The sequence below is a fragment of the Saccharospirillum impatiens DSM 12546 genome (assembly GCF_000423605.1).
GTDB lineage: Bacteria > Pseudomonadota > Gammaproteobacteria > Pseudomonadales > Natronospirillaceae > Saccharospirillum > Saccharospirillum impatiens.
In genome coordinates, this window is record NZ_AUIH01000035.1 from 1 (window position 1) to 42,808 (window position 42,808).

At 56.4% G+C, this 42,808-nt stretch carries 37 protein-coding genes, 1 tRNA gene and 1 pseudogene; 11 read left to right on the forward strand and 28 right to left on the reverse strand.

All coding sequences use genetic code 11. From position 1 onward, the window contains the following. Positions 1-240 (reverse strand): annotated as a pseudogene (locus G565_RS0115110) (IS1380 family transposase); the annotation flags it as partial. Between the two features lie 106 nt (positions 241-346). Here G565_RS0115110 and G565_RS0115115 point away from each other — a divergent pair. The 3 genes from G565_RS0115115 to G565_RS0115125 are packed head-to-tail and all read left to right on the forward strand — an operon-like array spanning position 347 to position 1,577. Then, positions 347-787 carry a DUF2269 family protein gene (locus tag G565_RS0115115; protein WP_281168935.1) on the forward strand — a complete coding sequence of 147 codons (441 nt, stop codon included), beginning with the start codon at positions 347-349 and terminating at the stop codon, positions 785-787. After that, positions 787-1,209: a DoxX-like family protein gene (locus G565_RS24375; protein ID WP_084649415.1), complete on the forward strand. Its 423-nt coding sequence runs from the start codon at positions 787-789 to the stop codon at positions 1,207-1,209. The genes G565_RS0115115 and G565_RS24375 overlap by 1 nt, the downstream gene beginning before the upstream one ends. Beyond that, on the forward strand, positions 1,206-1,577 hold the full coding sequence (locus G565_RS0115125) for a thiol-disulfide oxidoreductase DCC family protein (RefSeq protein WP_028671652.1): 372 nt from the start codon (positions 1,206-1,208) through the stop codon (positions 1,575-1,577). The genes G565_RS24375 and G565_RS0115125 overlap by 4 nt, the downstream gene beginning before the upstream one ends. Positions 1,578-1,827: 250 nt before the next feature. Here the strand turns inward: G565_RS0115125 and G565_RS0115130 are convergent, their stop codons facing one another. From G565_RS0115130 to G565_RS0115180, 10 genes are all read right to left on the reverse strand, one after another. Continuing rightward, the gene (locus tag G565_RS0115130) at positions 1,828-2,562 is read right to left on the reverse strand and encodes a riboflavin synthase (RefSeq protein WP_028671653.1); all 735 of its coding nucleotides are present in this window, start codon (positions 2,560-2,562) and stop codon (positions 1,828-1,830) included. Between the two features lie 129 nt (positions 2,563-2,691). After that, a complete protein-coding gene (locus tag G565_RS0115135; RefSeq protein WP_211227189.1) occupies positions 2,692-3,108 on the reverse strand; it encodes a YunG family protein in 417 nt (138 codons plus the stop codon). A gap of 102 nt (positions 3,109-3,210) precedes the next feature. Then, positions 3,211-3,540 (reverse strand): DHCW motif cupin fold protein, encoded by a 330-nt coding sequence (locus G565_RS0115140; protein WP_028671655.1) that lies wholly within the window; start codon positions 3,538-3,540, stop codon positions 3,211-3,213. Between the two features lie 935 nt (positions 3,541-4,475). After that, positions 4,476-5,588 carry a DUF1513 domain-containing protein gene (locus G565_RS24380; RefSeq protein ID WP_051208002.1) on the reverse strand — a complete coding sequence of 371 codons (1,113 nt, stop codon included), beginning with the start codon at positions 5,586-5,588 and terminating at the stop codon, positions 4,476-4,478. An 8-nt stretch (positions 5,589-5,596) separates the two neighbouring features. After that, positions 5,597-6,649: an imelysin family protein gene (locus tag G565_RS0115155; protein ID WP_037339610.1), complete on the reverse strand. Its 1,053-nt coding sequence runs from the start codon at positions 6,647-6,649 to the stop codon at positions 5,597-5,599. After that, positions 6,649-7,992 (reverse strand): di-heme oxidoreductase family protein, encoded by a 1,344-nt coding sequence (locus G565_RS0115160; protein ID WP_051208004.1) that lies wholly within the window; start codon positions 7,990-7,992, stop codon positions 6,649-6,651. The genes G565_RS0115155 and G565_RS0115160 overlap by 1 nt, the downstream gene beginning before the upstream one ends. 141 nt (positions 7,993-8,133) lie before the next feature. Continuing rightward, a complete protein-coding gene (locus G565_RS0115165) occupies positions 8,134-9,420 on the reverse strand; it encodes an imelysin family protein (RefSeq protein ID WP_028671659.1) in 1,287 nt (428 codons plus the stop codon). A 134-nt stretch (positions 9,421-9,554) separates the two neighbouring features. Next, positions 9,555-10,742 carry an MFS transporter gene (locus G565_RS24385; RefSeq protein WP_037339613.1) on the reverse strand — a complete coding sequence of 396 codons (1,188 nt, stop codon included), beginning with the start codon at positions 10,740-10,742 and terminating at the stop codon, positions 9,555-9,557. Then, positions 10,739-12,583, reverse strand: coding sequence for an IucA/IucC family protein (locus G565_RS0115175; RefSeq protein ID WP_051208007.1), 1,845 nt, complete (start codon positions 12,581-12,583; stop codon positions 10,739-10,741). Before G565_RS0115175 ends, G565_RS24385 begins: the two co-directional genes overlap by 4 nt. Continuing rightward, positions 12,583-13,797, reverse strand: coding sequence for an ATP-grasp domain-containing protein (locus G565_RS0115180; protein WP_028671661.1), 1,215 nt, complete (start codon positions 13,795-13,797; stop codon positions 12,583-12,585). Before G565_RS0115180 ends, G565_RS0115175 begins: the two co-directional genes overlap by 1 nt. 166 nt (positions 13,798-13,963) lie before the next feature. Between G565_RS0115180 and G565_RS0115185 the strand changes: the two genes are divergently transcribed. The 4 genes from G565_RS0115185 to G565_RS24390 are packed head-to-tail and all read left to right on the forward strand — an operon-like array spanning position 13,964 to position 17,743. Further along, on the forward strand, positions 13,964-14,860 hold the full coding sequence (locus tag G565_RS0115185; RefSeq protein WP_028671662.1) for a Fe(3+) dicitrate ABC transporter substrate-binding protein: 897 nt from the start codon (positions 13,964-13,966) through the stop codon (positions 14,858-14,860). 38 nt (positions 14,861-14,898) lie between these two features. After that, the gene (locus G565_RS0115190) at positions 14,899-15,891 is read left to right on the forward strand and encodes a FecCD family ABC transporter permease (protein WP_084649416.1); all 993 of its coding nucleotides are present in this window, start codon (positions 14,899-14,901) and stop codon (positions 15,889-15,891) included. Further along, positions 15,888-16,865: a FecCD family ABC transporter permease gene (locus tag G565_RS0115195; RefSeq protein ID WP_028671664.1), complete on the forward strand. Its 978-nt coding sequence runs from the start codon at positions 15,888-15,890 to the stop codon at positions 16,863-16,865. The genes G565_RS0115190 and G565_RS0115195 overlap by 4 nt, the downstream gene beginning before the upstream one ends. A 5-nt stretch (positions 16,866-16,870) precedes the next feature. After that, the gene (locus G565_RS24390; RefSeq protein WP_051208018.1) at positions 16,871-17,743 is read left to right on the forward strand and encodes an ATP-binding cassette domain-containing protein; all 873 of its coding nucleotides are present in this window, start codon (positions 16,871-16,873) and stop codon (positions 17,741-17,743) included. Positions 17,744-17,765: 22 nt separating this feature from the next. On the opposite strand, the gene G565_RS0115205 is transcribed toward G565_RS24390, so the two are convergent. From G565_RS0115205 to G565_RS0115270, 14 genes are all read right to left on the reverse strand, one after another. Next, positions 17,766-18,977, reverse strand: a complete 1,212-nt coding sequence (locus G565_RS0115205; RefSeq protein WP_028671665.1) for a type III PLP-dependent enzyme — start codon at positions 18,975-18,977, stop codon at positions 17,766-17,768. A 10-nt stretch (positions 18,978-18,987) separates the two neighbouring features. Then, positions 18,988-20,745 (reverse strand): IucA/IucC family protein, encoded by a 1,758-nt coding sequence (locus tag G565_RS0115210; RefSeq protein ID WP_028671666.1) that lies wholly within the window; start codon positions 20,743-20,745, stop codon positions 18,988-18,990. 500 nt (positions 20,746-21,245) lie between these two features. Continuing rightward, positions 21,246-21,321 (reverse strand) — tRNA-Phe (locus G565_RS0115215). A gap of 158 nt (positions 21,322-21,479) precedes the next feature. Then, the gene (locus G565_RS0115220; protein ID WP_028671667.1) at positions 21,480-21,746 is read right to left on the reverse strand and encodes an oxidative damage protection protein; all 267 of its coding nucleotides are present in this window, start codon (positions 21,744-21,746) and stop codon (positions 21,480-21,482) included. A gap of 183 nt (positions 21,747-21,929) precedes the next feature. Further along, the gene (mutY, locus tag G565_RS0115225; protein WP_028671668.1) at positions 21,930-22,982 is read right to left on the reverse strand and encodes an A/G-specific adenine glycosylase; all 1,053 of its coding nucleotides are present in this window, start codon (positions 22,980-22,982) and stop codon (positions 21,930-21,932) included. After that, a complete protein-coding gene (locus tag G565_RS0115230) occupies positions 22,942-24,273 on the reverse strand; it encodes a hypothetical protein (protein ID WP_028671669.1) in 1,332 nt (443 codons plus the stop codon). Before G565_RS0115230 ends, mutY begins: the two co-directional genes overlap by 41 nt. 7 nt (positions 24,274-24,280) lie before the next feature. Next, positions 24,281-26,128, reverse strand: a complete 1,848-nt coding sequence (ilvD, locus tag G565_RS0115235) for a dihydroxy-acid dehydratase (protein ID WP_028671670.1) — start codon at positions 26,126-26,128, stop codon at positions 24,281-24,283. 365 nt (positions 26,129-26,493) lie between these two features. Then, positions 26,494-27,528 carry a murein tripeptide/oligopeptide ABC transporter ATP binding protein OppF gene (gene oppF, locus G565_RS0115240; protein WP_051208021.1) on the reverse strand — a complete coding sequence of 345 codons (1,035 nt, stop codon included), beginning with the start codon at positions 27,526-27,528 and terminating at the stop codon, positions 26,494-26,496. Then, the gene (locus G565_RS0115245; protein ID WP_037339617.1) at positions 27,525-28,496 is read right to left on the reverse strand and encodes an oligopeptide/dipeptide ABC transporter ATP-binding protein; all 972 of its coding nucleotides are present in this window, start codon (positions 28,494-28,496) and stop codon (positions 27,525-27,527) included. Before G565_RS0115245 ends, oppF begins: the two co-directional genes overlap by 4 nt. 20 nt (positions 28,497-28,516) lie before the next feature. Further along, entirely contained in the window at positions 28,517-29,446 is a 930-nt protein-coding gene (locus tag G565_RS0115250; protein WP_028671673.1) for an ABC transporter permease subunit, read from the reverse strand. Positions 29,447-29,457: 11 nt separating this feature from the next. Beyond that, positions 29,458-30,381 carry an oligopeptide ABC transporter permease OppB gene (gene oppB, locus G565_RS0115255; protein WP_028671674.1) on the reverse strand — a complete coding sequence of 308 codons (924 nt, stop codon included), beginning with the start codon at positions 30,379-30,381 and terminating at the stop codon, positions 29,458-29,460. 201 nt (positions 30,382-30,582) lie between these two features. Next, a complete protein-coding gene (locus G565_RS0115260) occupies positions 30,583-32,199 on the reverse strand; it encodes a peptide ABC transporter substrate-binding protein (protein WP_028671675.1) in 1,617 nt (538 codons plus the stop codon). 356 nt (positions 32,200-32,555) lie between these two features. Next, positions 32,556-34,256 carry a peptide ABC transporter substrate-binding protein gene (locus G565_RS0115265; RefSeq protein ID WP_245584195.1) on the reverse strand — a complete coding sequence of 567 codons (1,701 nt, stop codon included), beginning with the start codon at positions 34,254-34,256 and terminating at the stop codon, positions 32,556-32,558. A 228-nt stretch (positions 34,257-34,484) separates the two neighbouring features. Beyond that, positions 34,485-34,886, reverse strand: a complete 402-nt coding sequence (locus G565_RS0115270) for a PilZ domain-containing protein (protein ID WP_028671677.1) — start codon at positions 34,884-34,886, stop codon at positions 34,485-34,487. A 292-nt stretch (positions 34,887-35,178) separates the two neighbouring features. On the opposite strand from G565_RS0115270, the gene msrA reads away from it, so the two are divergent. After that, positions 35,179-35,799, forward strand: a complete 621-nt coding sequence (msrA, locus tag G565_RS0115275) for a peptide-methionine (S)-S-oxide reductase MsrA (protein WP_028671678.1) — start codon at positions 35,179-35,181, stop codon at positions 35,797-35,799. 32 nt (positions 35,800-35,831) lie between these two features. Here msrA and G565_RS0115280 read toward each other — a convergent pair whose 3' ends face one another. Both G565_RS0115280 and G565_RS0115285 read right to left on the reverse strand, forming a co-directional pair. Next, positions 35,832-36,938 (reverse strand): aminotransferase-like domain-containing protein, encoded by a 1,107-nt coding sequence (locus G565_RS0115280; RefSeq protein WP_051208024.1) that lies wholly within the window; start codon positions 36,936-36,938, stop codon positions 35,832-35,834. Between the two features lie 361 nt (positions 36,939-37,299). Continuing rightward, positions 37,300-38,502, reverse strand: a complete 1,203-nt coding sequence (locus G565_RS0115285; protein ID WP_028671680.1) for a multidrug effflux MFS transporter — start codon at positions 38,500-38,502, stop codon at positions 37,300-37,302. 252 nt (positions 38,503-38,754) lie between these two features. On the opposite strand from G565_RS0115285, the gene G565_RS0115290 reads away from it, so the two are divergent. The 3 genes from G565_RS0115290 to G565_RS0115300 all read left to right on the forward strand — a co-directional run bounded on the left by G565_RS0115290 (position 38,755) and on the right by G565_RS0115300 (position 42,487). Beyond that, positions 38,755-39,672, forward strand: a complete 918-nt coding sequence (locus G565_RS0115290; RefSeq protein WP_084649418.1) for a DMT family transporter — start codon at positions 38,755-38,757, stop codon at positions 39,670-39,672. A 217-nt stretch (positions 39,673-39,889) separates the two neighbouring features. Further along, complete coding sequence (locus tag G565_RS0115295; RefSeq protein ID WP_028671682.1) at positions 39,890-41,785, forward strand: propionyl-CoA synthetase; 1,896 nt, start codon at positions 39,890-39,892, stop codon at positions 41,783-41,785. Positions 41,786-41,950: 165 nt separating this feature from the next. Further along, positions 41,951-42,487 carry a hypothetical protein gene (locus G565_RS0115300; protein ID WP_028671683.1) on the forward strand — a complete coding sequence of 179 codons (537 nt, stop codon included), beginning with the start codon at positions 41,951-41,953 and terminating at the stop codon, positions 42,485-42,487. Between the two features lie 14 nt (positions 42,488-42,501). Here the strand turns inward: G565_RS0115300 and G565_RS0115305 are convergent. Then, on the reverse strand, positions 42,502-42,808 hold a 307-nt coding region (locus G565_RS0115305), incomplete at its 5' end, for a transposase (protein WP_028671684.1).

Below are 42,808 nucleotides of genomic sequence, written 5' to 3' on the forward strand. Positions count from 1 at the left end.
ATCCATAAAGTAATGTTCACTTTCGATCGTATTGATCGCTTCAAAATCATTTTTACCAATACATAGCATCGCTAGATAACTTTTGATCACATCCGAATGTTTTATGCCGTGGCGCAATGGAACCAGTGCGTCAATTTGCTGTGTAAGATAGGTGTGTCGATTTACGGCTTGACCAATCAGTGCTAAGCCACTGTGACTGATGATATCTGCATCGGATTGTACGATTTTGAAACGCTTCATTTACTCACTCAGTAGGTGATCTATTTGAGGGGACTATTTTAGCAAAATTCGGCGCAAATAGAGGGCTATAGGCCGTTTTTTTATTATTAACCTACGGATTCAGGACATACTCAGCGCTGTGGTGTTGGCCGGAACCGGCGCGGGTATCGCCTTCTTCATGCTGATGGTCAGCCGCAGCGGCAACGTGGCTGCCATCGCCGTTACCGCGCGTTTGGTGGTGTTGGCCGACTGGATTTTTACCGCGCCGGCGGTTGTGGTCCAGCTAGTGACCGGTCTGTTGTTGATGCAGGCCTTGGGCTACGCCTATAGCAGCCTCTGGTTTATGACGGTGGCGGCCCTGTTCGTCTTTATCGGCCTGTGCTGGATACCAGTGGTGATTATGCAGTATCGCTTACTTGCACTCGCAACCACCGCTTTGATAAGTGGCCAGCTACCGCCAGCGTTTAAACCCTTGATGCGCTGGTGGATGGGGCTGGGTTTAGCCGCCTTCAGCGCTATTCTGGTGATCTTCTGGCTCATGGTCTTTAAGCCACTGGCGGTGGTGTGATGAAGCGGGTTATACAAGCCAAAGCACTCGATTGGGCACGCCTGAGTCTGAGCTTCTTGTGGTTGCTGACCGGCCTCAGTTCATTGTGGCTGAGCCCCAACATCGGCTATGCGGTACTGGCGCGCGGCGGCATCACAGGGCCGCTTGCCGAGTTGTGCCTGTGGTCGGGCAGTCTGCTCGATATCAGCATCGGCCTGTGGCTATTGGCGGGGATTAAACTGCGCCTTTGCTATCAGCTGCAGCTGGGGGTGATCGTTGTCTATAGCCTGTTGCTGAGCCTTATCGCACCAGAGTTCTGGATTCACCCCTTCGGTCCCTTATCGAAAAACCTGCCGATACTCGTGCTGATTTTTTATTGCCTGGAGATGCATCCGAACAGTCTGAAAAACGAGAGCGAGCGAGTAGAGAGGAGCGTCGTATGAGTCAAGAACCCAGGATACGCGTGTACTACAACTCTGCCTGTCCCGTATGCGATGCGGGTATTGCCGCACAAAAGAAAAGGGCTACCTACTGCGGTATCGAATTTGAAGATGTGCACCTGGATAATGCCAAGGTGACGGAGCTGAATACCGATCTCGCTGCTGTACGCGAACGCCTGCACGTGATCGATACTGAAGGTAATCTGCGCGTGGGTTTCGAGGCCTTTATCGCGATTTGGGAGAACTCGCCCAGCGAACAGTGGAAGGCGCGGGTTTCAAAAGTAGCAGGGCTACGTTGGCTATTGAACCAGGTCTATAAGGTTTTTGCTCGGTGCCTGTACCTGTGGAACCGCGCTTTAAAGCACTGGTAGGTCGAGGGTGAGAGTGTTTTTACGCTGTCTCCAAGTATTAAGCTGACGAGCGTCCTGCCGACGCTCGTGGTGGCGTATTGGCGAGCTTAACAGGACACCAAACGGTATGCTTTTAAAACGTGCTTTCAGGATACCTACTATGCTACGACCCAGCAGAAGCCAGCTCGCTTTAAAAGCGACTCCCTAACCAGCACTGTCCCTCGCGTTGGGTGCGTGCGCCGCGCATATTAAAAACTCTACGCGTTTCGAATCACTCTTCAAAATTTTGTGAGCTCATTGGCGCACGAAGCGATAGGCTCTCATAACCCAAGGCATCCAGATCAACACCTTGCTCCAATAGCAACTTTTCAAACATTGGCAGCAATGGGCCTAAGTTCTCATTTAATGTATCACGCACAGTATCCACAACTACCTGGGTACCGCGTTCAATTTCTATATTGATGAAGTCTCCAACTGCTTTTGACTCAAACACCGTCATTCGACGAGTTTCCGGGATGAGCCAAACTTCAAACCACTCTTCTTGCTTGTTGACTGCGGAAACGGTAAGACTTGCACCATTAAGTGCTATATAACCTTTAGGGAAAACATACCTTTTCCATTCGTATGGAAGAGCCAAACGCATACAGTAGTTGTCTTCAATTCTATTTATGTCAACAACAGAGGCATTGAAGTCAACATGCCCTGATAGAGGATGGCCTCCAATTTCTGCGCCATCTTTGGCGGCCCTCTCGGCATTCACCAATTGCTCCGCATCATATTTGCTTAACGTGGTAATTAATAGGCTTTGGAGCATGACGTTAAACTTAACGCGCACGCCGGATAGTATCTCGGTGACAGTTAAGCATACCCCATCAATCGCAACACTGGCTCCAATCTCCAAGTTACGACAGAATCCCTCAGGAAAGTCTATTATGAAAGTCCTGATCCCATTCTTATCCGTCACCTCAACGATCTTAGCTACTGCTTGAACTATTCCTGTGAACATGCCTGCCTCATTAAAACTGGTATTCGATTTTGCGAACTAGAGCCCCCTGATGGTGGTAAAACAGAACGCAACGAGTCTGTGTTCGACGCCCCCGCGCCAGAAAAAACGGGGATGACCAGCAGCAACTTGTTAAGTAGCGGAAGCCTCATCAGACCTGAAATTTTCGAGCTTTTCCTTTACCAGAATTGCAAGAGCTAAATAGCGATCGGCGCCATTCTTTGGTGGGATATTTGGTCTATCGAAAGGCTTCGGATCTCTCAGTTCCTCATTAGTCCAAAACTGGTCGCTGGTAACGTCTACTTTAGTACCATCCGGTAACTCGTTTGAATAGTGAAAACCTATCTGTTTATTGCCAATAAACACTTTCCAAAGTACCAGTTTACCACCAAAGTAATCATTAACGATAAGTGATGAGATGCCACATTGTCCGCGACTAGGATTCGATAGCGTCCAGTTTTCAGGTTCCTCTGTGCTTTCTAATGACCAAGACTTCCGTAAAGCAATTTCAAGTTCTTCGAGGCTTGGCTCCACTTGATTCAGTTTCATAATATGAGTGTCTACTTCTCATGGGTACTCGCCATCACCGGTGACAGAGCCGGAGTGAAGCGCAGGTTATGGCATCCGGTGCATAGCCTGGTTATGTGATTTTCAATCCACGACGAAGAGCTTTGCGCCCCGCTCTGTAGAGGACCGATGAAGCTCAGCGTTGTCTGCCACCTGATAGCTAGAACCTGGCTGGAGAACAAAGCAACGTCCGTCCTTTAATTCAGTGTGGAGCTCACCTTCCAGGCAGAGCAGGATGTGCCCTTTGGCGCACCAATGATCAGCCAGATAGCCGGGGCTGTACTCAACCATACGAACCCGGATATCGCCGAAAGTACGAGTCTGCCAATAAGCAGCTCCCTGTTCCCCTGTGTGTTCAGTCTTCTCAACTTCAGACCAGTTAGTAACCCCAAAGGGTAAATTCCTTATGTCCAACTTACGTCTCCTTCAGCACATAACGCTTGCAGTTGCGGCAGGTATGTAGCGCAGCGTAGTACCTGTCCGACAACCTGCACTGGTTATGTGGTTTTGCTATAAGCTACATGGATTGAGGGCAAATATGAAAAGCCCAAACCAGACATTACCCATCATAATTAGCAGTTTTATAGCACCCCGGGCAAATGCAGGGATATCCCGGTACCAGTACAAGTAGCCGATGACTACCAACTGTACAGCAAGCCACAAGATCGAGAAGTAGAGAAAACCTTTGTGGCACTCCGTCTCAGGAAGCGTGTAATACGCATACCACCAAGACAGCACAGAGCCCGTTGATAGAGTGATCAGAACCAGGCAAGAAAGCAAATTACGCCACTGCGGGTAATCCGTGTTTAATAGCCTTGCTCTGTATTCACCAAATTTATCAGTCATTCGTTTTCTCGGTGCGCGCTGCCACTGGGTCCGCCCACATAACTGCTATTCATTGTCGGCCCCGCGCTTTACTCCGACAGACTTAAGGCAAAACCTACCACAGCGCATCGCAAAGGCCCAGTGCTGATGAGGCCAAATTCCTTGGCTTTGATTAAGGTTGCCGCATATTAAAGCGGGAGAAACCGTCGAGCTCGACGACTATCCAAAGTATCAATGTCTCCCCCGGCGCATATTCCGGGTTATCGAAGTGATATGCGTCCCACCCACAGTATTTTTTGTGATGATGTTGGCATTTCCCTAACGGATGTGTGTTCTCTCAGCAAGGTATCCGTCCTAAGAATAGTCAGACCCGTTTAATTCGAAAGCTAAGATGGTTGCCTAAAGGGAGTGTATTGAATTGGCCTACCGTGTCGTAAATGGCGCTGTTGAAGTCTGGGGTCTGCACTTAGAGCAGTGTCGGTAGGGTCACATATGTTCGTACCAAAATTGATCGAATCATTCGCTCAAAACAGATGGTTATCCCACGCCCATGTCGACGTGCCCCGGGCACCGATGGCGAAATCGGCACTCGAATCCAGCCACAACCATTCGCCGGTTCCACTGCTGACCAGGAACCCCCCATCGTCGGTGGGCTTGGCGCCTGCCGCATCGTACAAGTCGATGTCACGGATGACGCGGCCACTGCGGCCATCCAGTACCACCACTAAGCCACCGCGTGGGGCCGTTACCACAACGACTTCAGACGCCGGTTGCACGGCGATGCTGGCGAGATAATTGTTCAGCCGGGGTTGCAGCGCAGCCGGTAATGTAATTTCGGACCAGTGGCCGTTCTGATGCCGCCCAATCAATGGCGGCTGTTGCCATTCGGGGCCCTGGTACTGGCAAGCCACGTAGGTGACGGAATTATTCGATACGGCCAGATGTCGGCAGCTCAGTTGTGAATCGGACGGGCGATGGCGGGAAAGCTCCTGACCGGTGAGGCGGTCGATGAACAGTAAGGCCGGGTCCGTTTCGTTCAGATTCAGTTTTACTCTATCGTAATCCGGATGAGTGCGAATGCCCCCGAGGGCGACGATCAACTGAGTGCCATCCGGGCTCAATTCGAGTTGATGGGGGCCGATGCCCTCAAGTTCCCAGGTGTCTGTTCGACGATAGTCTTGCTGGGCATCGAATATAGCGATCCGGCCCTGGCCCGACTCATAGTGACTTGCGGTGGCATACAGGAAACGACCATCCGGGCTGAACACGCCATGGCCGTAAAGGTGTTCACCGGGTTCCGGAGCGCGCGACAGGCGAATCTCACCGGTCACACTGTTGAGTACATGAAAAGACCAACCCGGCCGTCTTTCAAACAGCACCACATCGCTGCCGCTCGGTGTGGTGCAGCCACCGTGGCAGCGCGCGGCGACAGGCGTTGTCCAGACGGTTTCTGCCTGATGATTGACTGCCGATAACGCATAGCCACCGTCAGGCAGGCGCACCGCACCCAGCGCGGAAAGGGAGTCGGGCAAACGGGTGGCCCAACTCAATGGCATTAGGCCCGCTGCAATCAGGCAGTGAGCACTGCCTTTTAGCAGCGCTCGTCGATTGATTGTTGCTGGTGAATTTTTTTTCATAGAACTGTTCAGTCGCCATCGTTCGAGTTAAAACCCTGACGGATTCCCAAGGCAACCGCGGCTTGAAGTTCCAGCGTTTGCTCGAGTTGCTGCACGGCAATATAGAGGTTTTGCAACTGCGCATAGCGTTGATCGTCTTCAAGAACAGAGGCCAGATCATCGGGCAGGGCATCAAACCGTGCCAGTGTTGTTTGAAACTGGTCAGTCAGGTCGTCGGCGATGCCGCGCTGATCGGCTTGCTCCAGTTTTCGGATCAGGCCCGGTAGAAAGTAGCGTTGCAAGCCCGACAATGACGCCTCAGCCGCGGCAATTGACTGACCACTGCGCCAGGCGTCGCCGGCGTAAACCAGCCGGCGTTGTGAGGAGCCTAACCCCATCGGTTCGCCGAGCCGCTTGTGAACCAGAATGTCCAGAGCAGTCATTGCTGAACGGACCGTCGTAGCCGAGTAACTGTCGGTTGCCTGGTAGTGTTCGGCCAACGCCTGCCAGTCAGTGGCCAACTGAGTTGTGTTGTCTTCTACAATAGTTGCCGTGGCCAGTAGCAGGGCGCAGCCGCGACCATCGGGCAATGCCTGCTCTGTCTGATTGAAGGGTTCATCAAACAGCAGGTATTCAAGCATCGGGAACCCTTCGGCGGCAACGCCCGAATCGGTGACGCGCTGGCGATCAATCGGTGTATCGGATGACAGTAATTGCCGGGCCTTGGTGCCCACCAGGTTTTTCGGGTCTGGCCAGAATTGCAGTTGCCAGGCTCGGCTGTCGAGTTCAATGGGCCCGAAGTCGACAAAGCGAACCGCTTGCCAGTCGAAAAACGCCTCGCGCCAGTGGGATACGAGCAACTGTCTTGTGTTGTCGTTCGGTGTTTCGCAGTAACGTGTAGCCGTGTCACTTAATCTCTGTGCCGATGTCGACAGAGCCTGGTAACCAGCGGCGATTTGCTGATGCCAGAGCGCACGTGCTTGCTGCTCTGCTGGCTCATTTGACTCAGCCAATGCAACTGATAGGGGCTGTGTGCCCAGCAGTGCGCCGATGATGAGTGCTTGTGAAAATGCATGTCGCATTACAGTGACTCCAGGAACCGAATTAGGTCAGAACGGTCGGATGACGGCCATGAGGAATAGGTGTCGCGAGATGTTTCCGCCTCGCCGCCGTGCCATAAAATGGCTTCTTCCAGAGTTCGGGCCCGGCCGTCGTGCAGGAAACCGGCCAGAGGGTTTACTTGCTGTGCGAGGCCAATGCCCCACAGGGGTGGCGTTCGCCATTCCTGGCCTGTGGCCAGAAATTCAGGCCGGTTGTCGGCCAGTTCAGGCCCCATGTCGTGCAACAGTAAGTCCGAATAAGGCCAGATAGACTGGTTGCTTAATTCGGGGCGCTGATCAATGTGTGCTGTTTGATGATTGGGTGTATGACAGGCGGCACAGCCGGCGTCGTTAAAGCGCTGCGCCCCTCGCTGAACGGCCGGGTCGTCCATGGATCGTCGTTTGGGAACCGCTAGGCTGCTGGCATAGAACTCTATGAAGCCAGCGATGTTATCCGATACTTCGGGCGCACCTCCGTCAATAAAGCCCAGGCACCCTTGAGAGGGCGTGCAGTCGGTGTTTGGAAACAAAGCGGATGTCAGGCCCATATCGCCGGCGAAGGCGCCCATGCTTTGCTGAAGCACGGAGGGCTCTCCGGCTTTCCAGCCGAAGCGGCCTATCTGGGTGCTTTGGCTGGCCCGGTCCCACACCCGGTTAAGCCGCCCGGAAACCCCGTTCTGATCGCGGTCGTCCGGGTCGGCCAATTCGCGCAGGCGGGATTCCGGTATGGCCGCCAATAAACCCAGGCCGATCATCGGTGGGGCGACCCGCGGTGATGTCATCAGGTTGTCGGGCAGGTCACCATAAGCCAGATTGTCAATGTGATAGTGCGGCTGCATCAGCGTAACGCGGGTGCCATCCCGCAGGGTGACTGTTTTTTCAGAATGGGTGATGCTCAGATCAGCCTCCGGGCTCAGCCCGGGTAGGGAAGCGGTTTGAAGCTGGCCGCCGTAGACCGGGTCTGGAATGACTCCCTGAGTGATCAGTCCATCCTGATCGGTTGCCGGGTCGGCTGGTATCGACAGCCGCAGAAATAAGGATATCGGGGCGTCGCCGGGGGCCGGTGGATGGCCGCGCCCGTCTTTGATGTGACAGCCCTGGCAGCTGTTGGTGTTGAACAGTGGCCCCAGTCCATCCCGGGCGTCGGTACTTGCCGGAGCCTGAACCCAGGGGTTGCGGAAAAAACTGTTGCCAACGCTGAAATCCAGACGGCGGGTCATGGACATAGCGGCATTGGGCAATGAAAAAGCATTGTGATCAAACTGCGCAACACTGCCGTCTCCACCGGAGTCAGCGTTGGTTTGTAGCGGCGAATCACTGGCCATTGAAGGCGCTGTTAACAAAGTTGAAAGGAGCAGGCCGGTCAACGTTTTTAATTGGAAGGTCACAGACAAATCCCGGTTGTTACAAACCACAAAAGGCCGGGGGTATTACACCACCAGCCTTGCTCATGCTAACGCTTTCTATTAGAAGGCGTGACCGGCATCATCCGGCTGCAAATCATTCACGCCGACCGTCTGCGCGACCTGTTCGATGGAATAGGTTTGCGCCACCAAACTTTGAATGGCGGTATTGACCAGTGTGCTGCCAGCCTGGTTACCGGGTTCAATCATCTGGTCGAAAGCCATCGGGTTCGACGGTGCTTCAGCCGCTGATTTAATGGCACCCAGTGCCGTCATCGACGTTTCCAGTTGTTGGCGCAAGGTTGTATCCAGCTCAGGTTGGTCGGCGGCGACCAGGTCAGACAATGACGGGCCTTCAACGAGTTTGCCGTCGATGGTTTGATAGGTGCCGGTATAGACATTGACGACGCCCAGACCGTTGTAATAATGCGAGTTATGGGTGTTGTCACTGAAACAATCGTGCTCGTCTTCCGGTGAGTTCGCCTCGAGTGCCACTTTCATGCGCTCGCCAGCCAGTTCACCGAGCGACAGAGATCCCATACCAAACAGCATTTTTTGCAAGCCTGTGGTGGCGTCGTCGGCGACCAGTGAAGCGCGATAGTTACCGGCCATTTCTGGTGACCACTGGTCTGTCATCCATTCCAGGTCATCGACCAGTAGGTCAGTCGCGGCATCGAGATAGGCCCGACGACGATCGCAGTTGCCGTTCGTGCAATCGTTACCGGTTGCATAGTCGGTTGCCGGGCGGTTGCCGTTACCGGCGTCGAACCCGTTAAGATCCTGACCCCAGAGCAGAAACTCGATGGCGTGGTACCCCGTAGCAACGTTGGCTTCAGAGCCACCGATTTCATTCAAGTCGGCCAGTACCTGAGGCGTAAAGGTATTGACCGTCAGTGCCTCGCCACCCACCGTCAGCTGGCTGTTCGCAACCAGGTTGGCGGATGCGCCTTCGTTGCCCAATTCATACTGGTAGTGGGTGGTTTCGACGTAGTCGATCAGGCCTTCATCCAGCGGCCAGGCGTTGAGCTGGCCTTCCCAGTCATCGACAACGGCATTGCCGAAGCGGAACACTTCGCTTTGCTGGTAGGGCACCCGTGCGGCCAGCCAGGCTTGTTTCGCACTCGCCAGTGTTTGTTCGGTAGGGTTGTCGAGCAGGGCATCGACCGCGGTGTCCAGCCGTTGTGCAGTTGTGAGCGCGTCTTCGTAGGTTGCCAGAGCCAAATCGGAATAGTGGGAGACCACGGATTCGGGAGTGGCTGGTGTTTGGGCTGTCCCTGCGAAGGTGCTGCATCCTGCCATAGTCAGACTGGCAATTGCTGTGGCGACAGCTAAAGGCTGAAGGGTTCTCATGATGGGTTCCTTGTTGTGACGATCAATATCATAGTGGCAGTATTGCGTTTGATGATGTAAATGATAATAAAACTCAATAGTACTTGCTGTATGAGTCTTAACGCAAGAAGGATTGTGAATGGTTTAACGGTCGGTCAGGAATGGTTCGACCGCTTCGGCAGGCTCGAACCTGCGACCAGACACCAGGCCACCAGAATCATCGCGGCGCTCAGATAGAAAGTGCTCGCCAGGCCAAGCTCGGAGGTAATCATTCCGGACAGAATGCCGGCCGCGACGGCGCTCCATTTCCCCACCGAATCGAACCAACCGAAGAGTCGACCGGCTGTGCCAACTGTGTTCAGGTCGGCAATGAGTTTGTGTAACCCAAGAAACCCCAGGAATAGCGACAGCCCCGTCAGCAGTCGCCACAGTACCAACCCATCGGCCTGGTCCATTTGGGCCTGCTGCAGGCTGGCGATCAACAGACACAAGAAACTGACCTGACACAGCACCAGGGCATTCAGTTTCTGCACCCAGGCAACGTTGAATACCATCAGCATCAGGTAGCACAGGTGAGGCAAGCTAAAGAGGAATCCGACGGTGGTTGCCGACTGGACACCGAGTTGATTTGCCCAGGGCAGAAAGTAGGGATAGGTGACCACCGTCGCAAAATAGAAACAGAATTGAATGGCTGAAACGGTAGCGCGAGATACCACCGGAGAGGCCGTATCGGTCAGTTGTTTGTCACCCATAGCCTGACTGTGCCCATTTTGATCCCTGGGTAGCCTGCGCGTCATCAACAAGGCTGCCAGAGGCAGCAGGGCCAGATAGATAAACAGGCGTCTGGGCTCATCGTTGCCAATCAGCAGGCCCAGTATGATGGGTGCGACGAGCAGAGAGCTGCGTGCCGATACCTGCATCCAGTTTTGCGCGGTGGGTAGCAAAGAGGGCCTGATCTGGCTGGCCAAATAGGCATTTGACGCAGCGAAGGTGCCTCCGCATAGTCCCTGCAGGACGAGCCCGACGGTAAACTGCAGCAATGAATCCGATAGCCCAATGATCAGAAAACCGGCCGCCAGCCCCACCTGTGCCCGCATCAGGGAGAGTCGCTTGCCGTACCGGTCGGCGAACCAACCCCACAGCGGTGCCGACAACGCCATGCAAACAAGGGGCAGGCTATAAAACCAGCCGATCCATTGTAGCTCCCCGGATAACAATAACCCTTCCATGAGCTTGGGCAGAAACACGGGCATGCCCAGAGCCGTGAAGGAGGTCAGGAAATGACAGGCCAACACAGTCGGGATCAGCGACCGGGTGCGGGTGATGCGTTGCCAGGTCGTCATCTGTTGTCCCACAGGCCATACCCAGTTCCTAAAAACCAGGGGTTGGGAGAGGTGTAACCGTAGTATTTGTTGATGTCGGTAGCACCGCTTTCGTCCTTGCTCAGCAAGCTGCCCGACAAGAGCAAATACTTAACCGGGTGAGAGGGTGATTCCAATAACGCCTGCCGTGCTTGTCTCGTCTCTACACCTTGGCCGTCCAGAACATCCAGGTGTTGCAGCAATAGATCAGCCAACCGCCGGAACCAGATCGGCAGATCAACAAGACCGGCTTCGGCTAACCCGGACAGAATGGACGTGATATTGAGCTGCAACGTAATGGTGATAAACATATCCTTCAATGCCGTGTCCTGTTCGACGAAAATTCTCGGGTCCTGGAATGCATCGAGGGTAGGCATGAGTTGCGGCTGAGTCATTTGAAGGCGTGATGGCAGGATGCGCCCTGAGTCGTTGTCCCGGAACAACAATTTTAATGGCTGATTGTCCTCGAAGATGACCATGCAATTCTGTTGATTGGACTCCAGAGCAATGCCGTGTTTCAGCCAAAGCGTCAGATGGGTTTTAAGCTGTAGATTAATGTAGTCGGTTAACAGAGCGTCGAGATCACCCCCTCGGAATCGATTCGCAAGGGCCTGAATTACCCGGATGCCGTGACGATCCCTGGCAAGCAACGCGGCTACGCAAGAGACCGTAGTGTTGTGCAGTGTCATGGGGTATAGACGAACGATCCAACCCAGATCGGAGCGTTGGTCGACCGCGCCTCCCTGGCGTTCATCGCAATGATCGAAACACCCACGCAACAAGGGATCCCGGTTTTCCAGCGTTTGCAGCACCCGTTGAAAAGTAAAGCCATCTTTGATTGTGCTGGGGGCAATGGTTCTCACGTTTCGATGACCAAGGCTGCGCATCTGCAGCGGCAGCTTCAAATGAACCCAGGGGGCTTCGGTCAGGCAAAGGGTGCGGACGGACAGGGTTGGTCGTACAGATACCCTTCGATTCGGCGCCATGATCGCCAGGGCTTCGGGGTCACTGAAACGCGCTTGCAGGTTTTGGTTCAATTCAGGCAGATGTTCCTCCCAGTAGGTGTCGGCGGTCAGTGGATGCAGCGGTACCAAGGCGTGACTCTTTTCGAGTGCTGCAGGCAGCCCCACTCGCTCGAACTTGGGGGTGAAGTCCGCTAGGTCGCCGTCAATCGCCTGTCTCGGTACGGCCAGCCAACCCAGCTCGAAGGTGTTCATGGCTTCGGGGGCGTACGCGATCAAGTCCTTTTGAGACAACCCCATTTTTGCCCGGGCCGTGGGGTAAAATGGATGATCCTGATGGGCCGCCAACTGTTCAAGGTCCTGTTGTGCGGACCAGCCGCGGTGCATTGACGCTAATGCAGGCAAGTTCAGAGTCGTCGACCAGCGACGTTGTTCAACGGCGCTGTCGAACTCCATCAAATAGCGATCATAGTAATCGTGACGGGTGGGCGGCAGGTTCGCCGACAGCAGCGAGAGCCAGTGCCGGGCGGTTTCGCCAAGCGTGGCGGGCATCGTTTGATGGGTAACCAGCCAGCAGGGAGTGGTGGCCTTCCAGTGTTGCATGTAGTCACAGCGCCTGACTGGAAGCCAGAGTCCATCAGACGCAGTCAACGGTTTGTGCAACCAAAACTCCGGAGCCGCGAAGGCGGAATGCCGCGTTCGAAGCCCCGCTGCAACTTCGGCCGAAGGAAGGATTCGTGCGGTGCTGACCAGCCCTCGAATGTCTTCCCTCAGGCAACAATCAATGAGGCGAATCAGCATGTAGCGATGGTGCTCATCCACAGACGTAACGGCGGGCGAGTGCTTTGCGTTGCCGGGCATCAGGCGATCTCCCAGCAAAGTTGGTCGGTAAGGGCATTGACCGCTTGCAGGAGTGTTTTTTTGTCATCGGCGGCGGCGCTTAACACGGCCAGGTAGTCTTTATTGGAATGCGCCAGGCGATGATCATCACCCTGTGATTTCAGGTTTTCCAGGCGAACATAAATGGGGGAGGTTTGTTCGAAATCGTCTGGAACGTGGTGTAGCACACCGCTGCGTGTCGCCACGATGTAGCGTGTTAGTGCACACCCCTGAACGGGTTCCAGGTCTGCTAGAGGTTGACCGAGGTAGAGGCACAGAATGCTCTCGAACCAATCGAAGTGTGCCATCCTGTCCAATAGAAATTCACAGCCATCACCAATGCTGCGGTAATTGATTTCCACCAGTCGGGGGCCATGTTCGGTGAGCACAAACTCACTGTGACAGGCACCAAACCCAATGCCGAAGGCCTTTATCTGCTGAACAGCCTGACGGACATGATCGCTGTCGACATCGCTGTTCCAAACGCACTCAGTTTCAATGAAATAGGGCGGTGCCGAGAGCGTCGTTTCATAACCACCAACAACCGCAAGTCGATTGCTGTCACCCAGGGTCTCTACCGAGAACAAAGGACCTTCCAGGTATTGCTCAACAATCAACCCCCTGGCGGGGCGCTGTTGCCAGAATGCCATGCAGAAGTCTCGCAACTCACCGATGTTCGCGCACAGCTTTACGTCCATACTGGCCACCCCTTCCTGGGGTTTTACGACACAGGGAAAGTCCAGATCGAGTCGGTCCAAATCAGCCGGGTTACTCAAGCCATGGTGCCATGCCGAAGGCAAATGGTGTTGCTGTAACCGTTCCCGCATCGCGGCTTTGTTCTTGGCCCGGTAGCAGGTTAGCCAATCCTTCGACGGCAGGGAGAAATACTGGGCGACTAGTGAGGCCTGGGTTTGCAAATGGTCGCTGTTGGAAAAGACGGCATCTGGCTGTATCCGCTCCCGGGCTAGCGTTTCGAGCACGCTGAAGCTGTTAAAAACGTCGCATTCGATAACGCTTTCGGACAGTGACTGCGGCAGGGTGGAGCCGTTCATCCGCCCTAAGCATTCGCGATGCTCCTGCGCATGGTCGGTCAGGATAATTACCTTGCAGCCAAGCCTGACGGCGGCTGGTATGAAACCGTTAATAACGGCGTCATGAACGACATGAGTAAGAATAACAAGGTTGTTTATAGGCATAGGGCGTCCTTGAGCTTATTCAGAAATCAGGGTTTAGCGGTGACAATCCTTTGGGCTGAAAATCTTAAATGAGAATCGTTATCTATTCAATAATAAATGATTATGATTTGTATTTGCGTTGGCGTTTATATAGTATCCGCGCTTCATCTATTCAGGAGTGCTAACCATGCCGCGCGTATTGTCCTTTATTCTTGCACTGATGCTGTCCGGTGCTTCTCTGGCAGAGATCAGGGTTGCCGATGAGTTGGGCGAAGTCGTCCTGCAATCCCCTCCGGAACGGGTGGTGGCATTGGAGTTTTCCTTCGTGGACGCTCTGGCCACCCTGGGTGTATCTCCCGTCGGTGTGGCCGACGATGGTGACGCCAACCGGGTGATCGAGCCGATTCGCGCCCAGTTGAACGACTGGACGTCTCTGGGGTCCCGTTCTCAACCGAGCCTTGAAGTCATCGCCTCACTCGAACCTGACCTGATCATTGCCGATGTCGAACGCCACGCCGCGATCTACGAAGATTTGCAGCGCATCGCACCCACTCTGATTTTGAAAAGCCGCGGTGAAACCTATGAAGATAACCTCAACGCGGTGATCAAAGTCGCCCAGGCTTTCGACCAGGAACAGACGATGGTTGACCGAATTGCACAGCACAACGCCACCATGGATGCCTACGCAGCCCGGGTGGACAGCAATGCTACTGTGCAATTCGCCATTTCGAGCGAGAAGGGCGTTTGGCTGCACGGCCCGCGCGCCTATGCCGGTGGTGTTATTGCCCGACTGGGTTTGAACAGCCCTATCCCGGAAGAGACCGAGCAGGCCTACCTTCAGATCACTCTGGAGCGCCTGGTGCAAGCTAACCCGGATTACTTCCTGGTGGGTGAGTACGGCGAGCAGACTGCGGTCGATACCTACAAACACAATCCGCTGTGGTCTGTTATTACCGCGGTAAAGAATGACCAGTATGTCGAAACCGACCCACGTCTCTGGTCGCTCAATCGGGGGATGATCTCGGCGGAAATCATGGCTGAAGAACTGGTCGATCTGCTGAGCACCACCACGGCTGCCCGGTAATGACGGCAGTCTTACGGGTGAGGCGAACGGTGTCACCGATGTGGCGGATCGGGGCTTTGGTCCCGGTTCTGCTGGTGGCATTTGGCCTGGCCCTAACCCGCTATTCCCAGTTCGATCTCCGCTTTCAGGATGTTGTCTCACTGGTATTGGCATTTGACTCCGCCAATTTGAACCATCAGGTGCTGTTGTCGCTGCGTCTGCCACGTGCCCTGGCTGCAACCTTTGTCGGTGCGGCGCTGGCTGTCGCTGGACTGATCATGCAGGGCATGACCCGAAACCCCCTGGCATCGCCGTCGGTGTTTGGTGTCAGCGCTGGAGCGGCGCTGGCGTTCGCCATATCCGCCACAGAGTTGATCGCCTGGGTAGCTGTCCTGCCTCTGTTGCTGGTGAACTTTTGCGGCGCGAGCCTGGCTGGCCTGCTGGTCTTCTTTCTCGGTGGTTTGCACCGCACCCCCATCCACCCCGTTCGAGTGGTGTTGGCCGGGGTCGCTTTGAATTTCCTGTTTCTCTCCATGACCCGGGGCGCGGTTATTCTGGCCGATGAAAATGCCTATGGTGTTTTTCACTGGCTGACCGGCAGTCTGGGCAACGTCACCTTCGCGGATGTCCGCCTCGTCGCACCCTGGACTGCACTGGGTCTCGCGGGTGCACTGTGGCTCGGCCAGCCGCTGAATTTGTTGCGTTTGGGCGAGGAACGCATGCAGAACCTGGGCGGCGGATTGCGTCAGGTGCGTTGGCTGGGCAGCCTGGTGGTGGTACTGCTGGTCGCTGCGGCGGTCAGTGTCGCTGGCCCTATCGGTTTTGTCGGTCTTATGGTTCCGCACGTCGCCCGCGCCCTGATCGGCACCGATTATCGATTGCTGGTACCCGCCTGTGCCTTGCTCGGTGCGATTCTGTTACTGGTGTCCGATACTCTGGCCCGTGGTCTGCGTTTTCCAAACGACAGTCCTGTGGGCATTTTAACCACCTTGCTCGGCGCTGGCTTTTTCCTGTTCCTCGCGCGACGGAGAATTCTGGAGGCCGGGACATGACTCGTTGGTTGCCGATGTCCGTTACGTTGATGGTGGTTCTCGTCCTGTTCTCGGCCTGGCATTTGGGGTTTGGGGCGGTGAAAATCTCGCCACCGGACCTGTGGCGGACACTGATGCATCAGCAGCCGGAATACGAATTCATTCTTTATGGCTATCGTATGCCTCGACTGGTCATTGCCGCGCTGGTCGGTGCGGCACTGGCGTTGTCTGGTTTACTGGTGCAGGGGGTAGTGCGCAATCCGCTCGCATCGCCCGACATTCTGGGCGTGACCGGTGGCGCCAGCCTGGCGGTGGTCGGCTTCTCCATTGCGTGGACCGGCGCGCCGGTCGCCTGGGTCCCGATTGTTGCCCTTGCGGGTGGATTTGCCAGCCTCGGATGCCTGCTTTGGCTGGCGCGGCCGGTGCTGAATCAGCCGGCTTCTCTGGCCTTGGTTGGCGTGGCTCTGTCGGCTCTGTTTGCGGCGGCCATCGATTTCCTGCTGACCTTGTATCCCCTGGAAATTAATTCATCCCTGATCTGGCTAACCGGATCCGTCTGGGGACGCAACTGGTCGCATCTGCCCCTGATCGTCCCCTGGCTCATAATTCTGATTCCCGTCGCCGCCTTGCTCGCTTACCGGTTGGACTTACTGAATTTGGGCGACGCCACCGCCACCAGTCTGGGCACGCGCGTCAGCGGGCTGCGTCTGCTGGCCCTGCTGACGGCCGTGGCGCTGGCCAGTGCGTCGGTCTCAGTGTGTGGCGCCATCAGTTTTGTGGGCCTGGTGGCGCCACACATGGCCCGCTTTCTGGTCGGACACCGGCATCTGCCGTTGATTCCGGTCTGTCTGCTGCTGGGCGCCATTCTGATGGTCAGCGCCGATCTGTTCGCCCGCGTTCTGATGCCACCCATCGAGTTGCCAGCCGGCATTGTAACGGCCTTTATTGGTGCGCCCTATTTCGTATTTCTGATCACCCGCTACAAACATTGGTGACCGCTATGACCCTGACTCCCGCTTTCCATATTCAAGATCTGACCGTCGGCTATGACCAGCACGTCATTATCGACCGTTTGACGCTCAGCCTCGGCAAAGGTCGGTTGACGGCGCTCGTCGGCCCGAATGGCTGTGGCAAGTCCACCCTGCTGAAAAGCCTGGCTCACCTTTTGAAACCGCAAAATGGACTGGTCGAACTGGAGGACGGTGCCACCCTGGCCGAATTGAACACCAAGGCCATCGCGCGTCGCATCGCCCTGTTGCCGCAGACGCCGCTGGTACCGGAAGGCATTCGGGTGTTCGATTTGGTCGCCTACGGCCGAGCGCCTCATCTTAACGCCTTCGGGCAACTCAAGGACCGCGATCGTGAGCGGGTCCGCCAGGCGATGGCCCGGGTTGATGTAACCGAACTGGCAGCCCGGCCAGTGACCCAGCTTTCCGGTGGTCAGCGCCAGCGAGTGTGGATGGCGATGATCCTGGCGCAGGACACCGACATCGTGCTGCTCGACGAACCCACCACCTATCTGGATATGGCGCACCAATACGACCTGTTAGAACTGGTGCGACAACTCATCGACGACGGACGCACCGTGATCACCGTGCTGCACGATCTGAACCAGGCTTGCCGCTTCGCGGATGAACTGGTGGTCATGAAAGCCGGCCGGATAATGGCCCAGGGGAACCCCGAGGTGGTGATGTCCGAATCCTTGCTGGCCGAGGTGTTCGGCCTGGACGCACGCATTGTACCGGACCCGGAAAGCGGAACGCCCTTGTGCGTGCCGCGCGTAAAACCGTCTGTGTCGACTCACACGAACCCGGATGAGCGGGACACACCGAAGCGCAGATTAAAAGCCGATCTGGCGGCCATCGCTGTCTGATGACGGACGATCACCCAACGCATTAAATCGACCCGCCGTGAATGAAATGCAGGTCCGGGCGGGGGTGGCAGAGGAAATCCGCATGCGAAATGTTGTAGCCATAGGCGCCGGCCAATGGCAGGACTAACAGGTCGCCGCGTCGGGGTTCGGTCATGCGCACGCCCCGTGCCATGACATCCTTGGGGGTGCACAACTGACCGACGACAGTGACCCGGCGTTCGCTCCCGCCGCGCCCCGGGTCTGCGGGTAAATGCACCACAGGATGATCGTGCTCCTGGGCAGCTGGCAGTCGGAAGTGGTGGGTGCCGCCGCGACAGACGGCGAATTCTTCGCCGTGGTTGTGCTTCAGGTCGATGATTTGCATCAGGTAATAGCCACAGTAGGCGGTGATGAAACGCCCCGGTTCAAAACGGACCCGGGGCGGGTTGGACAACCAGGCCAAGCGCTGATGCAGGTGCTGGCACAGGGCTGGCCAGTTGAACTGATCCGGACCGAGGTAGTTCACCCCCATGCCGCCGCCCACATTGAGTTGAGTGATCGTTGCCGGGTGTTCGGCCAGCGCCTGCCAAATAGGCCATTTATCGAGCAAGCCGTCGAGCAATGGCTGGTGGCGGTGAAGGTCGGTCTGGTGCGACATGGCGTGGACATGGAAACCGCCGAGTTCGAGGTGTTCGCTGCCCTCCACCCGCTTGACGGCCTCTGCCAGCTGTCTTTCTTCAATGCCGAACGGCGTGGGTTGCCCTGCCATAGACAATCGGCTCGACAGCGTCTGCGGCAGTACCGGGTTCACCCGAAGCAAAACACGTTGGGTTATCCCGGCTTCAGCCGCTAGCGTGTTCAGTCGACGAATTTCATCCAGGCTTTCCAGATGCACCCGCTCGACGCCAGCTGTAATCGCCAGTCGCAGTTCGCTGTCCAGCTTGCCCGGACCAGACAGAACACAGGCGTTAGTCAGATCGCTCCCGATTACCTTCTGAACCTCGCCACCGGATGACAAGTCGAAACCGTCGACCCAGGGCGCCAGCGTATTCAGGATTGACGCCTCGCTGTTGGCCTTGATGGCATAGAAGAGTTCAACGCCCTCGGGCAGATGAGAGCGCAACCAGCGGACACGCTGCACAAGAGCATCCAGGTCATAGACGAAAGCAGAGACAGGGTCGTCCGCATTATCGGCCAGTCGGCGACAGAAGGACTGGATGACGGTGGGTACCCGGTTTGGGTCGTGATGGATCATTGGGCTCTCCTCATACTGCCGGGTCCAGCTGTTCCGCCAAGGCGTGCCGGGCGTCCTCGGCATGGGCCCGGTGGATCGGGTTCGCCGTCATCACATAGTCGGCCATTCGATCGGCGTGTTTGCGAAAGCGCACTAACAGGTTGGCCTTGCTGGGTAAGTAGGCGGATTTCAGCAACGCCCGTATACGCTTTTGGCCGGCCGGCAGGCGGACACTCATTTCGTCCAGGTAGTCTGCCACGGCTCGCCAGAGGCTGCGCTCGAGCAATTCATCGCCGTCGCTGATGTAGAATACGGCCTGGGCCAGGGTGTTCAGTAGCAGGCAATAACAGACCCGATTCCAACCCTGATCGGCATCGTAATGAACACGGCGCACGGCGTGCGTCGACAAATCGGCGAGTTCCGATGCCGGCCAGAGTTCTGCCAGCAACTTGGTGCCTTCCAGGTCGCGATAATAGTAGTGCACCGGCAAATGATGTTTTAGACCGATCACACTGTTTTGCAGGTGGGGCTCAAGCACAACGCCGTGTTCGAAATACATGCGCAGCACTGGCTCGATCATGATGTCGAGTAAGGCGTTGAACCATAACAGGGCGGCATTGAAGTAGCCGGTTTTCAATACCCTGCTGGCCGCTTTGATCTCCTCTCGAATAAGGGGCGGGCCATCCGGTTGCGGCGCGAACAGAGCCCCTGCCATTACCGGGCGATGGCCTAAATGCTCATCACGGAAAGGATTGTCGCGGGCAATGAACGAGAACCCCTCAACCCATTCGCAGGCAACATCGTCCGCCGGTTTCAGGCTTTGATAGGCCGGTTCGTACAGCATTGTAAAACCCAGGCTTTGCAGCGATTGCGCCAACGGTCGCACCACTGTGCTGAGCGTAACTGCCGTATCCAGTTCATAGATGGCGTTTTTGCGCACGCAGTTGGTTAGCCGAACGTTAAGCGACCCCTTGACGATGTAGTCCAGTTCTGGGCTATAGCAACTGCGCAACGAGGAGGTGGCATAAAGCGACCGTCCAGCCTGGCCGTGATCCTGCAGCAGTCCTCGCCGCAACCAACGCCGTACCTCGGGTTGTGCCGTCAGATAGCGCGCCTGCCAGGGGTGTACCGGTAACAGGGCACGCCCCTCGTTTACTTCGAGATCGGGCATCCATTGGTCGCGTATGAAGGTCTGCAAGTCAATGTCGCCACGCGCGCCGTAAACCTCTATTGGTACCGAAAAACATCGCCACTGGAAGCGGGCGCGGTGCTCGGGGGAATAGTCGAGCAGTTCCTGTTCGCTCATGCCCTGACGCGACTTGGGCGTGGGGTGATAGCGGTGTCCCACCGTCATGGACTGTTCGCCAACAATGAACGCGTCGATCACTCCATCCGGCAGCCTCCGGGGGCGATCCTTAAGGCTAAGAATCTGATTCTGGACGACACGGCTGCAGCGAATTTGCTCCAGCAGCTCGGCGCAGTCTTGCTCGCATTCCAAGTGACACAGTTCGGTCAGCAACAACACTGCCAGCCGATCGAGATCGAGTTCCGGGCCGTTTGGAGTGAGGGAGGGAAGACGAAGGTAGTGATAATTGGCGGTGACAGACACCGAATGAACCAAAAAGTACAACGAGCATCCCTGAGTCGTCAGCGACAAAGTCGCCACAAACCCGTGCATGAGTGTAGGGGTGAACGATAGCCACTGGTTCGGCAAAGCCACTTCCCTGAGATAGCAATTGAGCAAGGCTTCAATGGACAGAATGTCCGCCTGAGTGTGATGTCTCACCATCGGAAAGGTCCCCTTGTCCGAAAAGAGCGGTCACCGTAATGTAAATGATAACTATTATCAATTGTTTGGCTTGAATCATGGGGTGAATTGTTTGAACCGTGAAGCGCATCACGCAGGAAAGGCATTGAAGCCAAGCCGGTGGAAGATTGATAGGGCAATCAACGGAGCGTCAACAGCCCTGAGACGCCACCATGGGTCTGTTGGCGACAGAAAGATGAAATGAGTAAGAGCTACTGAAAACTACTGGATATTCCAAAAGGATATTCCAACTTATTCCAAAGTTGGTGAGTAATGCCAGGTAACCTAAAAAGAGGTACTGACCAGAGGCGGACTGCACTGCCGGGAGCAGGGAAGGGCAGTGTAGGACGGCGAAGCCGCTTGGAGGGGGGTCGCCATGGAGGGCGATTATCCATCGAACCATGGGTAAAGAGCGGCTCGATTCTATTATAGCCACGCACAAAAAAGCCCGGCGTAAGCCAGGCTCTTCTGCTAAATCTTGATGGTGCCCAGAGGCGGAATCGAACCACCGACACGGGGATTTTCAGTCCCCTGCTCTACCGACTGAGCTATCTGGGCATGTTCGTGGTGCTCGGCGTGCCGTGCGTCTCGAACGAGGCGTATTAAACGAATTTTCCGTTTTGGCGTCAACCTTTTTTGGTTTAAATCTTTGATTTTTTTAAAGATTCCCGGGTTTTGGCTAAATTATGAACAGCCCGGTGTGCACTGGCTGCGGCTCACTCTGGCACGTAACCTTCTGCCTGGTCATAGTCTTGCCCGCTGAGGAATCGGTCCATCTGCTCCATCAGGTATTTGCGCGCAGCCGGGTCTGTCATGGTGAGGTGTTTTTCGTTGATCAGGCGCGTTTGGTGGGCTTGCCACTCTTCCCAGGCTTGTTTGGAGACGTTGTCGAAGATGTCCTGGCCTTTGGGGCCGGGATAAGGAGGCTTGTCGAGGCCTTCCAGTTCCCGGTCATATTTGCGGCAATGTACCGTGCGAGTCATGAATCTGTCCTTCGTTTGGGGTTCGTCTGGTGGTGTTGGCCCGCGTCGGTTACCGGTGATACCTCTGAAGGGTCGGCGTAAACCCGTCCATGGGGCCTAGGCCGCAACATCCATGTTGCGGACTCCCCCTTAGAGGCATCACCGGCATCCGCCGCTCGTATCGTGCTAATTCTGAAACCTAAATTAGAACAACTGACTTAGCAACGCCTTCACCGGGGCACTGAGGCCAACCTGACTGGCAATACCGGGATGGTACCAGAGGCCTGCATCACTCGCAGCCTCGCGCACGGTATTTGGCACGCGGGGCAGTGTTACGAACAGCGGGTGAATGTTCAGGTGGTAATGGCTGAACGTGTGGCGAAAGGGTGTCCAGTCTTCCGGTTCTGACTCCAGGCCGGTGAGCGCCAGGTGTTGCTCGGCCTGATCCCGGCTCTCGAACTGGGGAAAGCTGTGTAAGCCGCCCCAGATGCCACTTTGGGGTCGTTTTTCCAGGTAGATGTCACCGTTTGGCGCTCTCAGGATCAACAGCCAGGTGTCCCGGGTGGGTTTGTCTTTCTTTGGCTTTTTTGCGGGCAGTTCGGCCGTGCGGCCCTGCTGGTAGGCTTTGCATTCCGGTTGCAGCGGGCAGGTAGCGCATGTCGGTTTGCTGCGGGTGCAGACCATAGCGCCCAGGTCCATCATTACCTGGTTGAAGTCGGTGACGCGTTCTTTGGGGGTTAGGTGTTCGGCCCACTCCCATAGCTGCTTCAGGTTGGCGGTGGTGGCGGGCCAGCCTTCCAGTGCGAAGAACCGGCTTAGCACCCGCTTGACGTTGCCATCGAGTATGGGGGCATAGGTGCCCCGGCTCAGGCTCAGGATGGCACCTGCGGTGGAGCGGCCAATGCCGGGCAAGTCGCTGACGCCTTCGACGGTTTCCGGGAAGACACCGTTGTGCTGCTCTACCAGCTGTTGTGCCGCCTTGTGCAGGTTGCGGGCGCGGGCGTAGTAGCCCAGGCCGGTCCAGTGATGCAGGACTTCGTCTTGCGGGGCATCGGCCAGGGCTTCTACGGTCGCAAAGCGTTCCATGAAGCGTTCAAAGTACGGGATGACGGTTGCCACCTGCGTTTGCTGCAACATGATCTCGGAAATCCAGACCCGGTAGGGCGTTTTGGCCTGTTGCCACGGCAATGTTTTGCGACCGTGGTGGTCATACCAGTCAAGAACCTGGTGTTGAAACCAGCTCGCGTCGCAATGCATCTATCCACTCCAGGTTACTGCGTAAAAGGGTCAGGTCGGTGTTCAGCGGGGTGGTCCAGTCGGGCGCGCTGTTGAGGCTGAGGCCGGGCCAGTCTCCGTTGAGTACCCCAAAGCCGTACGATTGTTCGGGCTCACCGTCTATCTGGATGATCCAGTCGCCGTCTGTAAGCGCCCATTGTTGGTTCGATGGTTCAAGCGCCAGCGTTGCGGCACTGAGGTTGTGACTGCGCTGCTGGCTGTTTTCAGTGACGCCGATCAACAGTTTGGGTGCTTGCCAATGCCAGTCGGTGGCGCTTGCAGTGACTTCGCCTTGCAGCGTGGCGGTGATGTCCGATGGCTGGGTGCCGACGGTTTCCTCGCGGTATGAGACCGCCGATAGGCCGGACAATTGTCCGTTGCGGAGCTTGAGGAACTGGCCCCGGGTTCCCAGCCGGTGCGTTGTGTTGGGTTCACGGCCACTGAAAGCCAGCGCCGAATCCAGTTCGGCAAACACCCAGCCGTCGCCGCTGTAGCGTAGAGCTTCCAAGCCACCCGCCCATTCCAGACCCTTGGGGAAAGCATTGCCGAGGGGCTGCCGGACGCTATGCCAGGATAAAAAGTCGATGGCCAGTTGGTCGCTGTCGATTCGGGCTTCACGCCATTGGCCGCTGGCGATACCGGGCCATGGGCCGGAGGTTAACCTGGCACTGAACTCGGCATCACTGAGCCGTACGCCCTCGTTGTGCCATTGAAGGATGGCCTGTGCGGTGCTGCTGGCCCTAAGGTCGTTGTGCGCCCATTGGGTGGTGATCTGGCTGTTGTAGCGGTCGCTGCTGCCGCGACGTTCGAAAGCGGCTTCTATTTGAGTGATTTCCAGGTCACCAATAACCAGGTTGCCACCGTTTAGCATTAGCCTCTGGGGAGCCAGGGCGTCGAGCAGGCGGGTGAAACCGGGCAAGGCGTCCGCAGTACCCGGGCTCTGGCTGAACCAGAAACCGTTGGTGATCTGAATGTCGCGGATCTGAGGCTGGCCGATCAGCACCGACACTGGATTGAGATTGACCTGAACACGGGATGCGACCCAGTCGTTGTGCTCGGTGCTGTAGGCGACATCGGTCCATACGCGACTGAAACCCTGGTTCTGGCTGGTGCCGAAAGCTCCTGCATCCAGTTCAAACCCGGCGTCGTTCAGTTGCTGTAAAAGCCAGGGTTCCGGTGCCCAGCTGAGCACACGCGCACCGATGAAAATCAGCATTAACGCAAAAACGCCGGCGAAGCCCAAGGCCAGCCGGCGTGTCAGGGGGTGAGTCATTTGTGTATCAGTCTTCCAGCATGTCCAGATTACGCACCGCGCCTTTGTCGGCACTGGTTGCCAGCAAGGCATAGGCCTTCAATGCGCCGGTGACCTTACGCTTGCGCGGCTCAGCGGGCTTCCAGGCCTGTGCGCCCCGGTTGGCCATGTCGGCGCGGCGTTCTGCCAGAACGGCATCGGATACGTCCACATTGATCGATCGGTTGGGGATGTCGATGACAATATCGTCGCCGTCTTGAATCAGGGCAATGGCGCCACCGGCTGCGGCTTCAGGTGAAGCATGGCCGATAGACAAACCACTGGTACCGCCTGAAAAACGTCCGTCAGTCAGCAACGCGCACTCTTTGCCCAGGCCTTTTGATTTGAGGTAGCTGGTCGGGTACAACATTTCTTGCATGCCCGGGCCACCTTTGGGGCCTTCGTAACGGATGATCACGACATCGCCTGCCTTGATCTGATCATCAAGAATACCGGCCACGGCGGAATCCTGGCTTTCAAAGATGCGGGCTTTGCCGCGGAACGTCAGAATGCTTTCATCGACGCCTGCGGTTTTGACCACGCAACCATCTTCGGCGATGTTGCCATAGAGCACGGCGAGGCCGCCTTCCTGGCTGTAGGCGTTTTCTGCACTGCGAATGCAGCCATTCTGGCGGTCGCCATCGAGCGTTGGCCAGCGGGTCGATTGGCTGAAAGCTTCCTGGGTGGGTATGCCTGCCGGGCCCGCGCGGAAGAATTGCTTAACCGCTGAGTCATCGGTGCGCATGATGTCCCATTGGTTGAGGGCATCGGCCAGGGTTTTGGAGTGTATGGTGGGCAGCTCCGAGTGCAGCAAACCCGCCCGGTCTAGCTCGCCGAGAATGCCGTAGACACCGCCGGCCCGGTGCACATCTTCCATGTGGTAATTCGGGTTGTTCGGCGCCACTTTGCACAGTTGGGGAATCTGACGCGACAGCCGGTCTATGTCTGTGAGCGAGAAGTCGATTTCGCCTTCCTGCGCAGCGGCCAGCAGGTGCAAGATGGTGTTGGTTGAACCGCCCATGGCGATGTCGAGCGCCATGGCGTTTTCGAACGCCTGAAAGTTGGCGACGTTACGGGGCAATACCGAGTCGTCATTGCCTTCGTAGTAGCGCTTGGCGATGTCGACGATGCGGTGGCCGGCTTCTTCAAACAGACGACGACGGTCGGAGTGTGTGGCCAGGGTGCTGCCGTTACCGGGCAGTGAGAGGCCAATGGCTTCGGTCAGGCAGTTCATGGAGTTGGCGGTGAACATGCCGGAGCAGGAGCCGCACGTCGGGCAGGCGCTACGCTCGTATTCGGCGACGGTTTCGTCATCGGCGCTGTCGTCAGCGGCGATGACCATGGCGTCGACCAGATCCAGACCGTGATCGGCTAGTTTGGTCTTTCCGGCTTCCATCGGGCCGCCAGAGACAAAGATGACGGGGATGTTCAGCCGCATGGCCGCGTTCAGCATTCCCGGGGTGATTTTGTCGCAGTTGGAAATACACACCAGGGCATCGGCGCAGTGGGCGTTGACCATGTATTCGACTGAATCGGAGATGATTTCGCGTGAGGGCAGGCTGTACAGCATGCCGTCGTGGCCCATGGCGATACCGTCATCGACCGCGATGGTGTTGAATTCTTTGGCGACGCCGCCGGCTTTCTCGATTTCCCGCGCGACCAGTTGCCCCATATCTTTCAGGTGAACATGGCCTGGTACGAACTGGGTGAAACTGTTGGCGACGGCAATAATGGGCTTCTGAAAATCGTCGTCTTTCATGCCGGTGGCACGCCACAGGGCGCGGGCGCCCGCCATGTTACGACCGGCGGTAGTGGTTCTGGAACGATACTCGGGCATGGGTAAATCCTGTTGTTTGTGAGGCGATGCGACTTGGCATCTAGCCGCTTTTCAGCGTTTTCCCAGTGGCTGTCAGTTAGCTCAGCGGTTTATTGTTCCCCCGCCGGTGGCATGAGTCTGTGTTGACCGCCGGGTAGGCTCATCCGGGGTCGGCGTAGATCCGTCCATGGAGCCTAGACCGCAGCATCCCTGCTGCGGACTCCCCCGGATGAGCCCACCCGGCAGCCACCACTGTATATGTGGCTATTTGCTATTCATGCGATTGTAACCAAAGGAGCGGTTGTGGACAGTGCAATATTGCCAATGGATTGTTGCGAAAGCGGCACCCGGCCGAAACCGGGTGGATAGGGAGGGATATCGACTGGTCAGTCGTAATAGTGACAGGCCACCTGATGCGTACCCTGGGCAAACACCAGCTCTGGTTTTTGCTCGGCGCATTTGGCGTCGGCTTTCGGGCAGCGGGTGCGGAACACGCAGCCTGAGGGCGGGTTGATCGGGCTGGGCAGGTCGCCCTCGATCAGGATCACTTCCTTATTGCGCTCGATTTTCGGGTCTGGAATCGGGACCGCTGAAATCAGCGCCTGGGTGTAGGGATGGCGTGGCTGCCGGTAGATATCGGCGGCGTCGGCCACTTCCATGACATTACCCAGGTACAGCACCATGATGCGGGTCGAGATGTGTTTGACCACGCTCAGGTCGTGGGCGATGAAGATCAGCGATAACCCCATTTTCTTTTGCAGCGACATCAGCAGGTTGATGACCTGCGCCTGAATCGATACATCCAGAGCGGAGACCGGTTCGTCGCAAATGATCAGTTTCGGTTTGAGAATCAGCGCCCGTGCAATGCCAATACGCTGGCACTGACCGCCAGAGAATTCATGCGGGTAGCGGTTAATCTGGTTGGGCAACAAACCGACGGTTTTCATCATGTCGGCCACGCGCTCTTTTACTTCGGCCTTGCCCAGTTCCGGGTAGTGGGTTTGTAAGGGTTCGGCGATGATTTGGCCGATGGTCATGCGCGGGTTCAATGACGCCAGCGGGTCCTGAAAGATCATCTGGATGTCTTTGCGATGATTGCGCATGGCCTTGTCTTTCAGCGGTGCCAGGTCCTGACCCAGCCAGACGACTTCACCGCCTTCAACCGGCAGCATGCGGATGATCGCGCGCGCCAGGGTTGATTTGCCACAACCGGACTCGCCGACTACGCCCAGCGTTTCGCCTTCATACAAGTCAAAACTGACGCCGTTGACGGCTTTCAGTTTGCTCGGTTTGGTCCAGGGCATCGCCCCTTTCGGGAAGATGTCGAAATAGACTTTGAGGTCACGCACCGACAACAGCTTTTTGGGCGAATCGTCCGTGGCAATGGTGTTTGGGGCGTCAGCTTGGGTGTGCTCGGTCATACCAGGGCCTCCGGATCGGCGTGGCAGGCGCGTTCACGCTGCAGGCTGTTGTTGGTGGTGAGGGCCGGTTCCTCGGTAATGCAGCGATCATGGGCATAACTGCATCGTGGCTGGAACGGACAGCCTTGCGGCAACTTGAGCATGTTGGGCGGGTTGCCGGGAATGGTCAGCAACTCTTCGCCATCCTGGTCGAGCCTCGGGATAGCGCGCAACAGACCCTTGGTGTACGGATGGCTCGGGTTCTCGAACAGGGCTTCGGTGCTGCCGTATTCCATGACCCGACCGCCATACATCACCAGTGTATTTTCGCAGGACCCGGCGACCACACCCAGGTCGTGGGTGATCAGAATAATGGCGGTGTTGAACTCGCCTTGCAGGTCTTTGAGCAATTTCATGATTTGCGCCTGAACGGTGACGTCCAGTGCCGTGGTCGGTTCATCGGCGATCAGTAATTGAGGGCGCAGCAGCAGCGACATGGCGATCATGACGCGCTGGCGCATGCCGCCGGAGAATTCGTGCGGATACATGTGAATGCGGTTGCGCGCTTCGGGAATGCGTACCGCATCGAGCATTTTGATCGATTCTTCGAGTGCATCACGGCGCGACATTCCCTTGTGATGCATCAGCACTTCGGTCATCTGGTTACTGACTTTCATGAACGGGTTCAGTGAGGTCATCGGATCCTGAAAGATCATGCCGATTTTATCGGCGCGAATGCGGTTCATCCCCTGTTCGGGCAGGTTCAGAATTTCAACACCGTCGAATTTGACGCTGCCACTGGAGTGGCCGTTGCGAGCAAGTAGGCCCATGATGGAAAAAGCGGTTTGGCTTTTGCCAGAACCGGATTCCCCTACAATGGCCAGGGTTTCGCCCTTGGCCAGATCGAAACTGACACCGTTGACGGCGTTAACCTGACCGTCGAGCGTGTCGAAGCTGACGCCCAGGTCGTTGACTGATAATAAATTCATGATTCAGTGGCTCCTGTGTCTCAACGGTCTTTCGGGTCTAGCGCATCGCGCAGGCCGTCACCGACAAAGAAAAAGCTTAAGAGGGTGGCGATGAAGAAACCGAGTGGGAACATCAGTTGCCAGAGCGTGCCGTAGCGCATTGTACCGGCGCCGTCATTGATCAGTGCGCCCCAGGAGGTTTGTGGCTCTTGCACACCCAGGCCCAGGAAGGAAATGAACGATTCGGTCAGAATCATCTGGGGAACCAGCAGGGTGGCGTAAACAATAACCACGCCTAACAGGTTGGGTACAACATGGCGCAGAACAATTTTGAAAGGCCTCACCCCGGAGGCAACGGCAGCCTCAATGTATTCCTTGTTTTTGATCGACAGGGTCTGGCCGCGGACGATCCGTGCCATTTCCAGCCAGGAAATAGCGCCAATGCCAATGAAGATCAGCAGTATGGAACGACCGAACATCACCAGCAGCAGTATCAGGAATAGCATGTAAGGAATGGACATCAGGATGTCGACCGTGCGCATCATGATGCTGTCGATCCGGCCGCCGAAGTAACCGGCTGTGGCTCCGTAAAGCGTTCCGATAACCACGGCAATCAGTGCACCAATGGTGCCGACCAGCAGGGAAATCTGGCTGCCCTGTACGGTTCGGGCGAACAGGTCCCGACCCAGATCATCAACACCGAAATAATGCCCGTTTTCAATGGAAGGCTGTCCAGCGCTGGCAGCGTTGCCCATCAATCCCCAGTCGATGTCCGAATAGTGCCAGGCGGCGACAAACGGACCGATGGCGGCAAACAGTACGATCAGCAGCAGGCCTACGAGGCCAGCCATGGCGGCCTTGTTGCGGGAAAAACGATGCATGGCATCGCGCCAGAGGCTGCGACCCACGGGGGTCTCGTTGCCGAGGTTTTCGGCCAGGTCTTCTACGTTGGTTTTCTTGTGCGTCAGCATGATGGTGAACCTTAGTAACGAATCTTGGGGTCAATCCAGGCGTAAAGAATATCGACCAGCATGTTGAAAACGATGGTCAGGGTGCCGAGCAGAATGGTGAACCCCATGATGACGGCGTAATCCCGGTTAAGGGCGCCGTTAATGAAGTGCACGCCGATGCCCCCGGTGGTGAAGTAGGAGTCAATGATGACCGAGCCTGTGATCATGCCCACGAAAGCCGGGCCGAGATAAGACACAACGGGCAACATGGCCGGCTTCAGGGCATGGCGCCAGACGATGTATCTGAACGGCAAGCCTTTGGCGCGTGCGGTGCGAATGTAATTGGAGTTCAGAACTTCCAGCATGCTGGACCGGGTGATGCGGGCAATGCTGGCCAGGAAGCTGGTACCCAGTGCTATGGCGGGCAAAATAATGTACTCGATCTGGCCACCTTGCCAGCCGCCTCCGGGCAACCAACCGAGCCAGAGAACAAAGATAAGGACCAGTATCGGCGCCATGACAAAGTTGGGCAGTACCTGGCCGACAATGGCAATGCTGACGGCTGTGTAGTCAGCGGCGGTATTGTGTTTGAGTGCAGCGATGACCCCCAGGGCTACGCCGATGGTGACGGCGAAGACAAAGGCCCAGAAACCATAGGTCAGAGTGACTGGAAAACCACTTTCGATCAAATCCAGAACGGTTCTGTCCTGGTACCGGAACGAAGGGCCAAAATCGAAATCGGTCACGATGTTCCAGATGTAGATCCCCAGTTGCTGGTAGACCGGTTTGTCGAGATTGTATTTGGCTTCAATGTTTTCCATTACCGCCTGAGGTATTGGGCGTTCAGAAGTGAACGGGCCACCGGGGGCGGAAAACATCAAAAAAAACGAAATAGAGACCAGAATGAGCAGGGTCGGTATCGCGACAGCGATCCGGCGGAGCACAAAATTGAACATAGTGAAGTTGCCTGCAAAATGATGACCGGCGATTCTACCCAACCTGAAGGACAAGCCGGAACAGAATCCGGACTTTATTCGGTAACAATCCGTAAACCTTTGAAAACAAAAGAGAAGCAGCGGAATGTTTGAGTGAACAGGAGGGTATTCTCAAAAGACAGCGGCCCGAAGGCCGCTGTTTATCTGTACGTCAATCGCCGATTATTGCGCGACTTTGTACAGGTTGCGGCTGTAGATGTTCTGTTGAACATCTTCATAAGGCCAGCCTTTCAGGTCGGGTTTGACCATGATGATGCCGGTGTAGTGGTACACAGGCGCGTTAGGCATGTCTTCGGCGGCCAATTCTTCCATCTGGGTGTAATTGGCGCTTGGGTCGGTCATGGTCTGGGCTTCAGCAGACAGACGGTCATACTCGGCCGAGTCGTAATTGGCGTCGTTGTAGCCTGAACCAGACTGCATCAGATCGAGGAAGGTTGAGGCTTCGTTGTAGTCGCCACACCAGGCGCCACGGGCAATTTCGAAATCACCTTCGCCACGCGTAGTCAGGAAGGTCGTCCACTCCTGGTTTTCCAGAGTGGCTTCAACGCCGAGTTTCTGCTTCCACATGGCGGTGACCGCAATGGCCACTTTGCGGTGGGCTTCATCGGTGTTGTACAGCAAGGTGGTGCGCAGAGGGTTGTCCGGGCCGTAACCGGCTTCAGCCAGCAGCTCCCTCGCACGCTCGTCACGCTGGGCCTGAGTCCACTGTCCCCAGTCGACGTCGGGCGTGGTGAAGCCTGCCGTCAGTGCGGGGGTAAAGGTGTAGGCCGGGAACTGACCACCCTGCAATACGTTGTCGACGACGACGTTCCGGTCGATCGCGTAGGACAGAGCTTTACGAACGCGGGCGTCATCAAACGGTGCGACTTCGTTGTTGAACGAGTAATAGTAGTTACACAGACGCGGGAATACATGCGCTTCTTCGGGACGCTCGGACTCCTGAGCCGGGTATTGGCCCGCAGGAATGTCGGTCTTATCCAGTTCACCAGCATCGTAACGGTTCAGTGCCTGGTTTTCATCGTTGATGACCAGGGTCACCACTTTGTCCATCAGGTTGTTGTCGTTGTCCCAGTACAGGTCATTACGCTCACGCACCAGGCGTTCGTTGATGACGTGCTCGGTCAGCACGAAAGCACCGTTACCGACCAGGTTGCCGGGTTTGGTCCAGTCATCACCGTGCTCTTCAATCACCCACTGGGGCGACGGGAAGGTGGTGGCGTGGGTGACCATCTGGTCAAAATAGGGCATGGGGCGGGTCAGGCTGACTTTCAGGGTATGTTCATCAACAGCTTCGACACCCAGAGTCGTGTCTTCCATCTCGCCTTCGAGAACGGCATCGACGTTTTCCAGTGCCATCAGGCTCATGTACCAGGCGTAGGGTGAGGCCAGCTCTGGGTCGACGGCGCGGCGCCAGGCGTAGACGAAATCGTTGGCGGTCACGGGCTCGCCATCGGACCATTTGGCGTCGTCACGCAGGTAGAACGTCCAGTTTTGGTTGTCGTCGGTTTCCCAACGCTCGGCAACGCCCGGTACGATGTTGCCTTCGGGGTCGGAGTTCAGCAGGCCTTCAAAGAGGTCGCGAACGATGTAGGAACCATCGACATCTTCAACCACCTGAGGATCCAGCGATGAGGATTCATCCAGTGCGCGGTAGGTAAATACTTGCTCATCGGCCAGTTGTTCGCCGGTAACCGGATGAGTGTCTTCGGCGAGCACGGTCGTGCCCATCAGCGAGGCGGATACAACAGCCGCAGCCAGTGTTTTGTGCAGAGTTTTCATGATTAACCCTCTTATGAATCGTTCTAGTTTTTAGTAAATGACCTATGAAAAGCCGTTGCCAGGATAAGGCGAGGCTCACAACAGTGTCTGTTCCCAGGTCTTAGCCTGATGCGAAACAAGGCATGTAAACTTTCACATCCTGCAATAAACATCAATCTATGGGCCAAAAAAAATGACTGTATGGTTCACTTTACTGGTGAATCTGTGACGCAGGCTTGGGAATGGGCGTTGTGAACGGGGTTTATCGCTGAAGTGTTTTACAATACCACGTTTCGGAACGGCGTTTTAACCCGGGTTTTAAGACGGCAAAAGGCCGGGACGAGAGCCCGGCCTACGTCGACTTGGAGGCAGGCTTTTCAGTCGGCGACGATGTAAAGGTTGCGGCTGTAGATATTCTGTTGAATATCATCAAATGGCCAGCCTTTGACACCCGGTTTAAGCATGATGACCTCGGTGTAGTGGTAAACCGGGGCGTTGGGCATATCTGTGGCGATCAGGCCTTCCATAGCCGTGTAGTTGGCGCTCGGGTCCGATTGGGTCTGGGCTTCGGCCAGCAGGCGGTCGTATTCCCCCGAGTTGTAATGGGCGTCGTTGTACCCGGAGCGTGATTGCATTAAATCCAGAAAGGTGGATGCCTCATTAAAGTCGCCACACCAGGCGCCACGGGCAATGTCAAAGTCGCCTTCGCCGCGCGTGGTCAAAAAGGTGGTCCATTCCTGGTTTTCCAGTGTGGCTTCAACGCCTAGCTTTTCCTGCCACATGTTGCTGACGGCAATGGCCACTTTGCGGTGAGCTTCATCGGTGTTGTACAGCAGGCTGGTTTCCAGCGGGTTGTCCGGGCCGTAGCCAGCCTCGGCCAGCAATTCAACAGCGCGGGCATCCCGCTCGCTCTGGGTCCACTCACCCCAGTCAACATCGGGTGGGGTGAAGCCGGCGGTCAGGGTCGGTGTAAAGGTGTAGGCCGGGTATTGTCCACCTTGCAATACGTTGTTGACCACAACATTGCGGTCGATCGCGTAAGACAGAGCCCGACGCACGCGCGGATCGTCGAAAGGCTCTACGTTGGTGTTGAATATATAGTAATAATTGCACAGCTGTGGGAACACGTGAGCCTGATCCGGATACTCAGACTCCAGCCGCGGGTACTGGCCTGCCGGGACGTCGGTTTTGTCGAGTTCGCCGGCGTCGTAGCGGTTGAGCGCCTGATTTTCATCGTTGATGACCAGGGACACGACCCGGTCCATCAGGTTGTTTTCGTTGTTCCAGTACTGTTCATTGCGTTCCCGAACCAGTCGTTCGTTGATCACGTGTTCGGTGAGCACGAAAGCGCCGTTGCCGACCAGGGTGCCCGGTTGAGTCCAGTCTTCGCCGTGTTCTTCGATGACCCATTGCGGAGCGGGAAAGGTGGTAGCGTGCACGACCATTTGTGCGAAATAGGGCAGCGGACGGCTGAGGCTGACCCGCAGGGTGGTTTCATCAATGGCTTCGACGCCCAGCGCCGATGGCGGCAGTTCGCCATCCAGAATTGCATCGACGTTCTCCAGTGCCATCAGGTTCATATACCAGGAATAGGGAGAGGCCAGTTCCGGGTCGACGGCGCGCTGCCAAGCATAGACGAAATCTTGTGCGGTGACCGGTTGACCGTCTGACCACTTGGCATCGTCGCGCAAATGGAACGTCCAGATTTGGTTGTTCTCGGTCTCATAGCGTTGGGCGACACCTGGAATGAGATCGCCCTGTTTATTGGCGTTGAGCAGACCTTCAAACAGGTCGCGAGCGATGTAGGAGCCATCCACATCTTCAACCAGCTGGGGATCCAGTGATGATGATTCGTCCAATGCACGGTAAGTGAATACTTGCTCTTCAGCCAGCGCTTCACCCGTTACCGGGTGCATATTGCCTGCCGGCTCCTGGCTCTCGGTGGAGCCGTCGGGATCGCCGGAAGGCGATTGTGAAGCGGTATCCTCACCGCCCTGTGAACAGCCTGCCAGTGTGACGCCGGTGATGAGAGTGGCGGCCAGCGTCTTGCGCCAGTCCATTGCGATGGGTTTTATCATAAGTAATCTCCCTGTTTGAGTAATGCAGCCCGGTTTAAAGCTTAAGGCAGCCGTTGCTAGCCCGCCGAGTTCGTAAACGCCAGTTGCAGTGGACTGATGTAACGGTAAGTAAAGTGGCGCAGAAACTGTCACAGAGGCCAGCAAACATCAACGAGGGAAAGGGTAAAACGCCATACATTACGCATTGCGGGCAATGATGGCGCAAAAAACAGGGGTTGGTTAACACAGCTACCTGTGTTCGGCTTCCATGACCTCAATCAGGTTACTCAGCTCTCGTTGCAGGGCTGCATCGTCGCCCAGGTTGACCTCGACCAGGCGTCGCAGATGGGAGGCTGTGTCGACATCCATCGACAGAATGTTCAGACCGCAGGCGTGGCGCTCTGCGTGGTAATAGGAGACCTCTACTTCCATATTGAGCACTACGTCGCTCTGGTCGAGCTGCACGACCAGTTGCCCGGTGCTGTTAACCTCGGGGATGTCTCCGGTATCACCGAGGACGACAAGAGCACCCTTCAGGCTGATGTCACGCAATATACCGGGGTAAAGGTCGGGTTGGGCCGGGTCACCCAGGCGCAATTCGATGCGGGCATTGAATTCAATGCGTTGAAAGCGTCTATGGTTGTCGGACATGAATGTCTCCAGGTGACGGGATCGCTAGGAGTCTGTCGGACTTAGGATGAATTGGCTGCGGAAGCGGGACGACGGCCCAAATATCCGCAAATTTCGAGCACATAGGCCCACTATGCACACGAAATTTGCGAAAATTTGGTCTCGTCTTCCCACTCCCTCGCTTCAATCCCCCTAAGTTCGACAGACTCCTATGGTTATCGGCTGAGGCAACTAAAAGTAAATGGGTGATCAGTGCCCATTGAATTCACTATAGTTGGCGCTCATTTAGGGTGCAATCACAAAGGAGACTTCCATGGCAAGATCCACTGACTTGCCCGCCGCCAGCGCTGCGCTGCCCGGTCGGGAAACACCATTACCGGTAGAATTCCAACATGCGGTGTTCGATACAGACATGCGCGACACTCCCGACGGTTGCGAAGAAATCGTCCTCGCCATGGGCTGTTTCTGGGGGGCAGAGCGCCATTTCTGGACGCTGCCTGGTGTACGCAATACCGCAGTAGGCTATGCCGGAGGTCTGACCCCAAACCCGACGTATGACGAAGTCTGCTCCGGTTTGACCGGCCATACCGAGGCAGTGCGGGTGGTGTATGACCCCAGCCAAGTGTCGCTCGCGGCTCTGTTGAAGTCGTTCTGGGAAGCACATGATCCGACACAGGGCATGCGTCAGGGCAACGACATAGGCACTCAATACCGGTCAGCGATCTACGGAACCGGCGAGCAAATCGCGGTAGCCGAACACACGCGTGATGCTTTTGAAACAGCGCTGAAAGCAAACGGAAAGGGCAGTATTACCACCGAGATTGGCCCGTTACCGCCGTTTTACTTCGCCGAAACCTACCATCAGCAATATTTGCTGAAAAACCCTAACGGCTACTGTGGCCTGAAAGGTACCGGGGCGGTCTGCCCGCTTTAGGCCGCTTGCGTTGTAACGGTTGTCACAAGTGCCTAGAGACGACTCAGTCTCTCACAAGCTTGCGTCAGTTTGGCTTCGTCGTAAAAGGCGAAGCACAAACGCATGGCGCTGGCTTGTTCCGGTGAGGCTGAAAATTTCTGACCGGGCTGAAAGCCCACGCCCACCTCATGGGCACGCAGCAGCATGGCGTCGGTATCGGCTCCGTTGCGCCAGTGCGTCCACATAAAAAACCCGCCTTTGGGTGTCGTCCACTCAAGCCGATCGTCCAGATGATCTGTCAGCCCTTGCACCAGTGTTGCCAGTCGGCGTCGGTAGATATCCGAAAGCCGCGACAGATGGTGATCGAACCGGCCGTCTTCCAGCAGGGGCCTGACCAGACTCGATGTGACCGGTGCCAGTCCGCCACCGCTTGCCAACAGACCGCTGCCGATCAAGGGTGCCAGCATGGCTTGTGGCGCCTGAATCCAGCCCAGTCGCAACCCCGGCGCCAGCAATTTGGAGAAGGAACCGATCGACAGGATGGGCGCCCGATCGTCGAAGCTGGCCAGCGGATCCGGCGGTGGCTGGTCGTAGTAGAGATACTGATACACCTCATCGGCAACCACCGGGCAACCGGTGTCCCGCGCCAGTGCTACCAACTGCGCCCGGCGTTCGGTGCTCTGGGTAATGCCGGTAGGGTTGTGAAAGGTTGGAATGGTGTAGAAGAAGGCCGGCTTGTGCTGGTCGATCAGGGCCGCCAGTTCCAGAATATCGACGCCGTTCTCGTCCATGGGCACTGCAATAGTGGTCAGGCCATGGTCGGACAGTTGTCTGCGGGCGATAAAGTAGGTGGGGTCTTCGACCAGGACCGTATCGCCGGGCTGGCTGAACCGGGTACAGATCATGTCCAGGGCGTTGGAAGAGCCATTGGTCACCAGCAGGTTACCGGCGCTGGCCGGCTGGGTTTGTCGCCGGTTCAGCCAGGTTGCCAGAGCGCTGCGAAAGCGCTCATCACCCGCTTCGGTGCCATAGGCCAGGGCCGGGGCTTCCAGAGAGACCTGCTGAAACAGATCGGCTGGTAGCAGCGCAGGGTCGGGTTGACCAATACCGAGGTCAATCCGGTGGGCCGGGGCCGTTACTTGAGTGGTAGTCCAGCTCATGGGCAAGCTGCTCCTCGGTTTGCCAGAGATGCACTCAGTTTGACTGCAACAGGTGAATGCTTCAAACCCCTTAGACTCATGTTTCACAGTCCGCAGTGGTCCAGCGACGGGTGGTAGGGTTGCTTCTTCGAAGGTATCTGAGGCATGGACTAAAAACGCCGGGAGCGTTTTAGTGTGAGCGTAGCGAGCCCGTAGGGTGAATCCCATGGAAGGGATTCACATCCCGAGGTTAAGCCTACATGGCGGTACGTTTGGTCCGGCACCCCGGTCTCGGGGTATTTACGGCGCCCCCGTTGAAGCAACCCTACTGCCCGTTGCGGGTTCAAGGCGATGGAGCGAAATTAAGCGGCCAAATTTGAGCTTAAGGAGTTTCAGTCTCCTCCGACGGTGCCGGGTGGTTGGCCAGAGTCAGGCCGCTCAGGGTTGCGAGCAGGGAGCAAACAAGCATGGCCAGGGCAATGCGCTGAATCGAGCCATCGACGATCCAGGTAGACGCAGTGCTGATGGTACCGGCGACAATGAACTGGGCGGCCCCGATCAAAGCACTGGCTGTGCCGCTGAGTCGGCCAAAGTGTTCCAGATAGGCCGATTGGTTGTTGGGGGCAATGGCGCCGATGGTGCCGCCGACCAGAATCATCATTGGTAAAAAGGCGTACAGGCTCTGGCTGTTGAAGCCCAGAAACAGGTTCATCAGCAACAGAGCCCCAGCTTGAATCACCAGCGCGATTTTCAGCAACAGCACCGGCGAATAGCTGAGCAGCAGGCGCCGGTTCAGGGTGCCCAGTACGCCCATGCAGACCACACCGGAGGCAAAGGCAATGGAGAACTGGGCGTTGTTCAGGCCAAACCAGGTTTGGTACATGAAGGAGGCGTGAGTAACAAACAGCATTACGGTGCTGAAGGCCAGCGATTGAATCACAACGTGCCGCCAGGCCATGGGGTGGCGCAGCACCGCCAGATAGTTGGTCAGCAATCGCGAAACCGGTTCTTTGGCACCGGTCTTTCGGGGCTGATGGCGCAACAGGCGAAACCACATCAGCACGCCGACACCGACGGCGTAGACCGCCAGGAAATAGAAAATCAGTGGCCAGTCACCAACCCAGAGCAGAATCGAGCCCAACGACGGTGCAATGGCCGGGGCGATGAACATGATCAGGGCGATCAGTGAAAACAGCCGTGCCGCATCCCGGCCACGGGCGGTATCGCGCACCAGGGCGGGAACGCTGACGGCTATCCAGCCGCCGCCGAAGGCCTGAATTAACCGCCAGAGGATCATCCACTGCACATCGGTACTGCGACTGATGGCAATTGCGCTGATGGCGTAAATACCGAGACCGGTCAGCAGCACAGGCGCCCGACCGTAACGGTCAGATAAAGGGCCGCCAATGATCAGGCCCAGTGCCAGACCAAATACATACAAACTCAGCGTCAGGGACACCTGATTCTGGCTAACCCCCAGATCCTGGGCGATCACTGGAAAAGCGGGCAAATATGCATCGATGGCCAGCGGGCCGAGGGCCATGGTAGCGGCAAGGAGAATTGAAAATTGAAGCGTGGATTTCATGCGAACCTGTTAGTTGAGACCTTACAACAGGCAGAGACGACGCCCTGCCTGCACAAAAAGATGAACGATTATACAAGACTTCGCGTGCCACCGCCGGGCACCAGGAGCAATCTGTTCGGGCTGTAGCGTTCAATTCTGGCTACATGGCCGGGTGGTTCTGGCAATCGGGCAGGGTGCTACCGGGCTGGCTGGTGTGCCGACGGGGAAACCAGTAATCTTCGGCCCACTCAAACACTGCTATGTTGATCCAGGATGCCGACGCACGAGAGCTCTACGTCAATCGACCCCGCCTCCCCCAAGACTGGCCTTGCATTGCTGGGTGGTGTGGCGGTTATCGCCATTTGGTCGGGGTGGTTGGTGTTGTCGCGCCTGGGTGTAAAAACCGTGCTGACACCGGCTGACATTACCCTGTTGCGTTATGGTACGGCGGCTTTGTGTACCTTGCCCTGGGCGCTGACCTACCCCTGGCGTCGTGTTCGGTGGGGTCGGGCTCTGGTTGTGGCACTGGGGTGCGGCTTTCCCTATACCCTGCTCAGCTTTTACGGGCTGTTGTTGAGTCCCGCGGCTCAGGCGGGGGTGTTGGTCAATGGCAGTTTGCCTGTCATCAGTGGCGTGCTGGCCATTGTGTTGTTGAAACAGCGTTTTCGAGCCGGTGCCTGGCTAGGGGTTGCCCTGGTGGTGGTTGCCAATGGTCTGATGGTAGGGCCAACACTGATCAATCAAACGGTTCCGGTAGCAGGCCTGCTGTTGCTGTTTGCCGCTGCCTGGGTCATGTCGATCTACATGACCGCGGTGAAGGCCTGGCACGTCAGTACCCGGGATATTCTGGTCTGGGTGCCCTGGATCAACGGCCTTATGTTTGTGCCAATTTGGTGGCTGATGCCCCATGTCTTACCCGAAGCACCGCTGAAGGATGTGTTGTTGCAAGTGGTCTATCAGGGAGTAGTCGTCAGTGTCTTGGCGTTGTTTCTGCTGGGCTTTGTTATTCGCGAATTGGGGTCGATGACCAGTTCCCTGTTTATGGCCTTTGTACCCGCCAGTGCTGCTTTGTTGGCTATACCGGTTTTAAATGAATGGCCATCGTCCCTGCACTGGGGTGCGATTGCCCTGTGCACTCTGGGGCTGGTGGTTTATGGGCGCAGTCAACAACTGGGCAGCCTACCCAGATAACACTTCTATAGAATGCTTTATTCCTTTGTTTTTCTTCTGTGTCAATTCATCACTCGATAGAGCTTGGTGCCGGTTGCTTTACGCCCAATGTCTAATGGGACCCTGCCGTTATTGGGCGCATAGTTTTTCTAACGGATGATGCTCAAAACGGGATCAGTGCTGACGTGGGTTCCCGGCAAGGTATACAGCCCGAACGCTAAAACAATACGGTGAATTTATGACTCAGATGCCCGCTGTTCTCGACTACTTTTCTGAATACCAGGCCAGCGTGGCCGATCCGGATACGTTCTGGCTGACGCAAAGTAAGCGCATTGGCTGGTATCAGCCTCCCACGCAGGGAGCCAGCCTGGGCAATGAAGGGCTGTATCGCTGGTTTGCCGATGGTGAGCTTAATACCGCCTACCTGGCACTGGATGCCCAGATAGAGTCTGGTCGGGGCGAACAGACCGCGCTGATTTATGACTCTCCAGTCACCGACTCTGTGCAGCGATTTACCTACCGTGAGCTGCGTGATGCAACGGCACGGGTGGCCGGAGCACTGCGCGGCCTGGGCGTAGGCAAGGGCGACCGGGTGGTGATATACATGCCCATGGTGCCTGAAACGGTGATGGCCATGCTGGCCTGTGCGCGGCTTGGTGCGGTTCACTCCGTCGTATTTGGTGGTTTTGCCGCTCATGAGCTGGCGGTGCGTATCGATGATGCCGAACCGACCGTGGTGATTTCGGCTTCGTGCGGCATTGAAGTCAACCGGGTGATTGAGTACAAGCCCATACTGGACGCTGCACTGGAAGAAGCCCGTCACAAACCCGCGTCTACACTGATTCTTCAGCGTCCGCAGGCCGTAGCCCGGATGCAGGCCGGACGAGACCTGGACTGGAAAGAAGCACTGGCCATGGCCGAGCCAGCAGAACCGGTGCGGGTAAAGGCGACCGATCCGCTTTATGTGTTGTACACCTCCGGTACAACCGGCAAGCCCAAGGGAGTCGTGCGCGATAATGGCGGACACGCGGTGGCCATGCACTACAGCATGGACGTCGTTTACGGCATGAGCCCGGGCGAGGTGTTCTGGGCCGCCTCTGATGTTGGCTGGGTGGTGGGGCATTCTTACATTGTGTACGCGCCGCTGATCTTTGGTTGCACCACGGTACTTTATGAGGGTAAACCGGTGAAAACGCCGGATGCCGGTGCCTTTTGGCGTGTGGTGGCTGACCATAAAGTCACCGCGCTGTTTACCGCGCCAACGGCGTTCCGGGCGATCAGAAAAGAAGACCCCGATGCTGCTTTGATGGCGCAATACGATACTTCCAGTTTGCAGAAACTCTTTTTGGCGGGCGAACGTCTCGATCCGCCGACCTATGACTGGCTCGTCGACAAAACTGGCTTGCCGGTGCTGGATCACTGGTGGCAAACCGAGACCGGCTGGGCCATTGCCTGCAACCCGGTGGGCATAGAACAAATGCCGGTCAAAGCCGGGTCGGCAACCTTGCCAACCCCGGGGTTTCAGGTTGAGATACTGGACGCCTATGGCGAACCCTGTGAAGCCAACCAGCAAGGTGCGGTTGCCATTCGGCTGCCCATGCCCCCGGGGTGCCTACCGACGATCTGGCGAGACAGCGACCGGTTCATAGCGGGCTATCTGTCCCAGTTTCCGGGCTATTATCTCTCAGGCGACGGCGGTTACCGCGATGAACAGGGGTATGTGTTCGTGATGGGTCGCCTGGATGATGTCATCAACGTTGCCGGACACCGGCTTTCCACTGGCGAGATGGAGGAAATCGTCGCGGCTCATCCGGCAGTCGCCGAGTGCGCCGTTTTTGGGGTTCACGATGAGCTGAAAGGTGAATTACCGTTGGCCATGGTGGTTCTGAAAGACGGTTTTGTTGGGGATGAAGACGCGCTGAAGTCAGAGCTTGTCGCGTCGGTTCGACGTCAGATTGGCGCGCTGGCATGCTTTAATCAGTCACTGATCGTCGAACGGTTGCCAAAGACCCGTTCGGGAAAAATATTGAGAAAAACCTTGCGCCAGATGGTCAACGGGGAGGACCTTCAAGTTCCATCCACCATCGACGACCCCGCCATTCTGGATGAAATTCGGGAACGGTTGAGTGAGTAATGGCTGTTTTAACCACTTTACCAGATAGGCGCAATTCCCCTTGTTGTGTGGCCAGGGGGGCCTGGCAATCGAACTTTGCGCATGGGCCTCGGGTTCTTTGTCTATACTGGGAAAGTATGCCTGATCCCATGTGATGGATTGGGCCGATGTCGTAGAGGGCGCCCCTTGCAGAACTGGTCACTTCGCTGGAAACTCACCCTGGGCACTGCCCTGGCTATTACCCTGGCTTTGTTTGCGGTTACCGGAACCGGCTGGTATGCGATGCAAACCAACGGTGACGTGGCTGTCGCTAATGCCAGAACCTCGATTGAGAGTCTGGTCGAGCAGGACCTGACCAATACCGCTGAACTGATCGCGGGCGATGTAGAAACCTTTCTTAACCGCAGTTTTGATCTGTCTCGCGTGCTTGGCACGGTGCTGAGCAACACGGCGGCCGGGAACGAAATGGACCGGGACCCTCTGGAACGTGCTGCGGTTTATGATCTGGTTCAGGCTGTGTTGGTCGAGGGGCCCAGTCTGGGCTCGGCTTATGCTCACTTCGAACCAGACGGGTATGACCGTGCGGATGCGTTCTATCGGGGTGGGACCGATGAGCACAGTTCCCTTGCGGGAAATCTTGACGTCTACTGGGTTCGCGACGGTGATGACATCGTCTATTACCGCACGGAAGAAGACCAATCCTTTAAATATGGCTCTTTGTAAAACTCTGTGGAACCCTATGGCAGCATATCCAGCTTCCCACAGTGAAACAGTATGCTCGTTCTAAAGCCTTCGAAAGAACGATAACCTCGAGCATTGGACTTTACCGTCTGAATCTTTGAGTTTAATCCCTCGGCGACGGCATTGCTGATCCGGTGATCGAAGTAATTCAACAAGCCATTTTTATGCGCTTTTAGCATTCTGGCCACTTTCTTGATGGGCTCCAAACGGCAACGAATAGCCCAGCTGTACCACTTCTCAAAATAGCGTTTCGCCCAACCTTTACTGTGGTAGTCCCAAAAGGGTCGGAAATGTTCTTTGATA

Bases quoted from the DNA above. Each gene is read 5' to 3' on its own strand.
- G565_RS0115165 (WP_028671659.1), bottom strand. From the start codon at position 9,420: ATGAGAACCCTTCAGCCTTTAGCTGTCGCCACAGCAATTGCCAGTCTG.
- G565_RS0115175 (WP_051208007.1), bottom strand. From the start codon at position 12,583: ATGCCCGGCAACGCAAAGCACTCGCCCGCCGTTACGTCTGTGGATGAG.
- G565_RS0115210 (WP_028671666.1), bottom strand. From the start codon at position 20,745: ATGGTGAGACATCACACTCAGGCGGACATTCTGTCCATTGAAGCCTTG.
- G565_RS0115270 (WP_028671677.1), bottom strand. From the start codon at position 34,886: ATGTCCGACAACCATAGACGCTTTCAACGCATTGAATTCAATGCCCGC.
- G565_RS0115125 (WP_028671652.1), top strand. From the start codon at position 1,206: ATGAGTCAAGAACCCAGGATACGCGTGTACTACAACTCTGCCTGTCCC.
- oppB (WP_028671674.1), bottom strand. From the start codon at position 30,381: ATGTTCAATTTTGTGCTCCGCCGGATCGCTGTCGCGATACCGACCCTG.
- G565_RS0115205 (WP_028671665.1), bottom strand. From the start codon at position 18,977: ATGATCCATCACGACCCAAACCGGGTACCCACCGTCATCCAGTCCTTC.
- G565_RS0115160 (WP_051208004.1), bottom strand. From the start codon at position 7,992: ATGGCCAGTGATTCGCCGCTACAAACCAACGCTGACTCCGGTGGAGAC.
- G565_RS0115285 (WP_028671680.1), bottom strand. From the start codon at position 38,502: ATGAAATCCACGCTTCAATTTTCAATTCTCCTTGCCGCTACCATGGCC.
- G565_RS0115195 (WP_028671664.1), top strand. From the start codon at position 15,888: ATGACTCGTTGGTTGCCGATGTCCGTTACGTTGATGGTGGTTCTCGTC.
- mutY (WP_028671668.1), bottom strand. From the start codon at position 22,982: ATGCATTGCGACGCGAGCTGGTTTCAACACCAGGTTCTTGACTGGTAT.
- G565_RS0115180 (WP_028671661.1), bottom strand. From the start codon at position 13,797: ATGCCTATAAACAACCTTGTTATTCTTACTCATGTCGTTCATGACGCC.
- G565_RS24385 (WP_037339613.1), bottom strand. From the start codon at position 10,742: ATGACGACCTGGCAACGCATCACCCGCACCCGGTCGCTGATCCCGACT.
- ilvD (WP_028671670.1), bottom strand. From the start codon at position 26,128: ATGCCCGAGTATCGTTCCAGAACCACTACCGCCGGTCGTAACATGGCG.
- G565_RS24390 (WP_051208018.1), top strand. From the start codon at position 16,871: ATGACCCTGACTCCCGCTTTCCATATTCAAGATCTGACCGTCGGCTAT.
- G565_RS0115130 (WP_028671653.1), bottom strand. From the start codon at position 2,562: ATGTTCACAGGAATAGTTCAAGCAGTAGCTAAGATCGTTGAGGTGACG.
- G565_RS24380 (WP_051208002.1), bottom strand. From the start codon at position 5,588: ATGAAAAAAAATTCACCAGCAACAATCAATCGACGAGCGCTGCTAAAA.
- G565_RS0115230 (WP_028671669.1), bottom strand. From the start codon at position 24,273: ATGACTCACCCCCTGACACGCCGGCTGGCCTTGGGCTTCGCCGGCGTT.
- msrA (WP_028671678.1), top strand. From the start codon at position 35,179: ATGGCAAGATCCACTGACTTGCCCGCCGCCAGCGCTGCGCTGCCCGGT.
- G565_RS0115265 (WP_245584195.1), bottom strand. From the start codon at position 34,256: ATGATAAAACCCATCGCAATGGACTGGCGCAAGACGCTGGCCGCCACT.
- G565_RS0115245 (WP_037339617.1), bottom strand. From the start codon at position 28,496: ATGAATTTATTATCAGTCAACGACCTGGGCGTCAGCTTCGACACGCTC.
- oppF (WP_051208021.1), bottom strand. From the start codon at position 27,528: ATGACCGAGCACACCCAAGCTGACGCCCCAAACACCATTGCCACGGAC.
- G565_RS0115260 (WP_028671675.1), bottom strand. From the start codon at position 32,199: ATGAAAACTCTGCACAAAACACTGGCTGCGGCTGTTGTATCCGCCTCG.
- G565_RS0115155 (WP_037339610.1), bottom strand. From the start codon at position 6,649: ATGCGACATGCATTTTCACAAGCACTCATCATCGGCGCACTGCTGGGC.
- G565_RS0115290 (WP_084649418.1), top strand. From the start codon at position 38,755: ATGCCGACGCACGAGAGCTCTACGTCAATCGACCCCGCCTCCCCCAAG.
- G565_RS0115280 (WP_051208024.1), bottom strand. From the start codon at position 36,938: ATGAGCTGGACTACCACTCAAGTAACGGCCCCGGCCCACCGGATTGAC.
- G565_RS0115220 (WP_028671667.1), bottom strand. From the start codon at position 21,746: ATGACTCGCACGGTACATTGCCGCAAATATGACCGGGAACTGGAAGGC.
- G565_RS0115135 (WP_211227189.1), bottom strand. From the start codon at position 3,108: ATGAAACTGAATCAAGTGGAGCCAAGCCTCGAAGAACTTGAAATTGCT.
- G565_RS0115250 (WP_028671673.1), bottom strand. From the start codon at position 29,446: ATGCTGACGCACAAGAAAACCAACGTAGAAGACCTGGCCGAAAACCTC.
- G565_RS0115185 (WP_028671662.1), top strand. From the start codon at position 13,964: ATGCCGCGCGTATTGTCCTTTATTCTTGCACTGATGCTGTCCGGTGCT.
- G565_RS0115190 (WP_084649416.1), top strand. From the start codon at position 14,899: ATGTGGCGGATCGGGGCTTTGGTCCCGGTTCTGCTGGTGGCATTTGGC.
- G565_RS24375 (WP_084649415.1), top strand. From the start codon at position 787: ATGAAGCGGGTTATACAAGCCAAAGCACTCGATTGGGCACGCCTGAGT.
- G565_RS0115295 (WP_028671682.1), top strand. From the start codon at position 39,890: ATGACTCAGATGCCCGCTGTTCTCGACTACTTTTCTGAATACCAGGCC.